This window comes from Mycolicibacter minnesotensis, assembly GCF_010731755.1.
Taxonomy (GTDB): domain Bacteria; phylum Actinomycetota; class Actinomycetes; order Mycobacteriales; family Mycobacteriaceae; genus Mycobacterium; species Mycobacterium minnesotense.
In genome coordinates, this window is record NZ_AP022589.1 from 171275 (window position 1) to 225273 (window position 53999).

Below are 53999 nucleotides of genomic sequence, written 5' to 3' on the forward strand. Positions count from 1 at the left end.
ACGGCACCTAAGTTAGCTGTTGGTCGGCGCGGCCACCGGCTCGGCCAGGTCTGCTCCGGAGTCGGCGACGATTGTGGCGGCTTCGCCCCGGGCCAGGGCTGCCGTGGCGAGCACGATCAGCACCACACCGATGATCACCGCAACGTCTTCGAGTCCGCCGGCCTGAATGGTCTCGTTGAGCAGCACCACGCCCAGCGCCGTGGCGACCAGCGGTTTGGCCACCGTCATCGTGGGCATCGACGCTGTCAGCGCGCCGGCCCGAAACGCAGACTGCTGGAAGATCATCCCGGCCAGCGTCGCCGCCAGCCACGGCACGAGAGTCGGCGAGCGCAGCACCGCGGCGAAGCCGTCTGCCTTGAGCACCTCCACCAGAACCTTGGTGAGCAGGGCGAAGACCGCCAGTGATGTGCCCGCCACCACGGCCAGCAATACCGCCGCAGCCGGCCTGCCCTTGTAGATCCGGGCGGCCACCACACATCCGAACAGCATCGCCGCCAGCACCACCGACACGATGATCCAGACGGCCGCCGGCGCGTGGCGCTTCCCCTCGGTGGGATCTCCCACGACCACCACCACCGCCAGCGCGGAGGCCAACAGAATGGCCCACATCCACTCCCAGTTGGTCACCCGCCGGCGAGTGATCCAGGCGTACATCGGCAGCGCGAACAGCAGTGCCGTCACCTGCAGCCCGGTCACCAGCATCACCGAGCCGACCGCCAGCGCCACCGCCTGCAGGGCGTAGTTGGCCACCGCGGCGGCCCCGCCGCCCCACCAACGCGGGTCGCGCAGCGACAGCCAGAACAACTGCAGGTGACCTACCTGCTGATCCGTGATCTCCTGGGCAGACCGCTGGCGGATAACGTCGCCGATCGCGGACGCCAAGGCGGCGCACAGCGCCAGTAACGCCGCGAGGAAATTCCCTGTCGACATGACCCCCTCCTCAGAGGGCAAACGATACCCGCTGTTCACCTTCTGGCTGGCGAGCAAGGCCGACGGGGGCGGCCGAGCTACGTCGCGGCAACCACCGGATTGCCCGCGGAGGCCGCCTGATCGCGCGACAGCGCCACGACGGCGGCGACGAGCGAGACCACCGCCAACACCAGGATGAACATGCCCTCGCGGCCGGGGTTCAGCACCTCACCGAGCAACACGATGCCCAGCGTCGCGGCCACCGTCGGTTCCAGCACCGTGATGGTCGGTAACGAGGCCGTCAGGGCTCCGGCGCGAAATGACGACTGCTGGTACACCGCGCCGGTCAGGGCGACCGCCGCCCACGCATAGAGCTCCGGTGCGGCCAACAGCGTGCGCGGACCGTGGCCGATCAGATCGACCACGCCCTTGGTCAGAACCGCGAAGATGCCCCACGAGATGGCGGACACTGCGGCCAGCAGCACGGCTGACGCCACCCGGCCTGCATAGACCCGCGCACCGATCAGGCACAGCAACACCGTCGGAGCCAGCACCGCGATCACCCAAATCCAGGCCTCCAGCCCGGCGCGCGCATGCCCGGCGGTGGGATTGCCGACGGTGATGATGATCGTCTCGGCCGCCACCAACAGGCCCGCCCACATCCACACCGAGCGGCCCAAGCGATGACCTGCCTGGCGGGCACCCAACGGCAGCGCGAACAGCAGTGAGGTGACCAGCAACGACTCCACCAACAGCACCGATCCCAGCCCGAGCGCCGTGGCTTGCAGGCCCAACGCCACCAGCCCCGCCAGGCTGCCCACCCACCAACGCCGGTCGGTCAACAGCCGGGCGAACAGCGCCGCGGGCCCGATGCCCGGGTCCCCGACACGACGGGCACTGCGCTGCTGGATCACGTCGCTGATCGCGCCGAACAGAGCCGCGCCGAGCGCGAGCAGAACGACGACGGTCTCTTTCTCCATGGCCGGTCTCCTGCATCTGTGTGCGCCGCGGTAGCAAAACGGTGGCGATCGGACAGGCTACCGTCCGGCCTATGCGGCGGCCCCAGCCTCACCTCTCCTGCGTCGAGCCTCGCTGAACCGCCGAGTTGGCGGCGCGGTGTGGCGGGTAACTGCTTGAATACTCTTGAATGCTTCTAGGCAGATCGAAGGCGCCGCGGTGCGCGGCAGATGCGCGGGTTATCCCGCGCGAAGGGTTAGGTGACGACAGTGATGACCACTGACAGCGGTTCGTCCGCACCCACGCCACGCCCGGGTCCGCGTCCGGGACCACGCCCCGGCCCCAAGCCGGGTGCCAGGCCTGCCCCGGTCGTTCTCGGACCCCCTGCCGCTGATCCACACCAGTTCGGGCGGGTCGATGACGACGGCACCGTGTGGTTGATCACCTCGGCCGGGGAGCGACAGATCGGCTCCTGGCAGGCTGGTGACCCTGACGCAGCGTTCGCCCACTTCGGCCGCCGCTATGACGATCTGAGCACCGAAGTGACCCTGCTCGAGGAGCGGTTGACTTCCGGTACGGGCGACGCACGCAAGATCAAGGCGTCCGCAGCCGCGCTGGCCGAGCAGCTGCCCACGGCCAGCGTCCTCGGCGATATGGATGCCCTGGCGGTGCGCATCGCGGCGGTCAGCGAACACGCTGACTCCGTGGCCGCCGCCGGCCGGGCACAGCGTGACGAGCAGCGAGCGGCGGCGGCCGCACGCAAGGAGGCACTGGCCGCCGAGGCCGAGGAACTGGCCGCGAACTCGACGCAGTGGAAGACCACCGGCGACCGGCTGCGCGCCATTCTCGACGAATGGCGCACCATCACCGGCCTGGACCGCAAGGTCGATGACGCGCTGTGGAAGCGCTATGCGGCCGCCCGAGACGGCTTCAACCGACGGCGCGGGTCGCACTTCGCCGACCTCGACCGTGGGCGGGCCGGGGCGCGGGAGGAAAAGGAACGGCTGTGCAAGCGGGCTGAAGAGCTCTCCGGTTCCACCGACTGGGCGGCCACCAGCGCCACGTTCCGGCAACTGCTCGCCAGCTGGAAGGAGACCGGGCGGGCCTCGAAGGATGTCGACGAGGCACTGTGGCAGCGGTTCAAGGCCGCCCAGGATGCGTTCTTCTCGGCGCGCAACGCCGCCCATGCCGAACGCGACGCCGAGCTGGAGGCCAACGCGACCGCCAAAGAGGCCCTGCTCGCCGAGGCGGAGCGGATCGACCCGGCCAACCAGAATGCCGCACGCGCCGCGCTGCGCTCGATTGTCAACAAATGGGATGAGCTGGGCAAAGCCCCCCGGGAACGTTCCGCCGAGTTGGAGCGGCGTTTGCGAGCGGTGGAGAAAAAGGTGCGCGACGCCAGCGCCGCCGCCGAAGCAGCCGTGGTCGATCCCGAAGCCGAGGCCCGGGCGGCGCAGTTCCGCACTCGCGCCGAACAGTTCGAGCGGCAGGCGCAGAAGGCACTGGCGGCCGGTCGCGACAAGGAAGCCGCCGAGGCCACCGCCAACGCCGAGCAGTGGCGGCAGTGGGCCCAGGCCGCGGAGAAGGCGCTCAACCGGCGCTGACAACCAACCGTTGGCGAACAGCGCCAACGGGCGCCTGACTGGCCACCCCCGAAGAGGCGCAGACGCTAAGCGCCGGCGGGCGGGTCTTCCGGGCGACTGAGGTCGTCCAACAGGTTCCTCGATTGCAGCTCCGCGGTGCTGCGCCGACGCTCGGCCTCGGCGGCAAGTTGCACCGCGGTGCGCGACCACACCACGCGTGCCCAGTGAAACGTCAGCACGATCAAGGTGACCCAAGCCAAGACCAGCCCGACGCCTGGGCCCGGATGGCCCTGCACGGCCGTCTGACGGGACCACACGGCCAACAGTCCGACGGCGCTGGCGATCGCCGAACCCGCCAGCGCCACCCAGGCCACGGTCCAGCGCCGGGTCAGGAGCGCCAGCAGCGAGAAGCCCACTCCGAACACCAGTGCCAACCACATGAACAGCTGCGACGGCAGAGTCACTAGGGCCTCGTCGGTGCCGCTGCCGGGGAACAGCACATCCCAGCCGCGCACGGCACCGGTGTGCGGCAGCAGGAACGATCCCACCAAGACAAACACGCAGATCGCTACGACCAGTCCCCTGCCCCCGGGGTCGATCTCACCGGCGACACGCCGCTCCGCGGCTTCGATCTCAGCGCGGTAGGCCTCGAAATCGGGCTGGTTTTCCTTGTTGCCGCTCATCGCGCCGCCTCTGGCATCTTGGGCATGCCAAGCCCGACGCCAGGCGCCGGTTCCGCATGCAGGTCTCCCGCCCGGGTCCGCCGGTGACTCAGCAGGGCGCCGTCCGCCAGGAGGTGGTGCGGCGCGGCGCCGGTCACCGTCGTGGTCACCACGTCGCCGGGGCGCACCTGTGCGGTTCCCGGGGCGAAGTGCACCAGCCTGCCGTCCCGCGCCCGACCGCTCATCCGCGCAGTCTGGGCATCTTTACGCCCTTCGCCGACCGCCACCAGCAGTTCTACGGTGCGTCCTATCTGGGCCCGATTCTCGTCCCACGAGATCTGCTCCTGTAACTCGATCAAGCGTTCGTAACGTTGCTGGACCACTTCTTTGGGGACCTGATCGGGTAACTCGGCAGCCGGCGTTCCAGGCCGCTTGGAGTACTGGAAGGTGAACGCGGCAGAGAAGCGAGCCGCTGCCACCACCTCAAGTGTCTCGGCGAAATCCTGCTCGGTCTCGCCCGGGAAGCCGACGATCAGGTCGGTAGTGATGGCCGCGTCCGGTATGGCGGCTCGGACCCTGTCGAGAATGCCGAGATAGCGCTCGGCCCGGTACGAGCGGCGCATGGCCCGCAACACCGAGTCGGAGCCGGACTGCAGGGGCATGTGCAGTGTGGGGCAGACGTTAGGGGTCTGCGCCATCGCCTCGATGACGTCGTCAGTGAATTCCGCCGGATGCGGGGAGGTGAACCGAACCCGCTCCAGGCCATCGATGTCGCCGCAGGCCCGCAACAGCGAAGCGAACGCGCCGCGGTCACGCGGCATGTCCGGGTCGGCGAAAGAGACGCCGTAGGCGTTGACGTTCTGGCCCAGCAGGGTCACCTCCAGAACACCTTCTGCGGCCAACGCCCGCACCTCGGCCAGGATGTCGTCTGGGCTACGGTCCACCTCCCGGCCACGCAAGGACGGCACGATGCAGAAGGTGCAGCTGTTGTTGCAGCCGACCGAGATGGATACCCAGGCCGAGTAGGCCGAGTCGCGTGCGGCGGGAAGCGACGACGGGAACTCACGCAGCGATTCGACGATCTCGACCTGGGCGCTCCGGTTGTGCCTGGCGCGTTCCAGCAGCGCGGGCAGGGAGCCCAGGTTGTGGGTGCCGAAGACGACGTCCACCCATGGCGCGCGACGCAGCACGCTGTCCTTGTCCTTCTGCGCCAGGCAACCGCCGACAGCGATCTGCATGTCGGGGTTGCTGCGCTTGTTGGGCGCCAGGTGGCTCAGATTGCCGTAGAGCTTGTTGTCAGCGTTCTCCCGCACCGCGCAGGTGTTGAACACCACTAAGTCGGCGTCGTCGTCGCCGGACGCACGACGATAGCCGGCCTGTTCGAGCATTCCGGCTATGCGTTCGGAATCGTGAACATTCATCTGGCAGCCGTAAGTGCGCACTTCATAGGTGCGCATCTGTTCGGAAATCACCGGCGAACTCACCCGGACTATGGTACGGCGGCCGAGTCGCCGGGAGTGACCCCGTCGATAGCTGCGCCCACGCGGCGGGTTCCTGGGTAGGGTCATATGCCATGACCAGCGGCGGACCGGATTCGGTGCCGATGATCGCCATCCGAAACGTCAACAAGTACTTCGGCGGCTTGCATGTTCTCAAAGACATCAGCCTGGAAGTCGCCCGCGGCGAGGTGGTGGCGATCCTCGGCCCTTCGGGGTCGGGTAAATCCACCCTGTGCCGCACCATCAACAGGCTCGAAGTCATCGACTCAGGCGCGATCACCGTCGACGGCCAGCCGCTTCCCGCCGAAGGTGCGGCACTCGCCCGGCTGCGCGCACAAGTCGGCATGGTGTTCCAATCGTTCAACCTGTTTCCGCACAAGACCATCCTCGACAACGTCACACTGGCACCGATGAAGGTGCACAAGATGCCCCGAATGCAGGCGCACCGTCAGGCGATGGAGCTGCTGGAGCGGGTAGGGGTAGCCGACCAGGCCGACAAGCACCCCGCGCAGCTGTCCGGCGGACAGCAGCAGCGGGTCGCGATCGCACGTTCGCTGGCAATGAGCCCCAAGGTGATGTTGTTCGACGAACCGACCAGTGCCCTAGACCCAGAGATGATCAGCGAGGTGCTCGACGTGATGGCCACGCTGGCCGACGACGGGATGACCATGGTGGTGGTTACCCACGAAATGGGCTTCGCCCGCCGCGCCGCCGACCGGGTGGTGTTCATGGCAGACGGCACCATCGTCGAGGAAGCGGCGCCCGCCGAGTTCTTCGACTCGCCGAGGACTGCTCGGGCCCAGGACTTCCTCGCGAAGGTCCTCGATCACTGATGCGCACGGCGCGACCCCTGCACCTGCTCGCACGCCTGTGCGCGGCTCTTACAGTGGCGTCGGCGCTGGCGATATTCGTTGGGGGATGTAGCCCTCACGACAGCGACAACATCACCATCGGCGTCAAATTCGACCAGCCTGGATTGAGCGTGAAGAAGCCCGACGGCTCGCTGGGCGGATTCGATGTCGAGGTGGCCCGCTACATCGCGGCACGGCTGGGCTACCCGCCCGAGCGCATCACCTGGATCGAGGCACCGTCAGCTCAGCGCGAGATGCTGCTGCGCAACGGCCAGGTCGACTTCGTGGTGGCCACCTATTCGATCACCGACTCTCGTCGTCAGAAAGTCGATTTCGCCGGCCCCTACCTGCTCACCGGGCAGTCGCTGCTGGTGCGTGCAGACAACACCGATATCGACGGCACCGCGTCCCTGCACCGGAACAAGAAGTTGTGTTCGGTGTCGGGTTCAACTCCGGCCCAACGGATCAAGGACCGCTACCCGGGTGTGCAACTGCAGCGCTACGACACCTATTCGGCCTGCGTGGAGGCGCTACGCAACGGCGCCATCGACGCGGTGACCACCGACGATGTCATCCTGGCCGGCTACGCGGCCCAAAATCCCGGAGACTTCAAACTGGTCGGTGACCGCTTCTCCCAGGAGCTCTACGGGATCGGCGTGCACAAGGGCAATGAGGGGCTGCGACAGCGGATCAACGAGGCCCTCGAAGAGATGAAACGGGACGGCTCCTGGCAGGCAGCGTTCCAGGACAATTTCGGCCCCGCCGGGTTCCCGGTGCCCGAACCGCCCCAGTTAGTTCGATGATGCTGAGCGAGTATCGAGGACAGATTCTCCAATCCTTCAGTGTCACAGTAGAGTTAGCGGTGATGTCCGGCGCGTTGGCGCTGCTGCTGGGGACCGGATTGGCAGCGATGCGACTGGCTCCGGTTCCCGTGCTGAGGTGGATCGGCAGCGGCTACGTCCACCTGGTGCGCAACACTCCCCTGACCCTGTTGCTACTGCTGTGCTCTTTCGGCTTGGCCCAGACTCTGGGAGTGTCGTTGAGCGACCCGCAGTCGCCGACGTCGGTCGATGACAGCAACTTTCGGCTGGCGGTCCTCGGGCTGAGCATGTACACAGCGTCATTCGTATGCGAGGCGCTGCGCTCCGGCGTCAACACCGTCGGGATCGGCCAGGCCGAGGCCGCCCGATCGTTGGGGCTGAGTTTCACCCAGAATCTTCGGATCATCCTGCTCCCCCAAGCATTTCGGGCAGTGATCATCCCGCTTGGTTCGGTGTTCATCGCGCTCACGAAGAACACCACGCTGGCCTCGGCGATCGGCGTGGCCGAGGCGGCCCTGCTGATGAAGTCGATGACTGAGAACACCGCAGCACTGCTCGGGGTGGGCGCGGTGTTCGCCACAGGATTTGTGCTGCTCACCTTGCCCCTAGGCCTGGTGTTCGGCTATCTGGATCGGCGCTGGGCGGTGTCGCGGTGAGGTCCGCACCACGGGCGACGGTGCTGTTCGACACCCCGGGACCGCGGGCCCGCGCCCGTTACCACGCCATGTCGGCGGCAGCAGTGCTGGCGGCGGGGCTGCTGGGCTGGGTGTTGTACTCGCGGCTGTCCGCCAAAGGCCAACTGACCGCGGAGAAGTGGACGCCGTTTCTGACCACGGACCTGTGGCGGACCTATGTCTTGCCGGGGGTGGTGGGAACGGTTACAGCGGCGGCCTGGTCGATCGGGCTCGCGCTGATCTTGGGGGTTGCACTCGGGGTCGGCCGCCTGTCGCCGATCACTGGGGTTCGCTGGAGTTGTGCGGCGGCGGTGGAGTTCTTCCGCGCTATTCCGGTGCTGATCATGATGATCTTCGCCTATTTCGTCTACGGCCTGCTCAATGCCTTTCCGCCGCAGCAGATCGCGCTGGCAGGCGTGGTCACCGGCCTCACCCTCTACAACGGAGCCGTCATCGCCGAGATCGTGCGGGCAGGAGTGAAGACCCTGCCACGCGGGCAGTCCGAGGCGGCCGCCGCGCTGGGACTGGGCTGGGTCAAGTCGATGTGGCTTGTGCTGCTGCCGCAGGCCGTGACCGCGATGTTGCCGGTACTGGTGTCACAACTGGTGGTGGTGCTCAAAGACACCGCGATCGGCTATCAGATCACGTTCGTGGAGATGGTGCGCCAAGGCACCGTCGTTGGCTCCCAGTACAGCAACTACCTGCCTGCGCTGCTGGTGATCGCGGCGCTGATGATCAGCGGAAATCTGGCACTGTCTGCGGGCGCCTTCGGTCTGGAACGCCGATTGCGCCGGGCACGGCACTCGCCCCTGGAGCCAGCCCCGATCGAGCCGGAAGGTACGCCCGGGGCCCGGGTCGTTTAGGCACTGCGCGCACGATGCCCGGCGTCTAGAGTCGGACTCGACAGCCAGCGACAGGAGATCCCCATGGCCATCACCCCCAAGGACGCATTCAACGCCGCACGCGACATCGCCGCACACGCCGTCGAGAAGGCCTCTGACATCGTCGAGGACGCCAGCGACATCATCCGCGGAGACGTCTCCGGTGGCGTCAGTGCGATCGTTCAGGACTCGATGGAGATCGCCACACATGCCGTCGAACGGACCAAGGAAGTCTTCACCAGCAAGGACGAGGACGCGGAGACGGAAGGGGCCTGAACAGCGCAGTCACACCCGGCGGCGCTCCCGCTCGGCGGCTAGTTCAGTGCTGACCACGTCGTAGGACATTGACGAGCCGTAGCCGCGTCGGGCGAGCATCGCCACCAGCCGCCGGGTGATCTTGACGTCGTCGTCACCGAGCGTCTCCCGGCGGAGCTTGGCCTGAACCAACTGCTCGGCACGGTCCCGCTCAGCCCCGGCGTCGATACCCTCCAACGCCCCGGCAATCACGTCCTCGTCGACGCCCTTGGTGCGCAGTTCGGCGGCCAATGCCTTGCGTCCCTTGCCGGCGTGCTCGCGACGGGATCGCACCCACTGTTCGGCAAAATCGGCGTCATCGATCAATCCGGCGACGGCCAGCCGGCCCAGCACCCGATCACTGACCTCGCCGGAGTAGCCCCGTTTGGCCAACTGTCCAGCAAGCTCCGCCCGAGTACGCGCCCGTGCGGTGAGCAGGCGAAGGCACAGTGACTTCGCCTGCTCCTCACGTTTGGCCGGATCTGCCTCGACCTGCTCAGAAGTCGACAGGGGCGGGCAGGACGTCATCGGCCAGCTCATCGGTCAGCACGGCGCCGATACCGAGCTTTTCCTTGATCTTCTTCTCGATCTCGTTGGCCACGTCAACGTTGGTCAGCAAATAGTTGCGGGCGTTCTCCTTGCCCTGCCCCAGCTGTTCACCGTCGTAGGTGAACCAGGAGCCGGACTTGCGGATGAAGCCCTGGTCCACGCCCATGTCGATCAGCGAGCCCTCACGGCTGATTCCGCGGCCGTACAGGATGTCGAACTCGGCCTGCTTGAACGGCGGCGACACCTTGTTCTTCACCACTTTGACCCGGGTGCGGTTACCGACCGCATCGGTGCCGTCCTTGAGGGTCTCGATCCGCCGAACGTCCAGGCGTACCGAGGAGTAGAACTTCAAAGCCTTACCACCCGTGGTGGTTTCGGGGCTGCCGAACATCACCCCGATCTTCTCCCGCAGCTGGTTGATGAAGATGGCGGTGGTACCCGAATTGTTCAGCGCACCGGTCATCTTCCGTAGCGCCTGGCTCATCAACCGGGCCTGCAGGCCGACGTGACTGTCGCCCATCTCGCCCTCGATCTCCGCGCGCGGCACCAGGGCGGCCACCGAGTCGATGACCAGGATGTCCAGCGCGCCGGAGCGGATCAGGGTGTCGGCGATCTCCAGCGCCTGTTCCCCGGTGTCAGGCTGGGACACCAGCAGCGAGTCGGTGTCCACACCAAGCTTCTTGGCGTAGTCCGGGTCCAGCGCGTGCTCGGCGTCGATGAACGCCGCGATCCCGCCGGCAGCCTGAGCGTTGGCCACTGCGTGCAGCGCCACGGTGGTCTTACCGGAGGACTCTGGGCCATAGATCTCGACGACCCGGCCCCGGGGCAGGCCACCGATGCCCAGCGCCACATCCAGGGCGATCGAGCCGGTCGGGATGACCGAGATCGGCTGACGCACCTCGTCACCGAGGCGCATCACCGAGCCTTTGCCGAAGTTCTTGTCGATCTGGGCCATCGCCAGTTCGAGTGCCTTTTCGCGGTCGGGCGCTTGCGCCATGATGCCTCTCCTGTGGTTCGGTGTTCGGTTGACCGGTTCTCGGTCGGTTGGCCGTGACGCTAGCGACGGGGTCCGACAGACTCCGTCAGGCCGAACGAACTACCCCCACAGTAGGCGAACGAATGTTCGAATCAAATCAGCCACGCGGCGTGTCGCGCGTGGCCGATTTCTCCGCGCGGCTGCGCTCGTGCCGGCGGTCCGCTAGGCCACCTGCATGACGTGGGCGGAAGCCCCGATGGTGGTGTCCCCGGCGCCCATCATGGTGCGCATGAACGCCTCTTGCTCGCGACGTCCCCGCCGCGCCGCGCGGTCCTGCCCACCGGGCAGCGTCAGCGCCGCGGCGCTGCGAACCAGGTTCAGCGGGATCCGCACCAGCGGGTACCACGGTAGGACGAAGGCCGGCAGACCCAGCTTTCGCATCGTGCGTGGTCCCAGAAAGCTCCCGGTCAATGACAGATGTTGGGAACGCGCGATCCGACGTCGGAGGCCGGCCAGGACTGAGTAGTGCCATTCCATCGGATCGTCGGCCATCGGTCCTGCCAGCTGTTTGGTGGTCTCGTCGGGCGCCGACAGCGCACCAAGGGTCTGGTAGAGGATGCGGATACCGTCTCGGAAACTGTCGGGCAGCCAGTCGTCGCGGACCCCCATCAGCCAGCCGACATAGCGCGTCAGATGAGCGATGTCTTCCAGCTCCGCCGGGGACATCACGATCCCCAGCGCCAGCCCGCCCGCCGGTGGCGCGATCAATGCTCCCACCAGGGTGGCCGCCATATCGGTCTGATTGACCGGCAAGCCCCATTCGTCACTGCGCCAGTCCGGCAAAGCGGCTACATGGCGTCGGACGAACTCATGGATCAGCCGGACTCGGATGGTGGCCTGATATCCGACGCCGAGCGGCTCCAGGCCACCCTCGGCGCTGACATCCAGGGCCCACTGCAGGGTTTCGGCGAAGCGCTTGTTCGATCCCTTCTCCAGTACCCCGGTGCGCAGCAGAGTCTTGTTGAACGAGGAGAACTGGTAGCCACCGAGGAACGACACATCCCGGGCGAGATAGGTGCCGTCGGAACCGCCGCGACGCAGGGCTCGTTGACCTCGTCGCACCCGCGCCATGTCGACCCAGCCCGGGATCGGTTCGAACTCGCCGAAGAACTCTCGCAGCGGCGCCGGAGCATCCGGCACGCCGTCCAGGCCGTGAGTCAGTATCTGGTTGAACGTCAACCGTGCCTCACCGGCCCCGGTGCTCGACATCCACTCGACCAGCCTCGCCATCGGCTCGTCTCCGACGGTCAGGTCCTCACCGATCTTGCGCCACCGCTGTGGGGTGGGCTTGGGGATCGCCAACGCCGTCGCCAGAACCCGAATACTGGCCGGAACAGCTCCGGGACCAGCCGGGTGACGGGCGGGGACAGTCCGTGCGGGCGCGTTCATCGGGCAGCCTCCAGCGCAACTTTGGATAACATACGTATTCCGAATCTACGGTCGCCAGTAAGCTGATGTCAATGAAACGCCCTGAGGTGGTGCGGGACTACGGCGGGATCAGCGCGGTCGACCGCCGCGCAGAGCGCCGCGGCAAGCTGCTGGCCGCAGGCCGCCAGATCTGGGGCGAATCGGGCATCGGTGACGTCACGGTTCGCGGCGTGTGTGCAGCGGCGGGCCTCACCCCGCGCTACTTCTACGAGCAGTTCCCCACTCGCGACGCACTGCTGTTCGCGGTCTCCGACGACGTCCGGGACCAACTGCTTGAAGCGATGGTCACCGCCGGAATCGGCGATCCAGGCACACTCGCGGACAAACTCCGTTCCGCTCTGACGGCCTTTCTCGACCTCATCGCCGCCGATCCCTGCATCCACCGCATCGCGACCAGCGACCTGTCGGCGATTCCGGGACTCAACGAGCACCGCGCGGGCATTCTCGACATGATCACCGACGCGATCGTCGAACACGCGCCCGGCGTGCTCGAAGGTCAGGTGCTGGCACAGGCGGAATTGCGCCGCGGGGCGCTGTTCATCGTCGGCGGCGTGAACCAGATCATCGAGACGTGGCTGGCCAACCCGGTCGAGACCACCACCGAACTGGCCGCCATCTGCTCAGACCTGTCCGTGGCGCTGGTCCGCAGCATCGTGGCGCACAGCGATCAACCTCACCACTGATCGCGGGGCACGTCGAAGTCGGTGCACAGTGCCCACCACACGTCCCGCGGTTCCACACCGGCTTCGATGGCTTGCGCCGCAGTGCGCCCGCCCACGGCGGCCAGCACATGGTCCGCCAGCACCGTGGCGCCGTAGGCGGCACCGAAACGCATCGTGACCCGTTCGCGGAATTCGGTCAGACGCACACCGCCAACCTACCCAGTGCCCGACAGCGCTTCGTGGCACACCCGTACCGGATCGGCCACATCGACGGCCGTACCTGCAGCCCGCCGCGCGGCCTGACGGTAGCTCGGCGTCGCCAAGACGTCTCCCACCGCCTCAGCCAACGCAGGCCCGCTCAACGGCCGGATCAGCCGACCACTGCCCTGGCGCACCACCCGGTTGGCGAGTTCCCACTGATCACCGCCACCGGGCACCACCACCAGCGGCACCCCGCCCAGCAGCGTTTTGGCCAGCATGCCGTGTCCCCCGCCGCAGACGACGACGTCGGCGTGGGTCAGCAGTTCATCCTGTCGTCCCAACCCGGCGACGGCCCAGGGCGGCAGTGCCAGGGCCGGGCCACCGAGACGTGACACCGCCAGCCGAGTTCCAGCGGGCAGCCCGCTACCGGGCACCAGGTGCTCCACGGCGATTTCGGCTAGACCTGCGGCTCCGGTCGATGCGGTAGACGGCGCCACCACCACCAGCGGGCCATCGCCCGGCGGTAGGGGCAGCACCTGCTCAGTGGGCTCGAAATGCAACGGCCCCACCACAACGGACTCGGCCGGCCAGTCGGGCCGGGGCACCTCGAGTGCCGGCAGTGTCGCGATCAACCGCCGCAGTGGTCCCGGGTCGTCACCGGGCAGGCCGATACCCACTCGTGCCTCGGCACGCTGACGCAGGCCGCCACGCACCGACCGTGCCGTCAGCGACCGCATCAGCATGTCCCGCAGCCGACCGCCCACCCCGGTCCCCGGTGCCAGCCCACTGCCGATCGGCGGCAGTCCCTTCGACGGCAGGTACAGCGGGTGCGGGCTGAGCTCGACCCACCCGATGCCGAGCAGCTCCGCCGCCATTCCCCCGCAGGCGGTAATGACGTCGGAGACCACCAGATCCGGCGCCAGCGCCCGCAACTGATCGCGGTTCTCCACCGCCATCCGCGCCGCGCGGTGATGCAGCTTGGCCCCGTCGTCCGCGTCGTCGTCAGCGTCGGTGGGATCAAGACCGAGCAGCTCCGCGGCGTCGACTCCGGCTGCACGCGCAGCGTCCAGCCACCGCACTCCGGTCAGCAATGTCGGCGAGTCACCGGCCGCCGCGAAGCGCTTGCACAGCGCGATCGCCGGGAACGCGTGACCGGGATCAGGGCCGGCTACCACCACCACTCGCATCGGCCTACCGTGCCACAGCCCCGCAGGCTTAGGGTGGCAGGCATGACCGAACCGAGCGGGCCGCAGAGCACCGTTGAGGCTGCCGAGATCATCCGCATCGTGGAGACATTCCTTGAGGCCCTCCGCGACGAGGACCTCGAGACCGCGTCGGCCCTCCTCGCTGAGGATGTCGTGTATCAGAACGTCGGGCTGCCCACGATCTACGGCCGCAGCGCCACCATCGGAGTGTTCCGGCGGTTGGCGGGCCGAGGGACGTTCGACGTGCGGACCCATCGCATCGCCGCCGACGGCCCGTCCGTGCTCACCGAGCGCACCGACGCGCTGACATTCGGACCCCTGCGGCTGCAGTTCTGGGTGTGCGGAGTCTTCGAGGTGCACCATGGCCGTATCACGTTGTGGCGCGACTACTTCGACTTCTTCGATATGTTCAAGGCGACGCTGCGAGCGGTGGCGGCAACCGTGTTCCCGGCGCTGCGATCCACGTTCTAAAGTGACCGCTGTGCGTCAAAGTCCCAAGCCCGCGCGCCCAAGCCCGATCCAATACCTTCGGTACTGCTACGGACGACCGTTGCCCCCCGAGCTGTTGGACTGGGTCCGCAACGACCTGGCCGGTCCGGGTGCCACCATCCGGATGATCCTGCGCGCTGCCGTGCCGACAACGCTGGTCCTGATCCCGTTCTGGCTGTTCCCGGCCGACTTCATGACGCGGTTCAGCATGACGTTTCCGATCTGGTTCATGGTGATTCTGTTCGCCCACGCGCTCAACAAGGTGTGGCGCACGCACATGTTGCGGGTGCACGGCCTGAACCCGGAGCTTGCCAACGCACGCAAACGCGAACGCGATGCTCACATTCACCGGTCCTACGTGGAACGCTTCGGTCCCCGGCCGGAATCGGTCGATCAGCGCAGCGACGACATCTAGACGACCCTGGGCAATTCGGCCAGTTCGTCGAAGGCCTGCGCCCAGCCCAGCATGCGGTCGGTGGCGCCGGCCAGCTCCTCGCGGTAGCGCCGCTGGGACATCGGGGAATTCGTCGGCTCTGCCGCGGAAGCCGTCGAGCCGTCGTTGGCCGAGGCCACCAGCTGGGCTGCGGCGGTAACCATCTCGTTGTACTGGCGGACACCGGCGCTGAGCTGTGCGGTGAACGCGTTGATCGTGGGCACCAGGTACTGACGCGACTGGGTGCTGTGCTGCACGGCGCGCTCCATGGACACCACCTCGGCCGCGGTGGCGGCCATGGTCGATGCGGCGCGGTTGACCGCGGCGGTCAGTTCGGTGATCTCATCGGCGGGCAGCAGCCTGCCCCGCTCGAGCACGCCCAGCAACGAGATCATTCCACGCTCGGAGGCGCCCAGCGCGTACATCGCCGGCCGGGCCGCCGAGCCCGGCGGCGGTAGCCGACGGGCGGCGGGTGCGCGCACTGCGGGCAGCGGAGCCGCCCGCAGCCAGCGATACCGCAGCAACAACAGCGTCGCCGGGGCGGCCGCCCCGGCAGCGACCAGCCCGGTGATCAGCAACACCCACACCGGGGTGGCCCACGACGCGAGCACGGCCGTGACCAGCGTCCAGAATCCGCACGAGACGCTGAAGAACAACCCCAGCCGCAGCGCCCAGCGCCGTTTGCGGAGCATCCTGGCCCGGGGGTCGGCGATCGCTCCCAGTTTATCGGCGAGGACGTCGGCGGCCTCGCTGGCACGGTCCACCGCGCGCTGCAGCAGCGGGTGACGAGTGGTCCCTCCGAGCGTCGCGGCCACGTGACTACCGTCCCAGCGGATTCTCGGGGCTGGGATGGGCGCCCGACTGCGGCGTTGCCGGAGTGGCCTGGCCGGGGGCCGTCGCTGCCCCACCCGCGGGTAGCGATTCGCCCCTCATGGACGCCCGAATCTGTTCCAGCCGCGAATGGCCGGCCATCTGGATACCGGCCTGCTCGACCTCGATCATGCGGCCCTGCACCGATCCCTGCGCCAACTCGGCAGCGCCGATCGCGTTGGCATAACGCCGCTCGATCTTGTCGCGCACCTCGTCGAGGCTCGGAGTGGTTCCGGGAGCGGCGATCTCACTCATAGACCTGAGCGAAGCACTGACCTGCTCCTGCATCTTGGCCTGCTCGAGCTGACTGAGCAGCTTGGTGCGCTCGGCGATCTTCTGCTGCAGCACCATGGCGTTCTGCTCGACGGCCTTCTTGGCCTGCATGGCCGCGGACAGCGCCTGGTCATGCAAGGCCTTGAGGTCTTCGACGCTCTGCTCGGCGGTGACCAGCTGCGCGGCGAACGCCTCCGCGGCGTTGGTGTACTCGGTAGCCTTCGCGGCGTCCCCGGCCGCGACGGCCTGGTCGGCGAGAGTCAGGGCCTGACGCACATTGACCTGAAGCTTCTCGATGTCGGCCAGCTGCCGGTTCAGCCGCATCTCCAACTGCCGCTGGTTACCGATCACCTGCGCGGCCTGCTGAGTCAGCGCCTGGTGCTGGCGCTGCGCCTCTTCGATAGCCTGCTGGATCTGCACCTTGGGATCGGCGTGCTCGTCGATCTTCGAGTTGAACAGCGCCATCAAGTACTTCCACGCCTTGACGAACGGGTTGGCCATCAGTCAGCTCCGTCTGCTTGTTTCCAGTGTTGTCGCGCTATCCCTGCTACCGCTGATCAATTTATCGGGTCGGCGGTGCTCGGGTGGGTGTTCAGGCCGGGCGCGTCACGCCGAGGCCGCCGATGCCAGGGTCCGAATGGGCGGAATCACCACCTTGGTGCCGGCATCGATACGGCTCACTCCGGAGTGCAGCACCGCCGGCTGGGCTCGCTCGGCCCGCGCCAGCCTCGTCCCGGCGTCGAAGAGCACCGTGGACAACGGGATCTCCAGCGCCGCGCAGATCGCGTTCAACAGCTCGCTGGACGCTTCTTTGCGGCCCCGCTCCACCTCCGAGAGGTAGCCGAGACTGACCCGCGCCGAGTCTGACACTTCACGCAGCGTGCGGCCCTGTGCCGTCCGCGCCTGACGCAGCACCTCGCCGACCGACTCCCGCAGCAATGTCGTCATCGTGCTCTCCCCCTCACGGGTCACCCTTGGATACCGACAGTCACCAAGGTCAACGCACGCAACGCCCCTCCGGGTTCCCGAAGGCGGGATGCACTTTCGGCGGCCCCACTTCGGCTCTCCTACGTCGAACCTCGTGAACCGCCGGGATGCACTTTCGGCGGCCCCACTTCGGCTCTCCTACGTCGAACCTCGTGAACCGCCGGGATGCACTTCCGGCGGGTATCAGCTTGTGCGCGGTCCGCCGCGCAGGTCGGCGACGGCCGACACGACGTAATCGACGCCGGTCAGCACGGTCAGGACCACCGCAGCGGCCATCACGGTCCACGCCGTCACCAGCCACGGGCCTTCCAGCGGCAAGATGAGCAAACCGATTCCGACGGCCTGCACCAGGGTCTTGAGTTTTCCGCCACGGCTGGCCGGGATGACGCCACGGTGCAGCACCGCGAATCGCAACAGGGTGATCCCGATCTCACGAACCAGGATGACCACCGTCACCCACCACCACAGGTCGCCCAGCATGGACAATCCGATCAGCGCCGCGCCGATCAGCGCCTTGTCCGCGATCGGATCCGCCAGCGTGCCGAACTCGGTCACCATGCCGTAGTTGCGAGCCAGTGTTCCGTCGAGTCGATCGGTGACGATCGCGACCGCGAAGATGACGAAGGCCGCAATCCGGGTCTTCGGATCATGGCCGTGTTCGGCGAACAACGCCACCAAGAAGACCGGAACCAGCGCCAGCCGCATAACGGTGAGCGCGTTGGCGATATTGACCACCGGGACGTGCGTCACCACTGGATTGGTTTGAGGCTGCCCCGACACGGCAGTCAGAATATCTGTTACCCAGCCCGAAATGAGAAACCGATACTGTGCAGCTGTGAATGCTGCGGCGGATCAACCGGTGGGACAGCCCCAGGTGCGGCGCGCTCGCACCTCGGACGTGCCGGCGATCAAGCGGCTTGTGGACATCTACGCCGGCAAGATTCTGCTGGAAAAGAACCTGGTCACGCTGTATGAGGCAGTCCAGGAGTTCTGGGTCGCCACCGACGCCGAACAGCAGGTGGTGGGTTGCGGGGCACTGCATGTGTTGTGGTCAGACCTCGGCGAGGTGCGCACCATCGCCGTCGACCCGGCCGCGACCGGTCGCGGTGTCGGTCATGCGATCGTCGACCGCTTGTTGCAGGTTGCCCGCGAGCTCGAGTTGCAGCGGCTGTTCGTGCTGACCTTCGAGACCGAGTTCTTTGCACGGCACGGCTTCACCGAGATCGACGGCACGCCGGTGACCCCGGAGGTGTATGAGGAGATGCAACGGTCCTACGACGTCGGAGTGGCCGAATTCCTGGACCTGAGCTACGTCAAGCCCAACACCTTGGGCAACACCCGGATGCTGCTGATCCTTTAGTCGATGACCATGTCGCGGACCCGGCGGGGCGCACCGATGAGAAAACTGAACTGCCCATCGGATTCCATCCGGCCTTCACGCACCACGGAAAGGTCAGCGATCCCCTGTTTACGGGCCTGCTCGCGAACCTGTTCCTCGGTGATCATCTCCTTACGCATGTTGGCGTAAAGGAATGCACCCTCATAGATCACCAGCAGCGGCCCAGGTCGCAGGATCCTCGCCACCCCAGGCCAGCGGTGCGCCATCCAATTCAGCAAATAGGACCAGCCGATGATCACCCCGACAAGCAGAATGCCGTCGCTGATGGATCGGTAACCGCCCGACATGCCGTTCTGTGCCGCATCGGCGATCAGCACCACCACGATGAGATCGGTGATCCCATTGGTGCCCGCCTCACGCTTCAACACCACCCGCAGCAGCGCGTAGATCGCGATGTAGATGACGGTTCCGCGGATGAAGATCTCCGATGGCGGTGTATCGAAAGAGAAAAGTCGCGCCCACTCCACGTGGCGAGATTACGCGCCTGAACGCCAGCGGAAAACCGCTGGTGTCCGCTCCGTGTCCGGTCCGTGTCCAGGGCGTGGCTGGCAGGTGCCGCGGTCGGCCGCCCAGAGGACTTCCGGCCCTGCCGCGGACGCGCCGAACCAGCGATAGTGGTACTGACAGTTGCAGACAACTGGAGGTAGCCGTGGCCGAGTACCTGACCCCCTTGGACGCCGGCTTTCTGGGCGTCGAGGACGCCGACCACAACGTCAGCATGGCTACCGGAACGCTCGCGATCCTCGATGGCCCGGTTCCTGAGTTCGCCGCCGTGCAGCGGACCCTGGCCGATCGTCTCCAAGGTTGTCCCCGCTTCGGGCAGCGACTGGTCCGACACGCCTTGGACCTGAGCGCACCCGAATGGGTCGACGATCCCGGCTTCGACATCGCCCAACACGTCGGCCGGATCGCGGTGCCGGCCCCCGGCGGCGACGGCGAACTACACGGGGTGGTCGCCGACGTGATGTCCTGGCGGCTGGACCGCAACCGTCCGCTGTGGGAGATCTGGGTGATCAGCGGGCTGCGCGGCGACCGCTGGGCCCTGCTGATGAAAGTTCATCACTGCGTCGCCAGCAGCACCGCGACCGCGCACCTGCTGACCGGGTTGTCCGACAGCGGCGTCGCCCCTGGCACAGCACACCCCGCTGCCGCACCGCATGACGGGCAGGAACCGCACGCCCGGCCGCTACTGGACCTCAACCCGGTGCACTGGATGTACAACCTTCGCGGCGTATTGGAGCTGGCGAGCGGGTTGCTGGCGCCGGTCACCTCGTCGCTCAACGGTCCGATCACCAGCAGGCGCCGCTACAGCGCGGCACGGTTGCCACTCGACGACATTCAGCAGATCTGCCGAGCATTCGACGTGACCGTCAACGATGTGGTGCTGTCCGCCCTGACCGAGAGCTATCGGGACTTCATGATCCGTCGCGGCCAAGTCCCCCAACCCGATTCGTTGCGCACTCTGGTCCCGGAGTCGGCCACGTCCACCGTGCTGATGCCGCGTCTGCCGATCGAGGAGTCGAACCCGGTGCAGCGCTTGCTGGCCGTGCGTTCCCGGCTGGCTCAGACCAAGGACGGTGGGCAGTGGTATGCCGGACGCGCCGTGATGTCGGCGGCCGGCCTGCTGCCGGTCGCGTGGTCGGCGGCGGCCGCCCGGTTACTGGGAGGGCTCCGCCAGCGAGGTGTGGTGGCGCTCGCCACCACTGTCCCGGGGCCGGCGGAGTCGTTGGAGATCATGGGGTGCACCGTCGAGGGCGTGTTCCCGGTGCCGCCGATCGCGTTGCAGCTTCGCACCGGCGTGTCGGTGCTGAGCTACGCCGGGGAGTTGTTCATCGGGGTGCTGGCCGACTACGAGTTCGCCGCGGTCGACGAGCTCGCCCGGGGACTAGAGGCTGCGGTGGCGCGGCTGGTGGCACGCAGCAAACGACGCAAGCCGCTGCGCGACTGGCACGGGCTGGCGCTGGTGCACAGTGCGTAACCCGCCTAGAACTCGTCGCCATCGTCGTCGGGGGCGCCCCCGCCGCGGATGGCCATCAACGTCGCGGCCAACTCGTCGGGCTTGACCAGCACCTGGCGGGCTTTGGAGCCTTCGGAGGGGCCGACGATGCTGCGGGTCTCCATCAGGTCCATCAGCCGACCTGCCTTGGCGAAGCCCACCCGCAGCTTGCGCTGCAGCATCGAGGTCGAGCCGAACTGGCTCGACACCACCAGCTCGACGGCCTGCAGGAAGACCTCCATGTCGTCACCGATGTCGGGATCGACGTCGGCACGATCACCACCGGCCTTCACCGCGGTGACGCCTTCGGTGTAGTCAGGCTCGGCCTGGTCCTTGCAGGCGCTGACGACGGCCTGGATCTCCTCATCGGAGATGAACGCGCCCTGCAGCCGGATCGGCTTGTTGGCGCCCATGGGCAGGAACAGCCCGTCCCCCATGCCGATCAGCTTCTCGGCACCCGGCTGATCCAGGATGACCCGAGAGTCGGTGAGCGACGAGGTGGCGAATGCCAGACGCGAGGGCACGTTGGTCTTGATCAGGCCGGTGACGACATCCACCGACGGCCGCTGGGTCGCCAGCACCAGGTGGATGCCGGCAGCGCGGGCCTTCTGGGTGATCCGCACAATCGCGTCTTCGACGTCGCGGGGTGCGGTCATCATCAGGTCGGCGAGCTCGTCGACGACGGCGAGGATGAAGGGATAGGGCCGGTAGACCCGTTCGCTGCCCAGCGGTGTGGTGATCTCCCCTGAGCGCACCTTGTCGTTGAAGTCGTTGATGTGGCGAACCCGGGACGCCTTCATGTCCTGGTAGCGCTGTTCCATCTCCTCGACCAGCCAGGCCAGCGCGGCGGCGGCCTTCTTCGGCTCGGTGATGATCGGAGTGATCAGGTGCGGAATGCCCTCATACGGGGTGAGTTCCACCATCTTCGGGTCGATCAGGATCATCCTGACTTCTTCCGGGGTGGCCCGCGCCAGCAGCGAGACCAGCATCGAATTGACGAAACTCGACTTGCCCGAGCCGGTGGACCCGGCGACCAGCAGGTGCGGCATCTTCGCCAGGTTGGCGCAGATGAAGTCGCCCTCGATGTCTTTGCCCAAGCCGATCAGCAGGGGGTGGTGGTCCCCGCGGGTCGACGGAGCGGTCAGCACGTCGGCCAGTCGAACCAGTTCGCGGTCGGTGTTGGGGACTTCAATGCCCACCGCGGACTTACCCGGGATCGGCGCGAGCATCCGCACGCTCTCGGTGGCCACGGCATAGGCGATGTTGCGCTGCAGCGCAGTGATCTTCTCGACCTTCACTCCCGGCCCCAGTTCCACCTCGTAGCGGGTGACGGTGGGACCACGGGTGCAGCCGGTGACCGCAGCATCGACCTTGAACTGGTCCAGTACCGAGGTGATCGAGTCGGCCATCTGGTCATTGGCCGCGGTACGCAGTTTTGGCGGGTCGCCGGCGATCAACAGGTTCAGGGCCGGCAGGGTGTAGGGGCCCTCGACCACCCGGTCCAGTACGACGGTGGTGTCGGCGGGTTTGGCCTTGGGCTCCTTGGTTGCCTTGCGACGCACCGGTTTGACCGGCGGCGGCGGTGCGGCCGGCGGTTCCTCGAGTGGGTAGTTGTCCAGCGGGCTGCGCGACTGCCAGTCCGGGGCGTCGTCGATCACATCGGTATCGACGGCGGCGAACCGGCTGGTTCCGGCCCGCGCACCGGCGGCGGTGTCGTCGCGAACGTCGTCGTTGCGAGCGTGATCGTCCTCGGCGCTGTCGTAAGCCGGGTCGTAGTCCTGATCGTCGTATTCGTCGTCGTATTCGTCGTAGTAGTCGTCTTCGTCGTACTCGCCGCGGAACATCGTGCGCAAGGCCTCAGGGGCCTCCCGCAGGGTGGTCCCCGTCAGCAACAAGACACCGAACAGCACGCCGATGCACAACAGGGGTGCGGCGATCCAGGCCGTGAGCCCATCGGCGAGCGGGCCACCGATCGCAAAGCCGACGAATCCGGCGCCGTGCAGACGGCCCTCGGGACTCTGCGGCGAGCCGGACCACAGGTGCCACAGGCCCAGGACCGGCAACGCGATCAGGGTCGATCCGAGGATCAGCCGGGGCCGGTTCTCCGGGTCGGGTTCGGTACGCATCAGCAGGACGGCACCGGCGGCGGCAAGCACGGGCAGCAGCACCACGGCGCCGCCGATCACGGTACGCAGACCGGTGTCGATCCATGCGCCGACCGGGCGTGCGGCATCCAGCCAGCAACTCGCGGCCGTCACCACAGCTAGCGCCAGCAGTGCCAGCGCGATGCCATCCCGACGATGCCCGGGGTCGATGTCGTGCGCACGTCCCACGGATCGGGCCGCGCTACCGGCACCCTTGGCCACCATCAGCCATGTCGCGCGGGCGAGGCGCCCACAAGCCATCCCCAGCGCAACGGGTCGCGAGTGCTGCCGAGTGTTCCGGCGGGACTTGGCCGCCGGCCTCGACCGAGCAGGCCGGGCCGCAGCCTTTGACCTGGTCGTTCGAGCACCAGAACGCGCGGGAGTCCTACTAGCCGTCTTACTAGCCATGCCGGCAAGCCTAGTCGCAATTGCCTCATCTGTACCTTAAGCCACACTGGCCCCGGCCGGTCGGTTCACCACGCGCCCAACAGACGGCTCGGTAGGGTGACCGGTGAAATCCCCAACAGCCAAGGAGTCCGCTATGCCCGTGGTCGTCGTCGCCACCTTCGCCGTCAAGCCGGAATCGGTCGAAGCAGTCCGCGAGATCTGCACCAAGGCGGTGGCGCAGGTGCACGAAGAACCGGGATGCCAGCTGTACTCCCTGCACGAAGCCGACGGCTCCTTCGTGTTCATCGAGCAGTGGGCCGACGCCGACGCACTGAAGGCCCACTCGACCGCCCCCGCAGTGGGCGCGCTGTTCGGCAGCCTCACCGAGCACCTGGCGGGAGCGCCCGACATCAAGATGCTGCAGCCGGTTCCGGCCGGGGAGCCTGCTCAGGGCCAGCTGCGGCCGTGACCGCCGGCCGTTGAGCGAAGTCGGTCACGGTCGGGCCGCGCTGATCGTCGGCGCGGCCCGGGCCTGGCGGCCCGCCACCATGGCTGCTCAGACCTCGAGCACCGTCGGCACGATCATCGGCTGACGCCGGTAGGTCTCGCCCACCCACTTGCCCACGGTGCGGCGGACCGCCTGGGCAATGCGCACCGGATCGGTGACCTGCGCTGCGGCGAGGGATTCCAGCTCCGCCTCGACTTTGCGGGCCACCGGCTCCAACGCCTTGGGATCCTCGGAGAAGCCTCGCGAATGCAGATGCGGCGGCGCCACCGGCTTGCCGGTCCCCCGGCGCACCACCACGGTGACCGAGACGAATCCCGATGACAGGACCAACCGCTCGCCCAGAGTCGCATCTCCGACGTCACCGTCGACGAGGCCGTCGACGAACATCTTGCCGAGCGGGACCGCCCCGGCGATGCGAGCTTGCCCGGCGACCAAGTCGACGCTCACCCCGTTCTCGGCCATCAGGATCGATTCCTCCGGCACGCCGGTACTAACGGCCAGTGCGGCATTCGCCCGCATCATCCGCCAGGTGCCGTGCACGGGCATCACATTGCGCGGCCGAATGCCGTTGTAGAGGAACAGCAGTTCGCCGGAGTACGCGTGCCCGGAAACATGCACCCGCGCCGAGGCGTTGGTGACCACCCGGGCGCCGATCTTGGCCAGCGCGTCCATCACCCCGAACACGGCTTCCTCGTTGCCCGGGATGAGCGAGGACGACAGCACCACCAGGTCACCGGCGGTGAGCGTGATCGACCGGTGCTCGCCGCGCGACATCCGCGACAGCGCCGCCATCGGCTCGCCCTGGGTCCCGGTGGTTACCAGCACCACCTGATCCGGCCGCATCTCCTCGGCCGCCGAGATGTCGACGACATCCTGGTCGCCCACCTTGAGGAAGCCGAGATCCTTGGCGATGCCCATGTTGCGGACCATCGACCGGCCCACGAAGGCCACGCGCCGCCCCTGGGAGACCGCGGCGTCGACGATCTGCTGCACCCGGTCCACGTTGGAGGCGAAGCACGCCACGATCACCCGACCCTCAGCACCACGTATCAACCGGTGCAGGGTGGGTCCGACCTCGCTCTCACTGGGCCCGACACCCGGTATCTCGGCGTTGGTCGAGTCGCACAGCAGCAGGTCCACGCCCTTGTCACCCAGGCGCGACATGCCGGGCAGGTCTGTGGGGCGCCCGTCCGGCGGCAGCTGGTCGAGTTTGATATCGCCGGTGTGCAGCACGGTGCCCGCGCCGGTGTGGACCGCGATCGCCAGCGCGTCCGGTATCGAGTGGTTCACCGCGAAGTATTCGCATTCGAACACCCCGTGAGTGCTGCGCTGCCCCTCGGCCACCTGGACGAACACCGGCTTGATGCGGTGCTCTCGGCACTTCGCGGCCACCAAGGCCAGGGTGAATTTCGAACCGACCACCGGGATGTCGGCCCGCAATTTGAGCAGGAACGGGATGGCGCCGATGTGGTCCTCGTGCGCATGGGTCAGCACCAGTGCCTCGACGTCGTCGAGCCGGTCTTGGATGTGGCGGATGTCGGGCAGGATCAGGTCGACGCCGGGCTCGTCGTGGCCCGGAAACAGCACACCGCAGTCGATGATCAGCAGTCGACCGAGGTGCTCGAAAACGGTCATATTGCGACCGATCTCGCTGATGCCACCCAACGCGGTGATACGCAGCCCGCCCTCGACCAGCGGACCCGGGGGGGTCAGATCTTCCATCACAGCGACCTCACCCCAGGACAGACGCGGCGCGCATGTCGATGGCCAATTCGTCGACCTCGGCGGCGGTCGCCGGAACCATCGGCAACCGCGGGTCGCCCACGTCGAAGCCCTGCAACCGCAGCCCGGCCTTGACGAAGGTCACCCCGCCGACACGACCCATCGCATTGGACAACGACGCGATGGAGATGTTGATCTTGCGGGCGGTCGCAACGTCGCCGGCAGTGAAGGCGGCGAGCATGTCACGCAACTGTCCTGCCGCGAAGTGCGAGATCACGCTGACGAACCCGGTGGCTCCCATGGCCAGCCAGGGCAGGTTGAGGGCGTCGTCGCCGGAGTAGTAGGCCAGCCCGGTCTCGGCCATGATCTGCGCGCCTGCGTGCAGATCTCCCTTGGCGTCCTTGATCGCGACGATATTGGGATGTTCGGCCAGCTCGAAGATCGTGTCCGGTGCGATCGGCACCACTGAGCGGGCGGGAATGTCGTAGAGCATGACCGGGAGCGCACTGGCATCAGCGACCGCGGTGAAGTGCGCCAACAAGCCGGCCTGCGACGGTCGCGAGTAGTACGGCGTCACCACCAGCAGGCCGTGCGCGCCGACGCCCGCGCAGGCCTCAGCCAGCCGCACACTGTGCTCGGTGTCGTTGCTGCCGGCGCCGGCGATGATCCGCGCCCGGTCACCGACCGCCTCGACCACCGCACGCAGCAGCGTGAGCTTCTCGTAATCCGCGGTGGTCGGCGACTCGCCGGTGGTGCCCGAGATCACCAAGCCGTCGCAACCGGCGTCGATGAGGCGATTGGCCAGGCGCACCGCGGCGTCGGTGTCCACCGAGCCGTCCGCGCCAAAGGGGGTCACCATGGCGGTCAGCACGGTGCCGAACTGCGCCTTGGCGTCGAATCCGCTGCTGCTCACGGCCCCAAGATTACCTGGCCCCTGGAGTTGCTCAGACCTCGGTGGCGAGCGGGCTGGTCGCGACTTCCGTGCCGTCGGCCAACGTGCTGATCTGGAAGTCCCCGAACGCCGCCGGGGCTACCCCGGCGAGCTGGCGCAGACACTCGACGGCCAGCCGGCGGATCTCGACATCGGCATGCTCGCTGGCACGCATCGCGATGAAGTGTCGCCACGCCCGATAGTTGCCGGTCACCACGACGCGGGCCTCCGTGGCGTTGGGCAGCACCGCGCGGGCCGCCTGCCGGGCCTGCTTGCGCCGCAGCGCACCCATGGTCTCGGTCGGCTGGCCTGCCGCGAACTTCGCCTCCAGCCGGGCCAGCAGCTCGGTGTAGGCGGCGTGGCTGGCGTCGGCGGCCGCAGTCAGGATCTGCTGCAGTTCCGTGTCGTCTTCCATCCCCGGGGGCACCACGATCCGGGAGTCCGGCTCGGGGACATAACGCTGCGAAAGCTGGGAGAACGACAGATGGCGATGCCGGATCAGCTCATGACTGGCCGACCGGGAAATACCGCTGATGTAAAACGTCACCGTGGCGTGTTCGAGCACCGCGAAGTGCCCGACGTCGATGACGTGCTTGAGGTAGGCCGCGTTGGTGGCGGTGCGCGGGTTGGGTTTCGACCAGCTCTGGTAGCAGGCCCGGCCGGCGAATTCCACCAGGGCCTGACCGCCGTCGGCGTCAGTGCTCCAAGGCACGTCCGGCGGCGGCATGAACTCGGTCTTGGCAATCATTTGCACGCGCAGCGGCGCCGTCTCGGCCACGGCTTCACCTTAAGCCGTACCCGGCCGCTGTCAGCCCCGCGGCGCGTTCTGATGATGTTTACGCCGTAAGCCCGTCGGGTATGCCGCGACCATCGGCGGGCACCCCGGCCTGCCGAAATTGGGAGGGGACACCAGATGAGTAACCACGACAGTGGGCCTGAGGCCGCCATCAAGGGCATCGTCGAAGACGTCAAGGGCAAGGCCAAGGAAGCCGTCGGAACGGTGATCGGCAACGACTCTCTCCAACGCGAAGGCCAGGCCCAGCAGGACAAGGCCGAAGCCCAACGTGAGGTTGCTGTCAAGGAAGCAGAGGCCGAGAAGGCCCGCGCCAAGGCCGCTGCGGACGAGGCGCGCGAGCGCGCCGAGCAGTAGCGAGGGTCCCGCCAGTGTTGATGCGCAAGATCGCACGTCCACTCCTTGCGACGGCCTTTGTCGGGCAGGGAGTAGAGGCACTGCTGAGGCCGCAAGAGGCCGCGCAAACGGCGCGCCCGACGTTGGACGGGCTCAAACTGCTACCGGACGAGGTAGCGGCGAAGGTGCCGTCTGACGTCGAGGCGTTCGCCAGAGCCAACGCACTGGCGCAGATCGGTGGCGGCCTGCTGCTAGCCAGCGGCAGGCTGCCCCGACTGGCGGCCGCGGTACTGGCCTGCACGGTCATACCGGGCAGCGCGGGTGGGCACATGTTCTGGGCCGAGCCGGACCCGCAGCGACGGACCGACCAACGTCGAGCCTTCTTGACCGACGTCAGCCTCATCGGGGGGCTGATGATCGCGGCAGCGGATACCGAAGGCAGACCGTCGTTGGGTTGGCGGGCCCGTCGCGCCGCGCGTCGTACCTATCGGCGTGCCGCCGGCGCCTTGCCCGGCACGTCCGGCGATGCCGCCCTCGAGGCGGTCGGCGACAAGGTGAGCGCAGGCCTGCTGGCCGGCGTCGAGCACGGACGCGAACTCGCCGAATTGGTCAGCGAGAAGGCCGCTCCGCTACTCGAGTCTGCCGGCGAACGGGGAGTGCAGCTCGCCGAAGTCGCCGCCGAGCGCGGCACCGAGCTCGCGCACGCGGCCCGAGAAGGGGCGACCACGCTCGCCGACGGCGCGCGTCGCCGCCTTCGCCACCTCGACGCTCACCGGCACTGACGGCCAGGCCGGTCACCGCAGCAAGGCAGCCAAGTCCCCGCGACTGCCCACCGTGACCCGGCCCAGACCCAGCCAGGAGGCCATCGACTCCAGCTCGGGGAGCAATGCTGCGGCAACCCGCGTCCGGTCCCGGCCCTGCTCGGCGAATGCCCCGACGACATGCAGCGCATCGTGCTGGCGGTCGGCCTTGAGGTCCACCCGAGCGACCAGCTCCCCGTCCAGCAGGAACGGCCACACGTAGTAGCCGTATTGACGCTTGGCGGCCGGGGTGTAGATCTCGATGCGGTAGTGAAAATCGAAGAGCCGCTGGACCCGGGGCCGGAAGAAGATCAGCGGGTCGAACGGACACAACAGCGCGGTGCCGCGATCCGTCCGTGGAATCGACTGCCCGGTCCGCAGGTAGGCCGGGGCGTCCCAGCCTGCCACGCTCACCGGTTCCAATTCGCCATCTGCCACCAGTTTCGCGATTGCCGGCTTGGTCTGGGCGGCCGACAGCCGGAAATAGTCCCGTAGGTCGGTTTCGGTAGCCACCCCCAGGGCCCCGGACGCCCGCAGTACCAGTTCTCGGACCGCCTGGTCATCATCGATATCGACAGCCAGCACCCGGGCCGGCAGCACGTTCTCCACCAAGTCGTAGTGCCTGGCGAAGCCGACCCGGGTCGCGGTGGTCAGCACCCCGGAAGCAAACAGTGCCTCGGCCACCCACTTGGTGTCACTGCGATTCCACCAGGGCCCCTTGCCCGCCCGCCCGGACGCGGCGGCCAGGTGCTCCTCGATCTGACCGGCGGTCGCCGGGCCCAGTTCGCTCACCGCGGCGACGACATCGGTGACCAGCTGCGGATTGGCCCGAACGATGGCCGATCCCCACCGTCCGTGAGGCCACTGCCTCATTCGCCACTGCAACAGCGGCCAATCCTCGACTGCCATCAGCGCCGCCTCGTGCGCCCAGTACTCCACCAGCAGCCGCGGCGAGCGGGCACTGTGGCTCCAGGCGGCCCGGTCCAGAACAGAGCGGTCGTACGGGCCGAGCCGGCTGAACACCGGCGCGTAATGCGCACGCACCGCCACGGAAACCGAGTCCAACTGCAGGAGGTGGATTCGAGAGATCAAGCGCCTCAGGTGCGCCCTGCTGACGGCCACAGACGGCTTGGGCTGCGTGAATCCCTGTGCAGCAACGGCGATTCGGCGCGCTTGCGCCGCCGTTAAGACGGGCACACCGACCGGCGGTAATGCACGTAGCGATAACGCAGACCGCTCTTGCTGGTCAACCACTCCCCCGCGCTGCCCAGCCAGGACTCGTCCAGTACCGGAGCAACCGCATCGCCCTCGCCGACCGGCAGATCGATGTCGATCTCGGTCACTTCGCACTGACTGGCCAACGGCAACGTCAACGCATAGATCTCTGCACCACCGACCACCCAGATATCGTCAGCATCGAGCGCCTGGTCCAGCGACGTGACGACGGTGGCACCCTCGGCCACATAGTCAGGGCTGCGGGTCACCACGACATTGCGCCGGCCCGGCAAGGGCCGGACTCTGGCGGGCAGCGACTCCCAGGTCAGTCGCCCCATCACGACGGTGTGCCCGAGGGTGAGTTGCTTGTAGCGGGCCTGGTCCTCTGGCACCCGCCACGGGATCCCGCCGGCACGGCCGATCACCCCGGAGAGCGACTGAGCCCAGATGAGACTGATCGTCATACCGCGACGGGCGCCTTGATCGCCGGATGCGGGTCGTAGTCCCGGATCTCGATGTCTTCGTAGGTGTAGTCGAAGATGGATTCACGCTGCGCCAGAACCAATTTCGGGTACGGCCGCGGCGTTCGACTCAGTTGTTCGGTGACCTGGTCCACATGATTGTCATAGATGTGGCAGTCGCCTCCGGTCCAGATGAAGTCGCCGACGCCCAGCCCGGCCTGCGCGGCCATCATGTGAGTCAGCAGCGCGTAACTGGCGATGTTGAACGGCACCCCGAGGAACAAGTCCGCGCTGCGCTGATAGAGCTGGCAGGACAGCTTGCCGTCGGCGACGTAGAACTGGAACAGCGCGTGGCAGGGCGCCAGCGCCATCTGAGCGATCTCACCGACGTTCCATGCCGACACGATGATGCGGCGCGAATCCGGGTCGGTGCGCAGCAGATGCAGCGCCGCAGAGATCTGGTCTACCTGCTCGCCCGACGGGGTCGGCCAAGACCGCCACTGCACTCCGTAGACCGGTCCGAGATCTCCTGTCTCAGAGGCCCATTCATCCCAGATTGTGACACCGTGCTCGTTGAGCCACGCGATGTTGGAGTCGCCACGCAAAAACCACAGCAGCTCGTAGATCACCGACTTGAGGTGCACCTTCTTGGTGGTGATCAGCGGGAACCCGTCGGCCAGGTCATAGCGCAACTGGTGGCCGAACAGGCTGCGGGTCCCGGTGCCGGTTCGATCCGCCTTCGGGGTTCCCTCGGCCAAAACCAGCCGCAAGAGGTCCTCGTACGGGGTCGCAATCGGCACCTCGTCAGCTTAGCGGCGATCGCAAGCGCGGCGAAGCCACGCGCCGCGGGTCGCCGCATACAACACAACGGCGATCGGCCGTAGTACAACGGAGGCCATGCCCACGATCACCGACACCATCACCACGGCCGACGGCGACTGCCCCGTTCGCCTGTTCACTCCCGAGGGCCCAGGGCCCTGGCCGGGTGTTGTGATGTATCCCGACGCCGGCGGGGTCCGCGCGACCTTCGAAGCCATTGCCGCGGAGCTGGCTGGCTTCGGCTACGCCGTGCTCCTGCCCGATGTCTACTACCGCCAACCGGGTTGGCAGCCCTTCGACATGGCGACGGTGTTCGCCGACGCCACAGAGCGCGCCCGCCTGTTCTCGATGCTCGGGGGCGTGACCCCGGACCGCATGACCGTCGACGCACAAGCATTCTTCGATTACCTGGCCGGCCGGCCCGAGGTGCGCGGGGAGAAGTTCGGGGTGTGCGGTTACTGCATGGGTGGGCGGACATCGGTCGTCGTCGCCGGGCGGGTGCCCGAGCGGGTGGCCGCGGCGGCGTCCTTCCATGGTGGCGGTCTGGTCACCGATGCCCCGGACAGCCCACATCTGCTGGCCGATCGGATGACCGCCACCGTCTATGTGGCCGGCGCCCAGAACGACGCCTCGTTCACCCAGGAACACGCGGCAACCCTGGACGAGGCGCTGAGCACTGCCGGGGTTCCGCACACCGTCGAGTTCTATCCAGCCGCGCACGGCTTCGCCGTCCCCGACAACGCACCCTTTGACGCCGATGCCGCGGCCCGGCACTGGGCGGCGATGCGCGAGGTATTCGGCGGCGCGCTCTAAACGTCCACGAGTTCGGCGTCGCGGGTCTCGTGCATCGCCAGCAGCGCTACGAATGAGCACGCGGCGGCGATAGACAGGTAGCCACCCACCCAGGCCACCCCGTGGCTGGCTGCCAGCCAGGTGGTGATGAACGGGGCCACCGCCGCGCCCAGGATGCTCGCTGCGTTGTAGGCCACGCCCGAACCGGTGTAGCGGACATTGGTCGGGAACAGTTCGGGCAGCACCGCACTCATCGGCCCGAACGCCAAACCCATGAGCGTCATCCCGATGATCAGGAAGACGAGCACCGCGCCGGTGGAGGCGGTCGGTTTCAGGAATAGGCCGAAGGTGCTCCCGTACAGCATGATCCCGGCGGTGAAGCACAACAGCAGCGGACGTCGGCCGAAGTGGTCGGCCAGTCTGCCGACGATCGGCAATACGGCGACGAAGAACAGCACGGCGATCAGCTGCAGTCCGAGAAACTCGGCATAGCCATATCCCAGGCCGATGCCCTCCGGCGGACGTTTGGCGGTGCCGTAGCTCAGGCTCCAGGTCGTCACGGTGAAGAAGAGTGTGTAGGGCACCACCATCGCCAGCGTGCCGATGACCAGCCGGCGCCAGCTGCCCCGCAGGAGCGCGGCGATAGGCGCGTTCACCGGCGTGCCGGTGGCCTTGGCCTGCGCGAAGACCGGAGTTTCGGTGAGCCGCAGCCGGACATACAGTCCGACGGCCACCATCACAGCACTCAGCAGAAAGGGAATCCGCCAGCCCCAGGTGAGAAAGGGCCCGGTCACGTCCGCGCCGGCGCCGCCCGATCCCAACCAGAGGAACAAGATCAGGAAGATCGAGGTGGCCAAAACGTAGCCCAAGGGCGCACCGAGTTGCGGCCAGATGCCCGCCGTCGCCCGACGACCCGGTTTGGCGGTTTCGGTGGCCAGCAGCGCTGCGCCGCTCCATTCGCCGCCTAGCGCCAGGCCCTGACAGAACCGCAGGGTAGCCAGCAGCACCGGGGCCACAAGACCGATCTGATGGTAGGTGGGCAGCACACCGATCAGGAATGTGGCGACGCCCATCAACAGCAAAGAGGCGACCAGCGTGGACTTGCGACCCAGCCGATCACCGAAGTGTCCGAACAGGATCGATCCCACCGGTCGGGCCACGAACGCCAACCCGAAGGTCGCCAACGAGGCCAACAGCGCCGCGGTGGGATTGCCTGTCGGAAAGAACAGGTGCGGGAAGACGGTGACGGCGGCGGCCGCATAGACGTAGAAGTCGTAGAACTCGACCGTGGTGCCGACCATCGCCGCCACTGCGATCCTGCGGCGCGGAACACCGGCGACAAGGTCGGCCTCGCCGATCCCGGAGCTATAGGCGGTGCTCACCTGGCGATGCCCGCCTCGTCGGCAACCGCACGCGCCTTGTCCACCAAGCCGTCGATCCACGCGGTGATCGGGGTGCCACCTGCGGCCTTATTGGCCGGGTTGTCCAGCACCCGCCGCACGATGCCCTCGGCGATGATCGCGACCTTCCAGAGCCCGAGGGCATGCCAGTACTGCAGCGTCGCCGCGTCACGGCCGGTCTCGTCCAAATACACCTGGGCGAGTTCCGCTCGATCCGGGAAACCTTCCAGGGTGCTGATGGCGAAATCACCGGCGATGTGCTCTTCGCCCACCTCTGGCCAGTAGGCAAGCAGGCTGCCCATGTCGGCCAGCGGGTCGCCCAGGGTGGACAACTCCCAATCGAGCACCGCGATGACGTCGCCGCTCTGCGGCGAGGTGATCACGTTGCGCAGATGAAAGTCGCCGTGCACCAACGTCACCTCATGTTGCTCCGGGACCGCGGCGTTCAGTCGCCGGGTCAGGTCGTCGAGTGCGGGCAGCTCTCGCGTCTTGGATTTCTCCCATTGTCCGGCCCAGCGTTTGAGCTGACGCTGAGCGTAGGGCTTGTGGCTGGCCAGATCATCCAGACCGACCTCGGTGATGTCGACGGCGTGGATCCTGGCCAGGGCTTGGGGCATGGACAAACCGATCTGCCGGCGCCGCTGGGGAGACAGCGACTGCGCCACCGCCATCCGGTCCACCACCACTCCGTCGACGAACTCCATCAACAACAACGGGGTGTCGTGAACGTCTCGGGTCAGTCCGAACACCTGCGGCGTGGGGACGACAGTGTCGCCCAGTGCTGTGAGGATGCGTGCTTCCCGGGCGACATCGTGGGCCGAGGCCAGCAGTTTTCCCACCGGGGGCCGGCGCAGCACCGAGCTGTGTCCGGCGGCGTCGGAGACCAGGTAGGTCAGATTGGACTGACCGATCCCGATCCGCTCGAAGCGCAGCGGTCCATCCACCGGTAAGCCCAACTCGGTGATCCAGGCCGTCACCGCCACCGGGTCTAGGCCAAGTGGCTCATCAGCCACCGAGACCTCCCCGGAATCCGGTTGCGTCACCGAGGATCTGGCCACCATCCATGACCAGGGTCTGGCCGGTGATCCAGCTCGCCGCGTCGGACGCCAGGAAAGCCACCGCGTCGGCCACGTCCACCGGCTCGCCGATCCGGCCTAGGGGCATGGTGTCCGCCAGCGCGTGCTCGTGTTCTTTCCACAGCACCTCGGCAAGCTTGGTGCGCACCACTCCAGGGCAGATCGCGTTGACCCGGATCCCCGGGGACAGTTCCAGCGCGAGTTGTTTGGTGACGTGGATCAGCGCCGCTTTGGTGGCGTTGTACATGCCCATCAGCGGCGCATGGCTCATGCCGCCGATCGAGGCCGTGTTGATTACCACGCCCCCGTGATCGCCCATCCACGCCCGCACTACGCAGGACGTCCACAGCAGTGGCCCCCACAGGTTGATGTCGAAGATCTTGGCGAACCGGGCATGGTCCTGGTCGATGAGCCGTCCGAACGCCGGATTGGTGCCCGCGTTGTTGACCAGGATGTCGATGCGGCCGAAGCGTTCCAGGGTGGCGTCGATGCAGCGCTGGGCCGCCTCGTCGTCGGCGACATGGGCGGCCACGCCCAACGCACTGCCGGCGATCTGGGCCGCGGCGGCGTCGGCACTCTCCTGATCTCGTGAGGTCAGCACCACGTTGGCGCCCGCCTCGGCCAACCGCTGTCCGATCGCCAGCCCGATTCCTCGTGACCCGCCGGTGATGATCGCCGTCCGACCGGTGAAATCCTGTGTCGTCATCGCGCGCCCTCGCGATACTTGCGCAATTCCTGGCGCGCGATCGCGCGCTTGTGGACCTCGTCGGGGCCGTCGGCAAGCCGCAGGGTACGCAGGTGGGCCCAGAAGCCGGCCAGCGGGAAGTCTTCGGTGAGCCCGCCGGCGCCGTGCACCTGCATGGCCCGGTCGACGATCGTCAGAGCGATGTTGGGTGCAGCGACCTTGATCGCGGCGATCTCGACCTGCGCCGCCTTGTTGCCGACGGTGTCCATCAGATATGCGGTCTTGAGCGTCAACAGCCGGATCATCTCGATCTCGATGCGCGCCTCGGCGATCCAGTCGCGGATATTGGCGTTGTCAGCGATCGGCCTGCCGAAGGCCACGCGGGACTGCGCACGCTTGCACAGCAGCTCCAGCGCCCGTTCGGCCATGCCGATGGCCCGCATACAGTGGTGGATTCGGCCCGGCCCGAGCCGCGCCTGGGCGATCGCGAATCCTTCGCCCTCACCTTTGAGAACATCCTTGACCGGCACCCTTACGTCCGTGAAGTCGATCTCGGCGTGACCCTCGCGGTCCTGATAGCCCATCACGGTCAGGCCGCGCATGAGGGTGACCCCCGGCGCATCCAGCGGAACGACCATCATCGACTGCTGCCGGTGAGTTGCCGCGTCCGGGTCGGTCTTGCCCATCACGATCATCACCTTGCAGTTCTGATGCAAAGCGTTGGAGGCGAACCATTTCCGGCCGTTGAGCACGTAGTGATCACCGTCGCGAACCATGGACAATTGCACATTGGTGGCGTCCGAGCTGGCCACCTGGGGCTCGGTCATCGCGAACGCCGACCGGATGGTGCCCTCCAGCAAAGGCTTGAGGTAGCGCTCCTTGTGCTCGTCGCTGCCGAACAGCGTGAACACCTCCATGTTGCCGGTGTCGGGAGCACTGCAGTTGGTGGCTTCGGGCGCCAGATGCGGGCTACGGCCCATGATCTCGGCCAGCGGCGCGTATTCGAGGTTGGTCAGTCCCGGCCCCCATTCGGGATGCGGATGGAAGAGATTCCACAGGCCGCGGCTGCGCGCTTCAGATTTGAGTTCCTCGAGGATCGGGGGCTGGAAATGCGGGTTCCCCGCCTCGGCCATCTGCTCCTCGTAGATCGCTTCGGCCGGATACACATGGGAATCCATGAACTCCAGCAAGTCGGCCTGGTACTTCTTGGCGCGCTCTGATATTTCAAACAGGGACATACAGGCTCCTCACCTAGGACACTTCGGAGTCGAGCAGGCCACGCTGGTAGCGGCGCATGCCGCGCAGCCAGCGGTCGTAGTCGCCTGCCTTGTGCCGGAACATCTCCAGCACCACAGGGTGCGGCAGGATCAGGAAACGCTCCTCGTCGATGGCGGCGAGAACCGCGGCGGCGACGTCAGCGGGTTCGAGGACCTCGCCGGCGGTGGTGACCGCCCGAGTGGCCAGGTCGCCGAGCGGATCGCCGGATTGTTCGCCGGCGTAGAGCAACTTGGTGTTAACACCCATCGGGCACAGGCAACTGACCCGTACGCCCTGATCGCCGTAGGTGATGTTGAGCCATTCGGCGAATCCGACTGCTGCGTGTTTGGTGACCGAGTAGGTGGCGGCACCGAGCTGAGTGAGCAGCCCCGCCGCCGACGCGGTCGACACGAAGTAGCCTTCGCCCCGGCGTACCCAATCGGGGATCAGCAACTGTGCGGCGCGGATGTGGGCCCGCAGGTTGACATCAATGGCCAGGTCCCAGTCGGCTTCCCCGGGTAGACCAGGAGCCCCGGTCATCCCGGCGTTGGCGAAATAGAAGTCGACCGGACCGAACTGGTCCTCCGCCAGCGCGATCAGCTCCTCGATGGTCGTGGTGTCGGAGACGTCGCCGCCGCGCCCCACCGCCGCGCCGGGATACGCGGCGTTGATCTGGTCGACGACAGCCGCCGCGGCATCCGCGTCGAGGTCAGCCACCACAACTTTTGCTCCGGCCTGGGCCAGCGCCTCGGCCAGCGCGCCCCCGATGCCGCCACCACCGCCGGTGACGATCGCGACCCGTTCGGCAACCTTCATAGACACCGTCTCCGTTCTTCAGTTCGCAGCAGTGGCGACATTAGTTGAATCCGATTTCATGTTCGATTCGTGGCCGGCGCGGAACTGCAGTGCGTTTGCCCATAGCCGGGTAACCGTGGCCACCAACGTCTCGAAGTCGGCACCCGAACCGAGACCAGCACCCTCACCCACGAACGTGACGTACGCCAACCGGCTGACCATTCCCGACAATGCCCGCGACGCCAGCAATGGATCGACGTCGGCGCCGGCGATCCCCCGCGCCTGCAGATCGGCGATGCCCGCGGCATTGCGCTGGATGAAGGCGTCCGCACGCTGCGCCCGGAAGGCGCGGAACTTCGGATCGACCTGGGACACCTGCTCCAGCAGCCCCATCAGCTGGGCATTACGCCGATATGCCTCCAAATAGGCACGATTGCTGGCCTCCAGCACGGCGTAGGGGTCATCGGAATCACTCACCCGGCCCATTCCCGGGTGCATCATGTCCTGCTGAGCCTGCTCGAGGACGGCGGCGAAGATCTCTTCCTTATTCGCGAAATAGGTATAGAACGATCCGGTCGCACAACCGGCGGCCTTGGTGATGTCAGTCAGTTTGGCGTCGAGATAGCCGTCGCGCTCGAAGACTTTGCGGGCCGCGGCGACCAGTCCCGCCCGGGTCCGCGCACCGCGCACCGTCGCCGGGAATTGGCGGGCCGGGGCGGCCGGCACGACGTCCATCCCGGCAGACTAACTGAATTCGATGTCAACTTCACTGACTTCGTCGAGGCCGACGCCGAACCCGTCCAGCAGGGTGTCGGCTTCCGGTTCGGGCAAGGACTCCACTCCCCGCAGCTTGCGTTCGATGGCCCGGCTGCGCACTCCGGCGGTATCGATGGTGTTGCGGGCCGCATCGAGCTGCTTGCGGGTCTTCTCCAGCACGGTCGCAAACTTCCCGAACTCAGCCTTGACCGCTGCCAGGACCTGCCAGACCTCACTACTGCGCCGCTCGATCGCCAGGGTGCGAAAGCCCATACGCAGGCTGTTGAGCAACGCAGCCAAGGTGGTCGGCCCGGCCAGCGTCACCTTGTACTTGGCCTGGATCTTCTCAAACAGCCCGGGCTGACGCAGCACCTCGGCATACAGGCTCTCGGTGGCCAGAAACAGGATTGCGAAGTCTGTGGTGTGCGGCGGCTCAAGGTATTTGTCGCAGATGTCGCAGGCCTCCGACTCGATCCGTCGGATCAGTGCCTGCCGTGCGGCCGCCTCGCCGGCGGCGTCAGCGTGCTCCTGCGCGTCAAGCAGGCGCTCGAAATCCTCGCGGGGAAATTTGGCGTCGATGGGCAACAGCACCTCTCCGGCACCGGTGGCCCCGGGCAGCCGGATTGCGAACTCCACCCGCGCATTCGAACCGGGCACGGTGATGACATTGGTGGCGTACTGCTCGGGCGTGAGCGTCTCGGCCAGCAACGCGGCCAACTGCGTCTCGCCGAAGATCCCGCGGGTTTTGACATTGGTCAGGACCCTCTTCAGATCACCCACCCCGGCGGCCAGTGACTGCATCTCACCCAAGCCCCGCTGGACGGCCTCCAAGCGCTCGGAGATCTGGGTGAAGGATTGGGCCAACCGGGTTTCCAGCGTTGCCTGCAGCTTTTCGTCCACCGTGGCCCGCATCTTCTCCAGCTGTGTGGTGTTCTCGGCCTGCAGACTCTTGAGCTGCCGATCCAGCGTGGCGCCGATCTTGTCCTGCGAGACCTGCAGGGTCGACCCGAACCGGTGCAACGTCGTCTGCCATTGGTGAAATGCCTGCGCCAGTTCCGCTCGCCCGGCGTGCTGCTCCGCACGTAGGGTGCGTTCCACCCGCTCACTGTCGCCCCGCAACGCCGCGAGCTGATCCGGTGCTATCGATGCGCCCGTGGGACGCAGCAGCACCACGACCTGCAGGATCACCGCCAGCAGCGCCAGGGACGTGAGGAGGATCAGCAGTGCCGTGTCCATGCCTCGCAAGGTAGCGCGAGCCACCGACATTTAGCCTTGGAGTAGGTCCGCGGCTGGGCCGAACGTCCGACCGGGACACCTGGTGATCCCTGAATTTTGAGTGGTCGACCGCGGGCCCGGTGTCTGGTCGAGCGGTGTCCTTGTTCGGGAACTTGGAGCCAGCCTGTGAGGTGTGGACTCCTGCTTAGAGAATGTCTGGGCCGCGGCCGCGATGGTCAGCCACCTGGGTGAACAGGATCAGGGCTGACAGGAGTAACGACGATGACATTGACGTTGGGTATCGACGTGGCCGTGCGGGCGGCGCACCAGGCGACACTTGCCCGTGACGGGGTCACGCTGTGGCGGGGTCGGAAGTTCTCGACCCGGCCGAGGGATCTGGAGCGGCTGTGGTCGGATCTGGAGCTGGCCGATCCGAATGATGTGACCGTAGTAGTCGAACCGACCCGCAACGCGTGGATCGTGCTGGCCGAGTGGTTCCGCCGTCGCGGCGCCCGGGTGGTGATGGTCCCCACCACGCAGTCGGCGGATCTGCGCAAGTACTACTCCAAGCACACTAAGAACGATCGGATCGACTCAGAACTGTTGGCCCGGTTACCGTTGCTGCACCCCGAGGGATTGCGGGAGTATTCCGGTCAGGGGCCGGCAGATCCGTTGCGGCGGTTGGTCAAGCAGCGCTCCACCATGGTCAAACGCCGGGTCGCGGTCTACGCCAGGCTTGATGCGCTCGTCGAGCTGCTCGGTCCGGCTTGGTATGCGGTGCTCGGCTCGAACTACGGCATCGCGGCACTGGAATTCCTCGCTCGCTACGCCGACCCGAACGCCGTGATCCGGCTCGGCCAGGGACGTCTGAGCCGGTTCTTGATCGCCCGCTCCCGCGGCGCCTGGCGAGATGATCACGCCGCCAGCCTCATCGTCGCGGCCAAGGAAACCCTCGCGCTGTGGGGTCCCGATGGGATGAACTTCGCCGAACTCGCCGACGACATCGCCCACGAAGCCGAACAGGCACTGTTTTTAACCCGGCAGGTCAAGCAGATCGACGAGCGGGTCGCCAACCTCTACGCCGACGCCGACCCCGACGGCATCGTGGCCTCAGCACCCGGCGTCGGGCCGGTGATCAGCGCTGTGATCGCCGGACGGATCGGCGATCCCCACCGTTTCACCTCGCTAGCTGCGATCCGCGCTTACACCGGACTGGTCCCGAAGGTGAGTCAGTCCGGGCTGAGCAAGGTCGAGTCCTCGATCACCAAGGCCGGCGACCCGCTGCTGCGCGAGATGCTGTGCACCGCAGCTGACCAGGCCCGCAAGGTTGACCCGCAGATCGCTGCGAAATATCAGCGACTGATGGCCGGCGACCGTCACCACGACTCAGCGATCTGTCACCTAGCGACGCTGCTGGTCACCCGGATCGCCAGCTGCATGCGCAACGGTCAGCCCTACGCCCTGCGCGACGTCGGCGGCACCCCAATCACCGAGGCCCAGGGCCGCATGATCGTCACGCAGCGCTACCAAATCGAGCCACGCCGCCGTGACAACATCCGTCACCAGCGCATGCGAGACCGCCGCAAGCAGGCGGCGGGCCAGGAGTCACAGGAGTCGCCAAGCGCTCCAACATCCCAGCCCGCCAAACCCAAGCCTACGAGCCGCCACGTGGCTTGACACCCCTTAGGAACTCAAGTCCCGGTCACCTCAGCGGCGTGCCCCATCGCACCTGGGCGCGGAGCTGCGCTTTGAGCAGTTTGCCGCTGGCGGTACGCGGCAGCGCGTCACTGACGACGGTGACGTACTGGGGCACCTTGAAGTCCGCCAACTGACTGCGGCAGTAGTCGAGTACCGCGGTCAGGTCGATCCCATCCTGGCCGCCGAGCAGCACCGCCCCGACCTTCTCCCCCATCACGTCGTCGGGCACCGCGAGCACGCAGGCGTCGGCGACCCCGGGCGCCGACAGGAGCGCCGCCTCCACCTCGACACTGGAGACGTTCTCTCCGCCACGATTGATGATGTCTTTGAGCCGGTCGATGATGTGCACCCGCCCGGCCTCATCGACGCGCACCACATCGCCGGTGTGCAACCAGCCGTCGACAATGGCGGCGGCGGTGGCGTCGGGGCGGTTCCAGTAGCCGCCCATCACATTCGCGCCGCGCACCACGAGTTCACCGGTGCCGGGATCGTCCCCGATCGGGACGACACCGATCTCCCCCGACGGCACGACGTAGCCGACCGAATCGGCGTGCGCAAGGGCGTCGCAGTCGGGCAGCACGGTCATCAGCGAGGCCGTCTCGGTCATGCCATAGGCGTTGAAGACCGTTGCGGCCCCGAATGCGTCGCGCAACGAACGCACCAGGGCGGGCGCCGTCGGTGCGCCGCCGTACCCGACCCACCGCACTCCGCTCACGTCGACCGCGGCGAAATCGGGATGCCGCAACAGCAGTGCGTAGATCGCCGGCACGGTGACCATCGATGAAATCCGTTGAGCGGGCAATGTCGCGATCAAGTCGGGCAGACTTAGAGAAGGCATGATCACCGCCGTGCCGCCGGTGTAGACAGCGATCAGCAGTTGAGAGTTGCAGCCGGTGACATGGAACAGCGGCACCGAGATCAGCGTCCGATACTCCTCGCCCAGCGAACGCGACCGGCCCAAGGTACGCACCATGTTCTCGGCATTGGTCACGAACGCCTCATGCGTGGTCGGCACGCCCTTGGGACTGCCGGTGGTGCCGGAGGTGTAAAACAGCGCCGCGGTGTCGCTGGCCTCAAGTCCGTCCACCACATACGGGCGGCCATCGGGCAGCGCCGTACCGGGAGCCAAGTCGACCCGCACGCCGGCGTCGATGAGCACGAAGTCGACTTCCGGTGGGGCCGAACGGGTGTTGACGGCGACTGGTATTCCCCCGGCCATCAGCGTCCCCCAGAAGGCGAGCACCCAGTCCAGTCCCGCGGGGTAACGGATGGCGACGCGGTCGCCGCGCCCCAGTCCGTCTGCCCTCAGTCCCCCAGATACCCGTGCGGCCCGCTCCCACAACTGCCGGTAGGTCAGCGTGGCGCCCCCGAGCTCCACCACGGCCTCGCTGTCGGGGCGCTCTTCGACCTGCTCGGACAGCAGGTCCAGCAGGGTTGCGGGCAGCCGCGCATAGCGAGTGATCCCGTTGGAGTCGCGGATCACGCCGGTTGCAGGAAAAGGGTTGTGGCGCCGTGCTATTTGGACGATATCTGCCATGACAAGCTCATTGTCGCCGGCGTTGCCGGGCATGGGTGAACGCCCGCAAAGCCCCGCGTAGCGCATAGACGGCGGACAAGATGCAGGCGAGAATCAGCACCACGAACATCGGCAACCAGTTGCCGCGGTCATGGTTGATGTGCCACCACACATAGGTGAACAGCACCGACGAGATAAAGAAGACCACGTCGCGCCAATTGCCCTGATAGGTCAGCGCCGCAGACCGCAACGCCCTGGCACGGTCGGACGCGGCGACGAGGTCGTCAATACGCTCATCGATCGTGCGCTGCAGCTCAGCGCGTCGCTGTGTCTGCTCTGACGGAATCCGGTCGAGCAGGTCGAGATCCTGTTTGATCAGGCCCCGCACATCGGGCCCCTTGAGTTGGCCGGCGGCTGCCGTCAGCAGGGCTCCCCCGAAGATCGGTGCGGCACCCAAGGCGGTACTGAACAGTGAGGGCATCGTTCGTGCCGTTCCTTTCCCTCGGACTTCCCGGCCACCCTACGACGTCAAGCCAGGCTTACCGTGCCGTCGGGACCAATCCGCCAGCCGGGGTTGTGCGCGATCTCCCAGATCAGTCCGTTGGGGTCTTCGATGTGGGCGTGGAAGACCCCGCCGAATTGACCGGCCTGCGGCGCCTTGATGACGCGTCCGCCCGCGGCGGCCATGGCGTCGGTCAGCGCGATCACCGCCCCGGGATCCTCGACGTTATGCGCCAGGGTGACCCCGGAGACCGGCGACTGATCACCGGGCAGCGCCAGGTCCTGGTTGAACTTGTCGGCATCGAAGAATCCCAGCACCTGCCCCGGCGCGGCCTGGTAGAAGACGATCTCGCCGTCCACATCCAGCAGGGACTGCCAGCCCAGGGCTCCGTAGAAATTCCTGGTCGCGTCGAGATCAGTTGCCGCGATGGTGACGAAGTGGACCTGCTGCTTCATGCGGCCGAGCCTAAGGCTCAGCCGCATGTCAGTGGGTCCACGTACTATCGCACATATGTTCGATGTGGGGTTGCCGGGGCCGGAGTCGCTGGACGCCGTCGGCGATAATCTGCTGCTAGCAGCCATCACCGGGTGGGCCAGCGTGGAAGCCGCCGCCGGGGCGCGCCGGTTGGCGGCCATCGCCGAGCTGGTCGCACGGCGCACTCAAGGCCCCGCACAGGACCGGTCGCGCTGGGCATGCGACAACTGGGACGCCGCGGCCGCCGAAGTGGCCGCCGCCGAGCACATCAGCCACGGCATGGCCTCGGGGCAGATGTATCTGGCCTCGGCGCTGCGCGAACGGCTGCCACGCGTGGGTGGTTTGTTGGCCGACGGCGTGATCAGCGTCCGGCTGGCTGCCACCATCTGCTGGCACACCACGTTGATCACCGACCCGCAGGTGCTGGCGCTCGTCGATGCCGAGTTGGCTGCGTTGGCCACCGCGCTCGGCCCGCTATCGGCGGCCAAGACCGCGACTGCCATCGACACGCTCATCGATCGACACGACCCCGCGGCGGTGCGCCGCGCCAGCACCAGCGCACGGGGCCGGGAGGTGGTGATCGACACCGCGAACAGTGAGTCCGGCGTGACCGGGTTGTGGGGCCGACTGTTCGCCGTCGACGCCGCCGCACTCGATCAGCGGTTGGAGCAACTGGCCCGCAGCGTCTGCGACGACGACCCGCGAACCCTGGCCCAGCGCCGCGCTGACGCGCTCGGTGCCCTGGCCGCCGGCGCGGGCACCCTGGCTTGCGCCTGCGGCACACAGGACTGCTCGGCCGCAGCTGGTACCGATGCCCGCGCAACCCAGGTCGTCGTCCATGTGGTTACCGAGCAGGCGGCCCACGAACCTGAGCCGAAAGCCACAGCATCGAGGCGGGCCACCACCACATCAGGGCACATCATCGGCGGAGGCAGCGTGCCGGCGCCCTTGCTCGGGGACCTGATTCGCGGTGGGGCCACTGTCATATCTCTGGGTCATCACGCCGAGGCCGAGACCGGCTATCGCCCCTCCGCCCGACTAGCGGCGTTCATCCGAGCCCGGGATATGACGTGTCGATTCCCCGGTTGCGACCGCCCCGCAACGGTCTGTGACGTCGACCACGCCATCGCCTACCCATACGGTCCGACACATCCGGCCAATCTTCGTTGCCTGTGCCGGAAGCATCACCTGCTCAAGACCTTCTGGACTGGTTCCGGCGGCTGGAGCGACCGGCAGCACTCGGACGGTTCCATCGAATGGATCTCTCCCACCGGCCACACGTATCTCACCCGACCGGCAAGTCAGCTGCTGTTCCCGGCCTTGTGCCGGCCAAACCCGCCACCACGTGCCCCGGCAGCCGTGAGCTCACCACCAACCGGGCGCGGCGTCATGATGCCCACCCGCAAGCGCACCCGGGAGCAAGATCGCGTTCGCCGCATCAGTGCCGAGCGTGCACTCAACGCCGACTATGCAGCCCACGTCATCGCCGAACGAAATCAGCCCCCGCCGTTCTGAGTGAGGCACTCGATCAGCACGTGCATGGCCGCGCAGCGCAGCCAACCTGCCCAGCCGCGGGTAAACCCGGCGTAGTCTCTCGACAGCAGCACAACGAGAAGGGGTCGACAGTGATGCGCTACCTCACCGGGGGCCTCGCCACGGCATTGATGGCCACCGGGCTGGCTGCCGGATGGCTGATCGCCAACGCACCGGCAGCACAGGCAGGGTGCGAGGACAATCCCCTGCTGTTCTTCTCGACCGCGCAGAAGTGCGACGGTCCGGTTCAGCCCGACGGCAGCTGGCAGCGTTGCGTCATCTACTACTACGAGCCCCCGAAATCACCACCGTCGCAGCAGGACTGCCACTCCATGGGACCCGGCCGGGATTACCCGTTTCACTCGTTCTACATGCCGGAGAACCACATCGACCCGTAGTGGGACTCAGGCCATCAATTGGGGGCCATCAACTGGGCGGCCACGGTCGCCCCGAGCTCCCAACACGCCTCCAGGTCCGACTTGCCGGGCTTGCCCGAAATCGCCACGTAGTCGGCGGCTTTGACCCATCCCAGCCCGGTGGTGATGGATTCGACAGCCCGCTCAGCACCCTCGGTGCCTTCGTTGCCATGCAGGTAGAGGCCGTAAGGCCTGCCGCGGGTCGAGTCCAGGATCGGGTAGTAACAGACGTCGAAGGCGTGCTTGAGCGCGCCGCTGATATAGCCCAGGTTCGCCGGAGTGCCCAGCAGGTAGCCGTCGGCGGCCAGCATGTCGGCGGGCGATACCTCCAGCGCGGCGCGGCGCACCACCTCCACGCCCTCGATCTGCGGGTCGCTGGCACCGGCAAGAACAGCCTCGAACATCGCCTGGCAGTGCGGCGACGGTGTGTGGTGGACGATCAGCAGCGTTGAGCTCACTGCTTGCCCTGAAGCGTCACGGCGGTCTTCATCGCCTCGCGCGCGCGACGACGGTCTCCGGCGAATTCGTAGGCCCGGGCCAGCCGATACCAACGCCGCCAATTGTCCGGATCGGCATCGAGTTCGGCACGGACCGTGTGGAACAGGGCATCGGCGGCATCACGTTCGATGCGCCCCGACGGCCGGCGCGGCAGGGCGCCGGCATCGAGTTCCATGCCCTCCTCGGCGATCAACCGCGACAGCCGCTGATGCGCGAAACCGTCACGCAGGGTGGCGATCATCGCCCACAGACCCAGGAACGGCATGATCAGCAGCGCCACCCCCATCCCGGTCGCTGCGATCGAGCCGGAGGTGATCAGCAGCAGCGCGATCCGGCCCAGAAAGACCGTATACATGAGCATCGCCACACACATGAAGCCGAGGAGCACCTTCACCCGCGCGGCTGGCGACACCATGATCACGCCTATTTCAGGTCGAGCAGGGGCTCGATGCCGATCGTGAGCCCGGGGAACTCCGCGACCCGACGCACCGCCAGCAACACCCCGGGAACGAACGAGGTCCGATCGATGCTGTCGTGACGGATGGTCAGCGTCTCCCCCATGGTGCCGAACAGCACCTCTTGGTGGGCGACCAACCCGGCCACCCGGACCGAATGCACCGGAACACCGTCGACATCTGCGCCCCGCGCTCCGGGCAGACCGGTGCTGGTGGCGTCGGGGTTGGGCGGCAGCCCCTTTCGGGCCTGGGCGATCAACTGCGCGGTCCGAGTCGCGGTACCCGAGGGCGCGTCGGCCTTGTGCGGGTGGTGCAGCTCGATGACCTCCACCGATTCAAAGAATTTGGCGGCCTGAGCCGCGAAATGCATCGACAGCACCGCACCGATGGCGAAGTTCGGCGCGATCAGCACCGCCGAGCCAGGCTTGGCCTCGATCCAGGAACGCACCTGAGCGAGCCGCTCATCGGTGAAGCCAGTGGTGCCCACGACGGCGTGAATACCGTTGTCGATCAAGAACTTCAGATTGTCCATCACGACGGCGGGATGAGTGAAGTCGATCACCGCCTGGGTGCTGCTGTCCGTCAGCAGGCTCAGCGAATCACCGGCGTCGACCGCGGCGGACAGGGTCAGATCTTCTGCGGCCTGCACCGCCGAAACCATCGTCGCGCCGACTTTACCCTTGGCACCCAATACTGCTACCCGCATGGCTGCCACCCTAGCGGGGACTGCGAGCGCGGCGAAGCCGGGCGCGGCAGGTCCCCGCCATCATCACAGCGGGGACTGCGAGCGCGGCGAAGCCGGGCGCTGGGGGCACCTCCCGCTTGCGGGGGACAGGTCGCCGCCATGAGCACAGCGGGGACTGCCGTTAGGACACTTCCCGGCGTGCCTCGCCGGACTCGCCAGAGCCCGCTAGACGTTCGGCGACGAATCGGACCATCAGCTCAAACGCAGCCCGGCTTTCGGGCAGGAATCCGAACAACGCCGGGAATGCGTGGACCTGCTTCGCCCACAGTTCGAGCCGGCTGGAGCGGCCCAGCTCCAGCAGCGCTGCGTGCAGCCGTTCGTTGTCGCAGCGCAGGATCTCCGACTCGGCAGCAATGAGCAGCGCCGGTGGCATGGTCTCGAGTCGTCCATTGATCGGGGACAGATCGTGGCGCATCGGCAACGACGGGCAGACATGCTCGACGAGGTCTGGCAGCGCGTCCGCTATGCCGAAGGCGTCGGTGTCCATGTTCGGGTGGGTGCTGCGAGCCGTTCCTTCGAGCTCCAGCAGTGCCGAGATCCCGATGACCCCGGCCGGGGCCGGCAACCCTTCCTGCTGAGCTCGCAGCGCGGTGGCAAACGTCATGAATCCACCCGCGGAGTCTCCGGCGATCACCGTCTTGGCCGGGTCGGCCCCCTGCTCCAGCAGCCAACGGTAGGCACCGACGCCGTCCTCCACGGAACCGTCCACGCTCACGACGGGGAATTGGCGGTAGTCGACGTGGACGACCGGAAGCCGGGTCCGCCGGGCCAATGTCGCCACGACGTGCAGGTGGGTGTCAAGACCGCCGGTGAAGAATCCGCCGCCGTGAAAGTACAAGATGGCGCCGTCACCCAGCGGGGCGACGCAATCCGCCCTGCGAACGATCTCGACGGGAACCCCCGTCGCGAGATCACGGGTGAAGCGGATCCTGAAATGCGGTCGAAGCCGTTGCAGGCGGGCGACAGTGTTGGTGCGGCGGCCTAACTGCGCCAACATTTCGGGCATGGCTTCGGGGCCCCCGCGGCGACTGATCCACCGCACCAACCGCGGCATTATGGCCGCAAAGACGGCGTAGATGATTCTGGCCCGCCAACTGGCACGATGGATCTGCGCAACACCAGACATCCGGGCAGTCTATCGACACCGTTACGCCCGGACTCAGGCGTCGATGACGATCCGTCCCTGGCTGGCCCGCGAGACGCACACCAGCATCTCGTCGTCAGCTTCCGCGGTGCGCCCGCGCCGCTCGACCTGGCCGGCGACGACCTTCACCTTGCACGTACCGCAGAAGCCCTGTCGGCAGGAGTATGCGGCGGTCGGATCGACGTCGAGCATCACATCCAGCGCGGAGCGGTCCGCGGGAATCACCAACACGCGCTGCGACCGCGCCAGTTCCAATTCGAAGGGCACCCCATCAATCACCGGAGGTGGACTGAATCGTTCGTAATGCAATGGCGCGTCGGCATGTTGATTGCGGGTGACGCGCACGGCTTCGAGCATCGCGCTGGGACCACACACGTACACCGCGGTCCGCGGTCCGGCCCCCGCGAGCAACTCGTCGGTCCCGGCGAACCGCCCATGCTCGTCGTCGGCCCACACGGTGACTCGATCGGGGTCGACGGCCAGCACCTCGTCCAGCAGCGGCATATCGGCTCGGCTCCGTCCGGCATACACCGCGCGCCACTGGATGCCGCGGGCGACAGCTTCGCGCAGCATCGGCAGCATGGGCGTCACCCCGATACCGCCGATGACGAACAGCACGTCGCTCTCGTCCGTACCCAGGTAGAACGCATTGCGCGGTCCTTCGAACAGCAGCGTGTCGCCCTGGGCGTAGGACTCATGCATCTCGACCGAGCCGCCGCCCCCGTCGTCGAGCCGACGCACGGCGATCCGGTACTCGGTACGCCGGCCGGGCACCCCGCACAGCGAGTACTGCCGCCGGCGCCCCGAGGGCAGCTGGACATCGATGTGACCGCCCGGCGTCCAGTACGGCAGTAGGCCGCCGTCGGGGTCCGCCAGGGTCAAGGCCACCACGTCGCTGGTCAGCATCTCCCGCTTGGTGACCACTGCCGTGATCGTCCGGGATACCGGGACAATCCGGGACGGCTTCCACCGCGAAATCGTCGCGGCGCCGCCGAAGAGGGTGATCGCTGCCCAGAGCGCGTTGAACAGCCGGTCGTGTTTTCGCCGGCCGTAGAGATCAGCTGGGCGCGAATGCCAGATCTGTCCAGCCACGTCAGGCGTGCCGCATGCCGGTACCGGACGCGCCGGCCCCACCGGCCACGCTCTGCTGTACCCACTCGTCGGTGAGCCGAGCGATCATATCGGGGCGATCGATGACTACCCAGTGGCCACCGTCGATATCGACGACTCGGTGATGGGGCGCGATCGAACCGGTGAATCGCTGCAGGGCCGGGCTGACGAATACATCCAGGCGGGGAGCAAGCACTTGGACCGCAACCTCCGTCGTGGGGAGCGGGTGCGACGGTTTGAGAAAGGGACCCGGCATGTTCGCCCGATACAGGTTGAGGCCGTTGACGTAGTCGTTCTCGCCTCGCGGCATGGTCGGTTGCGGGCGGCCGGATCGGCCGATTCGGTCCAACCAGTTCAGGACCCGGACTCCCAGTCCGGAGCGGAACGCGGCTTCGGGAACCCGCGGCGTCAAGAACAACCAGATGTAGCTCGACTCCAGCAGCTGCCTGATGACATCGCCCAGGGTGCGCAGATTGCGCGCCGACCGAAGGAACCGGCCCGCATAGTCCAGGTGAGGGCCTGAGATCGAGGTGTAGGAGCCGACGTTGGCCGCTACTCGACTGTCGGTGATGGCGGCCCAGCCCTGGATAGAGCCCCAGTCATGGCCCAATAGGTGGACTTGGTCGATCCCCTGCCGTCCCAAGTGCTCGATCACCGCCGCGACATCGGCGATCAGGGAGGGGAATCGGTATCCGGACCGGTTCGCCGGCGCCGAGGACGTCCCGGCTCCGCGCACGTCGTAAGCGACGACGTTGTAGCGATCCGGGTGCTGCTCAAGGAGCTGGCGAGCTACACCGTCCCAGACGTGATGGTTGTCCGGGTAGCCGTGGATCGCGAGGATGGTCGGCCGCTTCGGGTCCAGGTCGGTGTAAGTGTGAACTGCCAGGGTGACACCGTCGGCGGACTTCACGGTGGTGGCGGCAGGCGTCATGCAGGGCACTCCTTGTTGTTCGGCCGCGGTACTGCGTCAGTGTGTGGCGCGGGCAGCCGGGGAAACGGCCAGGTAGTTGACCGCCTTCTCCACGCCGCCGAGTTGGGCCGGGTGGAAACCGGGACGGTAGTAGGACGCGATGGCCGGCAGGAATTCGAAGGGCGAGGGCACGAGCCCACGACGCGCCGCGATGAACCAGTCTCGCCAGCGTGGCTTGGTGCCGGCCGGCAGCTGGGGGTCCACCTTGTACATGTAGCGGAGTCCGCGCACCCACATCAGCAGCATGAGAGGTGTGACGGCCAGCTGGGTGCGGACCTGCCGGAGGAATCCGGCCCGCAGGTGCTTCATCACGTCGAATGCGACGGCCTTGTGCTCGACCTCTTCGGCTCCATGCCAACGCAACATGTCCAGCATCACCGGATGCGCCCCGATCTCGTCCAAGGCGGGGCTGTCCAAGATCCACTCCCCCAGAATCGCGGTGTAGTGCTCGACAGCGGCCACCAGCGCGATTCGTTCCAACAGCCAGCGCTGTTGACGACGTTTGCTCCAGTTCGGCCGGTCGCCCAGCAACTTGCCGAACAGCCAGGTGATCTGCGCGGTGAACGGCGACATGTCCACGCCGCGGGCGGCCAGCTGGTCCACGACGGCGGTGTGCGCCTGGGAGTGCATGGCTTCCTGGCCGATGAATCCCTGGACGTCGAGCCGCAGCTGGTCGTCTTTGATCAGCGGAAGTGCCTGCTTGAACACCTCGACGAAGAACTCCTCGCCGGCGGGCAGCAGCAGGTGCAGCACGTCGCAGAAGTGGGTGACGAAGGGCTCCCCGGGCACATAGTGCACCGGGAGGTCCGACCAGTCGAATCCGACGTCGCGGGCCTGCAGGACGATGCGCTCGTGGTCCAGCACCCCCTGTTCGGGTGAGTGCGGGCCTGCCGCGGTGTCGTCGACGCTGAGCATCCGGGCCTCCTTTTTGGACAAATATACGTCAAATGTCAAGAGGGTCGACGGCCCACAGTCGGGGGCGCAAGACGCTCGGTTCCGCTCGCGGCCACCGGCTCGTGCTGTTACGTCGAAGTTACGAAGTGCGCGCTCTGTTGCGTCACGGTTACATTCTCGGTCCCCCGTTTAAGAGACTGTTAACCAGCTTGTACTCCAAGGCAACTGACAGGAAACCTCAAGTGCGTCCCCAGCCGGCGTCCCCAGCCGGCCAATTTATGAGGAGAAGCCCATTGAGTTTCCTAGCCGCACAGACCGAAGAACTCAGGACGGCAGCCGACAGTCTGGGCGGTACCGGCCTCGCACTCGCAGCCCAGAACACGGCAGCTCAAGCTCCCACCACCGGCGTTGTCCCTCCCTCCGCCGACGAGGTCTCGGCGATGACCGCGGCGAAATTTGCCGCACACGCGCTGATGTATCAGCAGGTCAGCGCTCAAGCCACGGCGATTCACGAGATGTTTGTCGCCACTCTTGCCTCCAGCAGTAACTCCTATGCGGCCGCTGAGGCCGCCAACGCCCTCGCGGCCGGTTGACGACAGAAGGCGTAGACACATGGATTTCGCAATGCTTCCGCCGGAGGTCAACTCCGGACGTATGTACGCCGGGCCGGGCGCGGGGTCACTCCTGGCCGCAGGGGCAGCCTGGGATGAACTAGCCGCCGAACTGCACCTCACCGCCGCCAACTACCAGTCGATTATCTCTGGCCTTACCAGCGGAGGGTGGCAGGGCGTCTCGTCGACGCGCATGGCAGCCGCCGCCGCGCCGTACATCACGTGGCTCACCGCCACCGGGGCGCAGGCCGAGCAGGCCGGCGCACAGGCCAAGGCCGCGGCCGCTGCCCACGCGGCAGCGTTCTCGATGACGGTGCCGCCACCGGTGATCACCGCCAACAGGGCGCAGCTGGCGACGCTGGTCGCGACCAACTTCTTCGGCCAGAACGCCCCGGCCATCGCCGCGACCGAGGCCATGTACGCCGAGATGTGGGCGCAAGATGCCACCGCGATGCTCAGCTACTCGGTGGCCGCGGAGGCGGCGTCGCAGATGGCACCGTTCGGGCCTCCACCGCAGACCGCCAACCCCGCGGGAACCGCGGCGCAGGAGGCAGCCACCGCCCAGGCCCTCGGGCAAGGGGCCGCACAAGCGGCGGTCAACGGAGCGATGGAGGTGTTGCCGGGCGCGGCGCAATCGACCATTCCCCCGGTCATCGCCGACATTCTCGCCGATCTCGGGGCCTGGGGAGCCTCTCCGATTGGAACTGCACTGAGCCTCACCATCATTGCGGCCTTCATCCCCGAATACTTGATTGCCGGCGCCGCACTTCCGTCCCCCTTCGGCTTGGAAGCGGCATCGCCGATGTCCATCGCGGCGGGCGTACCTCTCGGCCTGGCACCGACGTTGGCCGCACCTGCCTCGGCGGGCCTGGCCTCGGCCACCTCGGCCTCCGTGGGCAGCGCACAGTCGGTCAGCGGCTTGTCGGTGCCCAAGGCCTGGGCCACTGCCGCCCCGGAGATGCGTTTGGCAGCAGCTGAAGTCGATGCACCCAGTGTGGTGGCCGCAGAAGGATTCGGCGGCGGGATGCTCGGTGGGATGCCCCTGTTCGGCGGCGCACCGTTGATGGCGATGGGCGGCCGTGGCGCGAACGGTCAGTACCGGGAGAACAAGTCGGTCGAGGAAGCCAAGCGAAAGGCCGTCAAGGGAAGACGATCAACCATGTGGTGAGCGAGCCACCCAATCTGTAGACATCAATTTCACAACAAGGAGACAAGACAGTGGCTACACGTTTTATGACTGACCCGGACGCGATGCGTTCGATGGCGGGTCGTTTTGATGTGCATGCGCAGACCGTGGAGGACGAGGCTCGTCGGATGTGGGCGTCGTCGACGAACATTTCCGGTGCGGGTTGGGGTGGTCTGGCGGAGCGTACGTCGATGGACACCATGGGTCAGATGCAGACGGCGTTTCGCAACATTGTGAACATGCTGCATGGTGTGCGCGATGGGTTGATTCGGGACGCGAACCACTATGAGCAGCAGGAAGCTGCGTCGCAGCAGATCCTGTCGGGCAGCTAGAGCGAGAAGGAGACTGCAGATGTCGATTAACTACCAGTTCGGTGATGTGGATGCTCACGGTGCGTTGATTCGTGCTCAGGCGGCGTCGTTGGAGGCGGAGCACCAGGCGATCGTGCATGACGTGTTGGCTGCCGGTGATTTCTGGGGTGGCGCTGGTTCGGTGGCGTGCCAGGAGTTTGTGGCGCAGTTGGGCCGGAACTTCGCGGTGATCTACCAGCAGGCGAACTCGCATGGTCAGAAGGTGCAGTCGGCCGGCAACAACATGGCCAACACCGACGCCTCGATTGGTTCCAGCTGGGCTTAGGCCTGGCTGGCGACGCCCGTCGTGACAGACATTCCCTAGCACCACAACCGAATTCCTCACCCAGAGTTCCAAGGAGAGCACCACCGTGACCGACAAGACTGCTGACGACATACTCAAGCTGATCGCCGATGAACAGATCGACTACGTCGACGTCCGATTCTGCGATCTGCCCGGAGTAATGCAGCACCTGTCGATTCCGGCGGCGGCCTTGGACGCGAGCGCGTTCGAGGATGGACTGGCATTCGATGGATCTTCGATCCGCGGATTCCAGTCCATCCACGAATCCGACATGATGCTGCTCCCCGACTACTCCACCGCGCAGATCGACCCGTTCCGGGCGGCCAAGACGCTGAACCTCAACTTCTTCGTCCACGACCCCTTCACCCGCGAGCCCTACTCACGCGACCCCCGCAACATCGCCCGCAAAGCCGAGAACTACCTGGCCAGCACCGGCATCGCCGACACCGCCTACTTCGGCGCCGAAGCCGAGTTCTACATCTTCGACTCCGTCAGCTTCGACTCCCAAATCAACGGCACCTTCCACAAAGTCGACGCCGCCTCAGGCTGGTGGAACACCGGACGCACCACCGAACCCGACGGCACCCCCAACCTCGGCTACAAAGTCCGCCCCAAAGGCGGCTACTTCCCCGTCGCCCCCAACGACCAATACGTCGACCTCCGCGACGTCATGTCCACCAACCTCACCAACGCCGGCTTCACCGTCGAACGCGGCCACCACGAAGTCGGCACCGGCGGCCAAACCGAAATCAACTACAAATTCAACACCCTGCTCCACGCCGCCGACGACCTCATGCTCTTCAAATACCTCATCAAAAACACCGCCTGGGCCCACGGCAAAA

Annotated in this window: 62 protein-coding genes (2 of these 62 running past the window's edge); 23 read left to right on the forward strand and 39 right to left on the reverse strand. The window is 66.8% G+C overall.

All coding sequences use genetic code 11. The features are described 5' to 3' along the window. The 3 genes from G6N09_RS00855 to G6N09_RS00865 form a co-directional block, all read right to left on the reverse strand. Positions 1-2 carry a 2-nt sliver of a class III extradiol ring-cleavage dioxygenase family protein gene (locus tag G6N09_RS00855; RefSeq protein ID WP_083027399.1) on the reverse strand. The gene continues 667 nt to the left of window position 1, outside the view, so a 2-nt sliver of its 669-nt coding sequence is all that appears in the window; the start codon is cut by the window's left edge — 2 of its three bases fall inside, at positions 1-2; its stop codon lies off the left edge, out of view. Positions 3-12: 10 nt separating this feature from the next. After that, positions 13-930: a DMT family transporter gene (locus tag G6N09_RS00860; protein WP_083027401.1), complete on the reverse strand. Its 918-nt coding sequence runs from the start codon at positions 928-930 to the stop codon at positions 13-15. Positions 931-1007: 77 nt separating this feature from the next. After that, positions 1008-1889, reverse strand: a complete 882-nt coding sequence (locus G6N09_RS00865; RefSeq protein WP_083027403.1) for a DMT family transporter — start codon at positions 1887-1889, stop codon at positions 1008-1010. 249 nt (positions 1890-2138) lie between these two features. On the opposite strand from G6N09_RS00865, the gene G6N09_RS00870 reads away from it, so the two are divergent. Continuing rightward, on the forward strand, positions 2139-3470 hold the full coding sequence (locus G6N09_RS00870; RefSeq protein WP_083027405.1) for a DUF349 domain-containing protein: 1332 nt from the start codon (positions 2139-2141) through the stop codon (positions 3468-3470). A 65-nt stretch (positions 3471-3535) separates the two neighbouring features. Here G6N09_RS00870 and G6N09_RS00875 read toward each other — a convergent pair whose 3' ends face one another. Next, the gene (locus tag G6N09_RS00875; RefSeq protein ID WP_083027407.1) at positions 3536-4132 is read right to left on the reverse strand and encodes an Rv2732c family membrane protein; all 597 of its coding nucleotides are present in this window, start codon (positions 4130-4132) and stop codon (positions 3536-3538) included. Then, positions 4129-5568, reverse strand: coding sequence for a tRNA (N6-isopentenyl adenosine(37)-C2)-methylthiotransferase MiaB (gene miaB, locus G6N09_RS00880; RefSeq protein ID WP_234807095.1), 1440 nt, complete (start codon positions 5566-5568; stop codon positions 4129-4131). Before miaB ends, G6N09_RS00875 begins: the two co-directional genes overlap by 4 nt. 116 nt (positions 5569-5684) lie before the next feature. Between miaB and G6N09_RS00885 the strand changes: the two genes are divergently transcribed. The 5 genes from G6N09_RS00885 to G6N09_RS00905 all read left to right on the forward strand — a co-directional run bounded on the left by G6N09_RS00885 (position 5685) and on the right by G6N09_RS00905 (position 9113). Further along, the gene (locus G6N09_RS00885; RefSeq protein ID WP_083027412.1) at positions 5685-6443 is read left to right on the forward strand and encodes an amino acid ABC transporter ATP-binding protein; all 759 of its coding nucleotides are present in this window, start codon (positions 5685-5687) and stop codon (positions 6441-6443) included. Next, positions 6443-7264: a glutamate ABC transporter substrate-binding protein gene (locus G6N09_RS00890; RefSeq protein WP_083027414.1), complete on the forward strand. Its 822-nt coding sequence runs from the start codon at positions 6443-6445 to the stop codon at positions 7262-7264. Before G6N09_RS00885 ends, G6N09_RS00890 begins: the two co-directional genes overlap by 1 nt. Then, positions 7261-7938 carry an amino acid ABC transporter permease gene (locus G6N09_RS00895; RefSeq protein ID WP_083027416.1) on the forward strand — a complete coding sequence of 226 codons (678 nt, stop codon included), beginning with the start codon at positions 7261-7263 and terminating at the stop codon, positions 7936-7938. The genes G6N09_RS00890 and G6N09_RS00895 overlap by 4 nt, the downstream gene beginning before the upstream one ends. A 68-nt stretch (positions 7939-8006) precedes the next feature. After that, positions 8007-8819, forward strand: coding sequence for an amino acid ABC transporter permease (locus G6N09_RS00900; protein ID WP_083027477.1), 813 nt, complete (start codon positions 8007-8009; stop codon positions 8817-8819). Between the two features lie 63 nt (positions 8820-8882). Next, on the forward strand, positions 8883-9113 hold the full coding sequence (locus G6N09_RS00905; protein ID WP_083027418.1) for an Rv1893 family protein: 231 nt from the start codon (positions 8883-8885) through the stop codon (positions 9111-9113). 9 nt (positions 9114-9122) lie between these two features. Here the strand turns inward: G6N09_RS00905 and recX are convergent, their stop codons facing one another. The 3 genes from recX to G6N09_RS00920 form a co-directional block, all read right to left on the reverse strand. Next, on the reverse strand, positions 9123-9659 hold the full coding sequence (recX, locus tag G6N09_RS00910; RefSeq protein WP_083027420.1) for a recombination regulator RecX: 537 nt from the start codon (positions 9657-9659) through the stop codon (positions 9123-9125). Beyond that, positions 9628-10680 (reverse strand): recombinase RecA, encoded by a 1053-nt coding sequence (recA, locus tag G6N09_RS00915; RefSeq protein ID WP_179959889.1) that lies wholly within the window; start codon positions 10678-10680, stop codon positions 9628-9630. Before recA ends, recX begins: the two co-directional genes overlap by 32 nt. A gap of 198 nt (positions 10681-10878) precedes the next feature. Continuing rightward, positions 10879-12105: an oxygenase MpaB family protein gene (locus tag G6N09_RS00920; protein ID WP_083027425.1), complete on the reverse strand. Its 1227-nt coding sequence runs from the start codon at positions 12103-12105 to the stop codon at positions 10879-10881. A gap of 71 nt (positions 12106-12176) precedes the next feature. Between G6N09_RS00920 and G6N09_RS00925 the strand changes: the two genes are divergently transcribed. Continuing rightward, positions 12177-12827, forward strand: coding sequence for a TetR/AcrR family transcriptional regulator (locus G6N09_RS00925; protein ID WP_083027428.1), 651 nt, complete (start codon positions 12177-12179; stop codon positions 12825-12827). Here G6N09_RS00925 and G6N09_RS00930 read toward each other — a convergent pair. Continuing rightward, complete coding sequence (locus G6N09_RS00930) at positions 12818-13012, reverse strand: DUF3046 domain-containing protein (RefSeq protein ID WP_083027430.1); 195 nt, start codon at positions 13010-13012, stop codon at positions 12818-12820. The genes G6N09_RS00925 and G6N09_RS00930 overlap by 10 nt on opposite strands. Before the next feature lie 9 nt (positions 13013-13021). Continuing rightward, on the reverse strand, positions 13022-14194 hold the full coding sequence (locus G6N09_RS00935) for a glycosyltransferase (protein WP_083027432.1): 1173 nt from the start codon (positions 14192-14194) through the stop codon (positions 13022-13024). Positions 14195-14236: 42 nt separating this feature from the next. Between G6N09_RS00935 and G6N09_RS00940 the strand changes: the two genes are divergently transcribed. Then, positions 14237-14683: a limonene-1,2-epoxide hydrolase family protein gene (locus G6N09_RS00940; protein ID WP_083027478.1), complete on the forward strand. Its 447-nt coding sequence runs from the start codon at positions 14237-14239 to the stop codon at positions 14681-14683. A gap of 10 nt (positions 14684-14693) precedes the next feature. Continuing rightward, positions 14694-15116 (forward strand): DUF5313 domain-containing protein, encoded by a 423-nt coding sequence (locus G6N09_RS00945; RefSeq protein WP_083027479.1) that lies wholly within the window; start codon positions 14694-14696, stop codon positions 15114-15116. Here G6N09_RS00945 and pspM read toward each other — a convergent pair. From pspM to pgsA, 4 genes are all read right to left on the reverse strand, one after another. Beyond that, a complete protein-coding gene (gene pspM, locus G6N09_RS00950) occupies positions 15113-15949 on the reverse strand; it encodes a phage shock envelope stress response protein PspM (RefSeq protein ID WP_083027435.1) in 837 nt (278 codons plus the stop codon). The two genes, G6N09_RS00945 and pspM, sit on opposite strands and share 4 nt — an antisense overlap. 4 nt (positions 15950-15953) lie before the next feature. Then, positions 15954-16778, reverse strand: a complete 825-nt coding sequence (pspA, locus tag G6N09_RS00955; RefSeq protein ID WP_083027437.1) for a phage shock protein PspA — start codon at positions 16776-16778, stop codon at positions 15954-15956. A 105-nt stretch (positions 16779-16883) separates the two neighbouring features. Next, positions 16884-17225: a transcriptional regulator ClgR gene (clgR, locus tag G6N09_RS00960; protein WP_083027439.1), complete on the reverse strand. Its 342-nt coding sequence runs from the start codon at positions 17223-17225 to the stop codon at positions 16884-16886. A gap of 222 nt (positions 17226-17447) precedes the next feature. Next, a complete protein-coding gene (gene pgsA / locus G6N09_RS00965) occupies positions 17448-18044 on the reverse strand; it encodes a CDP-diacylglycerol--glycerol-3-phosphate 3-phosphatidyltransferase (RefSeq protein WP_083027441.1) in 597 nt (198 codons plus the stop codon). A 31-nt stretch (positions 18045-18075) separates the two neighbouring features. Here pgsA and G6N09_RS00970 point away from each other — a divergent pair, with 31 nt between their 5' ends. Beyond that, positions 18076-18624: an amino-acid N-acetyltransferase gene (locus tag G6N09_RS00970; RefSeq protein WP_109558998.1), complete on the forward strand. Its 549-nt coding sequence runs from the start codon at positions 18076-18078 to the stop codon at positions 18622-18624. Here the strand turns inward: G6N09_RS00970 and G6N09_RS00975 are convergent. Continuing rightward, complete coding sequence (locus G6N09_RS00975) at positions 18621-19130, reverse strand: DUF421 domain-containing protein (RefSeq protein WP_046191087.1); 510 nt, start codon at positions 19128-19130, stop codon at positions 18621-18623. The genes G6N09_RS00970 and G6N09_RS00975 overlap by 4 nt on opposite strands. Positions 19131-19312: 182 nt before the next feature. Between G6N09_RS00975 and G6N09_RS00980 the strand changes: the two genes are divergently transcribed. Then, positions 19313-20641, forward strand: a complete 1329-nt coding sequence (locus tag G6N09_RS00980; RefSeq protein ID WP_234807092.1) for a wax ester/triacylglycerol synthase family O-acyltransferase — start codon at positions 19313-19315, stop codon at positions 20639-20641. A gap of 5 nt (positions 20642-20646) precedes the next feature. Here G6N09_RS00980 and G6N09_RS00985 read toward each other — a convergent pair whose 3' ends face one another. Then, entirely contained in the window at positions 20647-23211 is a 2565-nt protein-coding gene (locus G6N09_RS00985) for an FtsK/SpoIIIE family DNA translocase (protein WP_083027448.1), read from the reverse strand. Positions 23212-23344: 133 nt separating this feature from the next. Between G6N09_RS00985 and G6N09_RS00990 the strand changes: the two genes are divergently transcribed. Beyond that, positions 23345-23659 carry a putative quinol monooxygenase gene (locus tag G6N09_RS00990; protein ID WP_083027450.1) on the forward strand — a complete coding sequence of 105 codons (315 nt, stop codon included), beginning with the start codon at positions 23345-23347 and terminating at the stop codon, positions 23657-23659. 87 nt (positions 23660-23746) lie between these two features. Here G6N09_RS00990 and G6N09_RS00995 read toward each other — a convergent pair whose 3' ends face one another. From G6N09_RS00995 to thyX, 3 genes are read right to left on the reverse strand one after another with little or no spacing between them, the layout of a single operon-like run. Then, positions 23747-25420: a ribonuclease J gene (locus G6N09_RS00995; protein ID WP_083027480.1), complete on the reverse strand. Its 1674-nt coding sequence runs from the start codon at positions 25418-25420 to the stop codon at positions 23747-23749. A gap of 10 nt (positions 25421-25430) precedes the next feature. Then, entirely contained in the window at positions 25431-26333 is a 903-nt protein-coding gene (gene dapA / locus G6N09_RS01000; protein ID WP_083027453.1) for a 4-hydroxy-tetrahydrodipicolinate synthase, read from the reverse strand. 31 nt (positions 26334-26364) lie between these two features. Continuing rightward, a complete protein-coding gene (thyX, locus tag G6N09_RS01005) occupies positions 26365-27129 on the reverse strand; it encodes an FAD-dependent thymidylate synthase (RefSeq protein ID WP_083027455.1) in 765 nt (254 codons plus the stop codon). A 135-nt stretch (positions 27130-27264) separates the two neighbouring features. Here thyX and mbp1 point away from each other — a divergent pair, with 135 nt between their 5' ends. Then, positions 27265-27501, forward strand: a complete 237-nt coding sequence (gene mbp1 / locus G6N09_RS01010; protein WP_083027457.1) for a microaggregate-binding protein 1 — start codon at positions 27265-27267, stop codon at positions 27499-27501. 20 nt (positions 27502-27521) lie between these two features. Next, entirely contained in the window at positions 27522-28262 is a 741-nt protein-coding gene (locus G6N09_RS01015; RefSeq protein ID WP_234807093.1) for a DoxX family protein, read from the forward strand. 12 nt (positions 28263-28274) lie between these two features. On the opposite strand, the gene G6N09_RS01020 is transcribed toward G6N09_RS01015, so the two are convergent. The 3 genes from G6N09_RS01020 to G6N09_RS01030 are packed head-to-tail and all read right to left on the reverse strand — an operon-like array spanning position 28275 to position 30756. Then, a complete protein-coding gene (locus G6N09_RS01020) occupies positions 28275-29477 on the reverse strand; it encodes a winged helix-turn-helix domain-containing protein (RefSeq protein ID WP_083027460.1) in 1203 nt (400 codons plus the stop codon). Further along, positions 29465-29959, reverse strand: a complete 495-nt coding sequence (locus G6N09_RS01025; RefSeq protein WP_083027461.1) for a dihydrofolate reductase — start codon at positions 29957-29959, stop codon at positions 29465-29467. The genes G6N09_RS01020 and G6N09_RS01025 overlap by 13 nt, the downstream gene beginning before the upstream one ends. Beyond that, positions 29956-30756 (reverse strand): thymidylate synthase, encoded by an 801-nt coding sequence (locus G6N09_RS01030; protein ID WP_083027462.1) that lies wholly within the window; start codon positions 30754-30756, stop codon positions 29956-29958. Before G6N09_RS01030 ends, G6N09_RS01025 begins: the two co-directional genes overlap by 4 nt. A 97-nt stretch (positions 30757-30853) precedes the next feature. Between G6N09_RS01030 and G6N09_RS01035 the strand changes: the two genes are divergently transcribed. Further along, a complete protein-coding gene (locus tag G6N09_RS01035; protein WP_083027463.1) occupies positions 30854-31588 on the forward strand; it encodes an alpha/beta fold hydrolase in 735 nt (244 codons plus the stop codon). Here G6N09_RS01035 and G6N09_RS01040 read toward each other — a convergent pair. From G6N09_RS01040 to G6N09_RS01070, 7 genes are read right to left on the reverse strand one after another with little or no spacing between them, the layout of a single operon-like run. Then, positions 31585-32949 (reverse strand): MFS transporter, encoded by a 1365-nt coding sequence (locus tag G6N09_RS01040; protein WP_083027464.1) that lies wholly within the window; start codon positions 32947-32949, stop codon positions 31585-31587. The genes G6N09_RS01035 and G6N09_RS01040 overlap by 4 nt on opposite strands. Further along, positions 32946-33980 carry a phosphotransferase family protein gene (locus G6N09_RS01045; RefSeq protein WP_234807094.1) on the reverse strand — a complete coding sequence of 345 codons (1035 nt, stop codon included), beginning with the start codon at positions 33978-33980 and terminating at the stop codon, positions 32946-32948. Before G6N09_RS01045 ends, G6N09_RS01040 begins: the two co-directional genes overlap by 4 nt. Further along, the gene (locus G6N09_RS01050) at positions 33973-34749 is read right to left on the reverse strand and encodes an SDR family oxidoreductase (RefSeq protein WP_083027466.1); all 777 of its coding nucleotides are present in this window, start codon (positions 34747-34749) and stop codon (positions 33973-33975) included. Before G6N09_RS01050 ends, G6N09_RS01045 begins: the two co-directional genes overlap by 8 nt. After that, positions 34746-35966: an acyl-CoA dehydrogenase family protein gene (locus tag G6N09_RS01055; RefSeq protein ID WP_083027467.1), complete on the reverse strand. Its 1221-nt coding sequence runs from the start codon at positions 35964-35966 to the stop codon at positions 34746-34748. Before G6N09_RS01055 ends, G6N09_RS01050 begins: the two co-directional genes overlap by 4 nt. A 13-nt stretch (positions 35967-35979) precedes the next feature. Continuing rightward, entirely contained in the window at positions 35980-36801 is an 822-nt protein-coding gene (locus G6N09_RS01060; RefSeq protein ID WP_083027468.1) for an SDR family oxidoreductase, read from the reverse strand. 18 nt (positions 36802-36819) lie between these two features. Continuing rightward, positions 36820-37515 (reverse strand): TetR/AcrR family transcriptional regulator, encoded by a 696-nt coding sequence (locus G6N09_RS01065; RefSeq protein WP_083027469.1) that lies wholly within the window; start codon positions 37513-37515, stop codon positions 36820-36822. Between the two features lie 9 nt (positions 37516-37524). Then, the gene (locus G6N09_RS01070) at positions 37525-38772 is read right to left on the reverse strand and encodes a DNA recombination protein RmuC (RefSeq protein WP_083027470.1); all 1248 of its coding nucleotides are present in this window, start codon (positions 38770-38772) and stop codon (positions 37525-37527) included. A 261-nt stretch (positions 38773-39033) separates the two neighbouring features. Between G6N09_RS01070 and G6N09_RS01075 the strand changes: the two genes are divergently transcribed. Further along, positions 39034-40428 carry an IS110 family RNA-guided transposase gene (locus tag G6N09_RS01075; RefSeq protein ID WP_083028024.1) on the forward strand — a complete coding sequence of 465 codons (1395 nt, stop codon included), beginning with the start codon at positions 39034-39036 and terminating at the stop codon, positions 40426-40428. Positions 40429-40453: 25 nt separating this feature from the next. Here the strand turns inward: G6N09_RS01075 and G6N09_RS01080 are convergent, their stop codons facing one another. From G6N09_RS01080 to G6N09_RS01090, 3 genes are read right to left on the reverse strand one after another with little or no spacing between them, the layout of a single operon-like run. After that, positions 40454-41986: a class I adenylate-forming enzyme family protein gene (locus tag G6N09_RS01080; protein WP_179959861.1), complete on the reverse strand. Its 1533-nt coding sequence runs from the start codon at positions 41984-41986 to the stop codon at positions 40454-40456. 7 nt (positions 41987-41993) lie between these two features. Beyond that, the gene (locus G6N09_RS01085; protein WP_083027982.1) at positions 41994-42446 is read right to left on the reverse strand and encodes a hypothetical protein; all 453 of its coding nucleotides are present in this window, start codon (positions 42444-42446) and stop codon (positions 41994-41996) included. A 47-nt stretch (positions 42447-42493) separates the two neighbouring features. Further along, a complete protein-coding gene (locus G6N09_RS01090; RefSeq protein WP_083027983.1) occupies positions 42494-42922 on the reverse strand; it encodes a VOC family protein in 429 nt (142 codons plus the stop codon). Positions 42923-42977: 55 nt separating this feature from the next. On the opposite strand from G6N09_RS01090, the gene G6N09_RS01095 reads away from it, so the two are divergent. Both G6N09_RS01095 and G6N09_RS01100 read left to right on the forward strand, forming a co-directional pair. After that, complete coding sequence (locus G6N09_RS01095; protein ID WP_083027984.1) at positions 42978-44456, forward strand: HNH endonuclease signature motif containing protein; 1479 nt, start codon at positions 42978-42980, stop codon at positions 44454-44456. 110 nt (positions 44457-44566) lie between these two features. Next, a complete protein-coding gene (locus tag G6N09_RS01100; RefSeq protein WP_083027985.1) occupies positions 44567-44872 on the forward strand; it encodes a CDGP domain-containing protein in 306 nt (101 codons plus the stop codon). A gap of 14 nt (positions 44873-44886) precedes the next feature. Here the strand turns inward: G6N09_RS01100 and G6N09_RS01105 are convergent, their stop codons facing one another. From G6N09_RS01105 to G6N09_RS01135, 7 genes are all read right to left on the reverse strand, one after another. Continuing rightward, the gene (locus G6N09_RS01105) at positions 44887-45294 is read right to left on the reverse strand and encodes a flavodoxin family protein (RefSeq protein WP_083027993.1); all 408 of its coding nucleotides are present in this window, start codon (positions 45292-45294) and stop codon (positions 44887-44889) included. A gap of 50 nt (positions 45295-45344) precedes the next feature. Then, positions 45345-45803: a tetratricopeptide repeat protein gene (locus G6N09_RS01110; protein ID WP_275985365.1), complete on the reverse strand. Its 459-nt coding sequence runs from the start codon at positions 45801-45803 to the stop codon at positions 45345-45347. An 8-nt stretch (positions 45804-45811) separates the two neighbouring features. Then, positions 45812-46549, reverse strand: coding sequence for a 4-hydroxy-tetrahydrodipicolinate reductase (gene dapB, locus G6N09_RS01115; RefSeq protein WP_083027986.1), 738 nt, complete (start codon positions 46547-46549; stop codon positions 45812-45814). A 160-nt stretch (positions 46550-46709) separates the two neighbouring features. Next, a complete protein-coding gene (locus tag G6N09_RS01120; protein WP_083027987.1) occupies positions 46710-47714 on the reverse strand; it encodes an alpha/beta hydrolase in 1005 nt (334 codons plus the stop codon). Between the two features lie 33 nt (positions 47715-47747). Then, entirely contained in the window at positions 47748-48824 is a 1077-nt protein-coding gene (locus tag G6N09_RS01125; protein ID WP_083027995.1) for a PDR/VanB family oxidoreductase, read from the reverse strand. Position 48825: 1 nt separating this feature from the next. Beyond that, positions 48826-49773 (reverse strand): alpha/beta fold hydrolase, encoded by a 948-nt coding sequence (locus G6N09_RS01130; RefSeq protein WP_083027988.1) that lies wholly within the window; start codon positions 49771-49773, stop codon positions 48826-48828. Positions 49774-49809: 36 nt separating this feature from the next. Next, positions 49810-50727 carry a metal-dependent hydrolase gene (locus tag G6N09_RS01135; protein ID WP_163752603.1) on the reverse strand — a complete coding sequence of 306 codons (918 nt, stop codon included), beginning with the start codon at positions 50725-50727 and terminating at the stop codon, positions 49810-49812. 272 nt (positions 50728-50999) lie between these two features. Between G6N09_RS01135 and G6N09_RS01140 the strand changes: the two genes are divergently transcribed. The 5 genes from G6N09_RS01140 to glnA form a co-directional block, all read left to right on the forward strand. Beyond that, the gene (locus tag G6N09_RS01140; protein WP_083027990.1) at positions 51000-51299 is read left to right on the forward strand and encodes a PE family protein; all 300 of its coding nucleotides are present in this window, start codon (positions 51000-51002) and stop codon (positions 51297-51299) included. Between the two features lie 19 nt (positions 51300-51318). Continuing rightward, the gene (locus tag G6N09_RS01145; RefSeq protein ID WP_163752606.1) at positions 51319-52485 is read left to right on the forward strand and encodes a PPE family protein; all 1167 of its coding nucleotides are present in this window, start codon (positions 51319-51321) and stop codon (positions 52483-52485) included. Positions 52486-52535: 50 nt separating this feature from the next. Beyond that, positions 52536-52835: a WXG100 family type VII secretion target gene (locus tag G6N09_RS01150; RefSeq protein WP_083022909.1), complete on the forward strand. Its 300-nt coding sequence runs from the start codon at positions 52536-52538 to the stop codon at positions 52833-52835. A 19-nt stretch (positions 52836-52854) separates the two neighbouring features. Beyond that, a complete protein-coding gene (locus tag G6N09_RS01155; RefSeq protein WP_163752609.1) occupies positions 52855-53139 on the forward strand; it encodes a WXG100 family type VII secretion target in 285 nt (94 codons plus the stop codon). A gap of 85 nt (positions 53140-53224) precedes the next feature. Continuing rightward, a protein-coding gene (gene glnA / locus G6N09_RS01160) for a type I glutamate--ammonia ligase (protein WP_163752612.1) crosses the window boundary here: on the forward strand, positions 53225-53999 show its 5' portion. The gene runs 662 nt beyond the window's last position; the window shows 775 of its 1437 coding nt (coding positions 1-775); its start codon is at positions 53225-53227; its stop codon lies beyond the right edge, outside the window.

What these genes read in the sequence shown, in the direction of transcription:
- recX (WP_083027420.1), bottom strand. Translation starts at nt 9,659, where the DNA reads ATGACGTCCTGCCCGCCCCTGTCGACTTCTGAGCAGGTCGAGGCAGAT.
- G6N09_RS00900 (WP_083027477.1), top strand. Translation starts at nt 8,007, where the DNA reads ATGTCGGCGGCAGCAGTGCTGGCGGCGGGGCTGCTGGGCTGGGTGTTG.
- G6N09_RS00985 (WP_083027448.1), bottom strand. Translation starts at nt 23,211, where the DNA reads ATGGCTAGTAAGACGGCTAGTAGGACTCCCGCGCGTTCTGGTGCTCGA.
- G6N09_RS01145 (WP_163752606.1), top strand. Translation starts at nt 51,319, where the DNA reads ATGGATTTCGCAATGCTTCCGCCGGAGGTCAACTCCGGACGTATGTAC.
- G6N09_RS01025 (WP_083027461.1), bottom strand. Translation starts at nt 29,959, where the DNA reads ATGACGATCAGTCTCATCTGGGCTCAGTCGCTCTCCGGGGTGATCGGC.
- G6N09_RS00895 (WP_083027416.1), top strand. Translation starts at nt 7,261, where the DNA reads ATGATGCTGAGCGAGTATCGAGGACAGATTCTCCAATCCTTCAGTGTC.
- G6N09_RS01070 (WP_083027470.1), bottom strand. Translation starts at nt 38,772, where the DNA reads ATGGACACGGCACTGCTGATCCTCCTCACGTCCCTGGCGCTGCTGGCG.
- G6N09_RS01050 (WP_083027466.1), bottom strand. Translation starts at nt 34,749, where the DNA reads ATGACGACACAGGATTTCACCGGTCGGACGGCGATCATCACCGGCGGG.
- G6N09_RS01075 (WP_083028024.1), top strand. Translation starts at nt 39,034, where the DNA reads ATGACATTGACGTTGGGTATCGACGTGGCCGTGCGGGCGGCGCACCAG.
- G6N09_RS00860 (WP_083027401.1), bottom strand. Translation starts at nt 930, where the DNA reads ATGTCGACAGGGAATTTCCTCGCGGCGTTACTGGCGCTGTGCGCCGCC.
- G6N09_RS00875 (WP_083027407.1), bottom strand. Translation starts at nt 4,132, where the DNA reads ATGAGCGGCAACAAGGAAAACCAGCCCGATTTCGAGGCCTACCGCGCT.
- dapB (WP_083027986.1), bottom strand. Translation starts at nt 46,549, where the DNA reads ATGCGGGTAGCAGTATTGGGTGCCAAGGGTAAAGTCGGCGCGACGATG.
- G6N09_RS00925 (WP_083027428.1), top strand. Translation starts at nt 12,177, where the DNA reads ATGAAACGCCCTGAGGTGGTGCGGGACTACGGCGGGATCAGCGCGGTC.
- G6N09_RS01155 (WP_163752609.1), top strand. Translation starts at nt 52,855, where the DNA reads ATGTCGATTAACTACCAGTTCGGTGATGTGGATGCTCACGGTGCGTTG.
- G6N09_RS00920 (WP_083027425.1), bottom strand. Translation starts at nt 12,105, where the DNA reads ATGAACGCGCCCGCACGGACTGTCCCCGCCCGTCACCCGGCTGGTCCC.
- G6N09_RS00935 (WP_083027432.1), bottom strand. Translation starts at nt 14,194, where the DNA reads ATGCGAGTGGTGGTGGTAGCCGGCCCTGATCCCGGTCACGCGTTCCCG.
- G6N09_RS00995 (WP_083027480.1), bottom strand. Translation starts at nt 25,420, where the DNA reads ATGGAAGATCTGACCCCCCCGGGTCCGCTGGTCGAGGGCGGGCTGCGT.
- G6N09_RS01015 (WP_234807093.1), top strand. Translation starts at nt 27,522, where the DNA reads ATGCGCAAGATCGCACGTCCACTCCTTGCGACGGCCTTTGTCGGGCAG.
- G6N09_RS01105 (WP_083027993.1), bottom strand. Translation starts at nt 45,294, where the DNA reads ATGTTCGAGGCTGTTCTTGCCGGTGCCAGCGACCCGCAGATCGAGGGC.
- G6N09_RS01135 (WP_163752603.1), bottom strand. Translation starts at nt 50,727, where the DNA reads ATGCTCAGCGTCGACGACACCGCGGCAGGCCCGCACTCACCCGAACAG.
- mbp1 (WP_083027457.1), top strand. Translation starts at nt 27,265, where the DNA reads ATGAGTAACCACGACAGTGGGCCTGAGGCCGCCATCAAGGGCATCGTC.
- G6N09_RS00870 (WP_083027405.1), top strand. Translation starts at nt 2,139, where the DNA reads ATGACCACTGACAGCGGTTCGTCCGCACCCACGCCACGCCCGGGTCCG.
- G6N09_RS01095 (WP_083027984.1), top strand. Translation starts at nt 42,978, where the DNA reads ATGTTCGATGTGGGGTTGCCGGGGCCGGAGTCGCTGGACGCCGTCGGC.
- G6N09_RS00865 (WP_083027403.1), bottom strand. Translation starts at nt 1,889, where the DNA reads ATGGAGAAAGAGACCGTCGTCGTTCTGCTCGCGCTCGGCGCGGCTCTG.
- G6N09_RS01085 (WP_083027982.1), bottom strand. Translation starts at nt 42,446, where the DNA reads ATGCCCTCACTGTTCAGTACCGCCTTGGGTGCCGCACCGATCTTCGGG.
- G6N09_RS00905 (WP_083027418.1), top strand. Translation starts at nt 8,883, where the DNA reads ATGGCCATCACCCCCAAGGACGCATTCAACGCCGCACGCGACATCGCC.
- G6N09_RS00990 (WP_083027450.1), top strand. Translation starts at nt 23,345, where the DNA reads ATGCCCGTGGTCGTCGTCGCCACCTTCGCCGTCAAGCCGGAATCGGTC.
- G6N09_RS00885 (WP_083027412.1), top strand. Translation starts at nt 5,685, where the DNA reads ATGACCAGCGGCGGACCGGATTCGGTGCCGATGATCGCCATCCGAAAC.
- miaB (WP_234807095.1), bottom strand. Translation starts at nt 5,568, where the DNA reads ATGCGCACCTATGAAGTGCGCACTTACGGCTGCCAGATGAATGTTCAC.
- G6N09_RS01110 (WP_275985365.1), bottom strand. Translation starts at nt 45,803, where the DNA reads ATGGTGTCGCCAGCCGCGCGGGTGAAGGTGCTCCTCGGCTTCATGTGT.
- G6N09_RS01060 (WP_083027468.1), bottom strand. Translation starts at nt 36,801, where the DNA reads ATGAAGGTTGCCGAACGGGTCGCGATCGTCACCGGCGGTGGTGGCGGC.
- G6N09_RS01065 (WP_083027469.1), bottom strand. Translation starts at nt 37,515, where the DNA reads ATGGACGTCGTGCCGGCCGCCCCGGCCCGCCAATTCCCGGCGACGGTG.
- G6N09_RS00890 (WP_083027414.1), top strand. Translation starts at nt 6,443, where the DNA reads ATGCGCACGGCGCGACCCCTGCACCTGCTCGCACGCCTGTGCGCGGCT.
- G6N09_RS01035 (WP_083027463.1), top strand. Translation starts at nt 30,854, where the DNA reads ATGCCCACGATCACCGACACCATCACCACGGCCGACGGCGACTGCCCC.
- G6N09_RS00940 (WP_083027478.1), top strand. Translation starts at nt 14,237, where the DNA reads ATGACCGAACCGAGCGGGCCGCAGAGCACCGTTGAGGCTGCCGAGATC.
- G6N09_RS01090 (WP_083027983.1), bottom strand. Translation starts at nt 42,922, where the DNA reads ATGAAGCAGCAGGTCCACTTCGTCACCATCGCGGCAACTGATCTCGAC.
- G6N09_RS01080 (WP_179959861.1), bottom strand. Translation starts at nt 41,986, where the DNA reads ATGGCAGATATCGTCCAAATAGCACGGCGCCACAACCCTTTTCCTGCA.
- G6N09_RS00970 (WP_109558998.1), top strand. Translation starts at nt 18,076, where the DNA reads ATGAGAAACCGATACTGTGCAGCTGTGAATGCTGCGGCGGATCAACCG.
- G6N09_RS01055 (WP_083027467.1), bottom strand. Translation starts at nt 35,966, where the DNA reads ATGTCCCTGTTTGAAATATCAGAGCGCGCCAAGAAGTACCAGGCCGAC.
- G6N09_RS01120 (WP_083027987.1), bottom strand. Translation starts at nt 47,714, where the DNA reads ATGTCTGGTGTTGCGCAGATCCATCGTGCCAGTTGGCGGGCCAGAATC.
- pspA (WP_083027437.1), bottom strand. Translation starts at nt 16,778, where the DNA reads ATGGCCAACCCGTTCGTCAAGGCGTGGAAGTACTTGATGGCGCTGTTC.
- G6N09_RS01130 (WP_083027988.1), bottom strand. Translation starts at nt 49,773, where the DNA reads ATGACGCCTGCCGCCACCACCGTGAAGTCCGCCGACGGTGTCACCCTG.
- clgR (WP_083027439.1), bottom strand. Translation starts at nt 17,225, where the DNA reads ATGACGACATTGCTGCGGGAGTCGGTCGGCGAGGTGCTGCGTCAGGCG.